This window comes from Domibacillus epiphyticus (assembly GCF_001975785.1).
GTDB classification, from domain to species: Bacteria; Bacillota; Bacilli; order Bacillales; family Domibacillaceae; genus Domibacillus; species Domibacillus epiphyticus.
In genome coordinates, this window is sequence record NZ_MSFI01000026.1 from 1 (window position 1) to 57,671 (window position 57,671).

Sequence of the window (57,671 nt, forward strand, 5' to 3'; positions counted from 1 at the left end):
AATACCTGGCTTTTTTACTATATGGACTTTTTCAGTGCCCTCGTTCTAACAGCAGTCTTTTTTATTTTGTCCAATACCCTTACAATATGAGGAAAGGGGGAATTAGAGATGAAAAAATCCGAGATTGAATACAAAATTGCAGAACTGAAAATGGATTATATGCGCGTTCAAGGGGATATTGAAAAGCTTGAGTCTACCGGACATGGAACACAAAAAGCGGAAGACATGCTGACAGCAATGGAAGAAGAATTGAAGCTGTTAAATGAGGAGCTGCTAACGGCGGCAGAATAAAGGGAGCTGCTGGCAGATGCCGGATTCTGCACCACTTAGGTCGAATTATTTTAATCAAAGCCGGAATCTACAGCGTTTAGGCCGGATTCACCTGAAATCCGGCCTTAGTATTAAAGAATCCGGCCCAAAATCAAAAAATCCGGCCAACAAAAAAGTGGATTCCTCAACACCCCCTTTAATAATAACGCCATGACTTTTCGTATACTTCTATCAAATTCGGACGAATTAACGTATTCGGTGTTAACGTGATGGGGTTGCCGTTATCGTCTTCAATAAGACCATCTTCATCTTTTCCAAACGACAAAAGCGCTGGAAGCATCTCTGCCGATAAATAACGTGTTTCATTTATGATGGTTAAATCCTCCACCAGAATAGACTCTCGTGAAGCTAAAACGAAACCCCATCCGCCGAAGCTTGGAATATCCGCATGAAGATTTTCCGTTTTCAAACCTGCTGCCTGAATCGTTTTATCAATCGTCCAGTACACTTCCGGGGCAAAAACAGGACTTGTCGCCTGCACAATTGTTGCTCCGCCTGGCCTTAAATGATTACGAACGAGTGAATAAAATTCCTGCGTATACAATTTATTAAGTGATTCATTATTCGGGTCAGGCAAGTCAATGATAATCACATCGTAAAAACCATCTGCCTTCTCTAAAAATTGAAAGGCATCTTCATTAACGATCTTTACTCGGCGGTCTTCAAGCGATCCTTTATTCAACTCTGTCAACAAATGATTTGTTCTCGCCGTTTCTGTCATGGCTGGGTCAAGATCCACTAGCGTTACAGCCTTAAGATCTTCATATTTAAGAAGCTCCCTTACCGCAAGCCCGTCTCCCCCGCCAAGCACGAGCACATTTTCATGACGAGCTGCCGCAGCCATAACCGGATGAACAAGGATTTCATGATACCGGTGTTCATCAGACGAACTAAACTGCAGCTGTCCGTCTAAATAAAGACGTGTATCTCCCTGCTCGCGTGTTAAAATAATTTGCTGATAAGCTGTCTGTGCAGAAAACACGACCGGGTCCTTATATAATTTCTGTTCAAAATGAAAAGCAGCTTCTTCACCGAACAATGCCCCCAAAATTAAAATGAGGAAAAATACGAATCCGGATACAGCATGCAGCATAAACCGCTTTAATTCTTTTTTAAAACGGAACACAATCCAGAGCGCAACCGCAACATTTATAAGGGCAACAAGAAACGATGTTTTTACCAGTCCAAAATAGGGTCTCAGTAAAAATAAAAAGAGCAGCCCGCCAACTAACCCGCCCGCGTAATCTGAAAATAGCACTTTCGCAGCACTTTTTTGTAATGAAACACCGATTTCATTCGCTTTTCTAATTAAAATAGGCAGCTCTACGCCTGTTAAGGTTCCGACAAGAAGCGTCACACCGTATAAAAAAAGCGCATCTGTTCCATCCGGCAAATACGCGGTTACGCCGAACAACAGCATTGCTGAAAAGCCTCCGACAAGACCGATACCGTATTCAATCCAGATGAATGAAGCAATTAAATGTTTTGTCATTTTTTCACTTATGTATGCACCGATGCCCATTCCGGTTAAAAAAAGGGAGATGGTAAGCGTATACTGCTTCACGCCATCTCCGAGAATATATGAACCGAGTGCACCAAACAGCACTTCAAAGATGATTCCGCAAATGGAGACAATACCCGAAGCATAATAAATCGCCCTGCTTTGCCGGACGGATTCCTGTTCAGTCATGTAAACACCACCTTACGAAATCGAGGCGCCAATAACAAACGCCAGGCCAACTGAAACACAAAATGACACAATGCCAACAGCGAGATTTCCTTCTTTCAGCTCTTCTTCTACTGAAAAGCTCCGTGTAAATAATTCAAATAATACATACGCTACTAATTGAAGCGCCATTCCAAATAATCCCCAGTAAACAGTCTCTATGATCGTATCGTTATGGAAAATAGAAAACATAAGGATAATGCAAATACCAATAATTTTTCCACCGATCGACAACGCAACTGCTGCATTGCGTCCTTTTATTTCATCCCAGTCTTTATACTTTCTTGTCATAATTTCAAAAATAAATAAACCAGCTACGACAACTGCAATAGCAATCACATAATACATAAACGTCAACAAAAATGGGTTCACAACTGAATCCCCTCTCTTAATAAACTATTACTTTCCCGTTCCCGGACCGCCGCCGCGAAACACGGATCCGCGTCCGTATGAACCTGAAGAAAACGACCCATAAAACCCTCCGCCTGAATAACAGCCATCGTTATTCTGACGGCATTTGCTTGTCTGCGCACGATCCCAGCCCGAGCCAAAACGTCCGTTTAAAAGCGAACCAAGAAGCATGCCTGAAAAGAAGCCCGGATTATAATGATTTCTGACAAATTCATCCTCTGCCACTTCTACAAGAGTGGAGCCCGGGTTGTCCTGATCCTCTGTTAAAATAATAAATTCGTTATCATACACAAGCACTTGTCTGCCGTCTACTTCTTCCCCAATCTGTTCCGGCTCCTGAACTTCAATTAACTCTGCGGCCGTATCCGGCACGCTTTTATTTACCCGATAAATGAGTGCACGGTCATTCGTGTTCGTGTTATTTTGAACGGCATCGACGAACGTGTAATTTTCATCGATATAATCATCCGCTTCTGACATCCCGCACGCAGCAAGAAATACGACACAGGCAATCGCGCCGGCCATCCATCCTTTTTTTACCATAAATGAAACACTCCAAATGAACAGAAACGGCCCGCCCGAATAAGCAGGCCGCAGTTCCTTATTCTTTTCCGAGCTTTTGTTTTAGCGCCGCCAATTCATCATCCACAGCACTGTTCTTCTTCAATGCCGCAAGCTCATCATCCAGGTTTCTCGATCCAGCACGTAAATCCTCTGATGTCTCTGCTTCCGCTTCAAACTGCATCACTTTTTCTTCCATCCGTTCAAATCCGCGCCGCGATTCATCTCCGCCAACGGATGACATTGCCCGGTTCATTTTTGTCCGTGTTTTAGCCGATTCTGCCCGGGCTTTTAATGAATCTTGCTTTAAACGCATTTCTTCATACTCCCGCTTCATTTCAGACAGTTTCTCACGTAAAACAGAAACATCTGCAGCCGCCTGCTCATGCGCTGTCCGCATCGATTCTGCCTGCTTTGCATGAACATTTTTATCTTCAAGGGCTCGGCGCGCCAGATCTTCATTCCCTGCTTCAAGCGCTTCTACCGCTTGCTGCTGGCGTTTTTCCACCATGCTATTGGCATCATCATATTTTTTCTTCAGTAATTTTTCATTGGCGAGCTGCTTTGCAACCGCTGTTTCTGCATCACGAATATCCGCCGCCATTTCACGCATAAACTGATCGAGCATTTTCACCGGATCTTCTGCTTTATCAAGCGCTGCATTCAGTTCTGATCCAACGTACGTCTGTACACGTTTAAAAAATTGAAACATTTTATCTCCTCCTGTTTGTTAGCTTCCTGCTAAGATTGTCACTTCATACTCTTCGATTTCGTATCCATAGCTTACTTCTACATCGCCGCCCCATACTTCAACTGACAGAAAATGTTCTTCCAAGTCATCAGCATAATCATAGTAGTCCACATTTTTCCCATGGACATTTTCACTGCGGCCTTCTGACTTTACATACGCCCGGCCTTCCTCATCCAGATAGTAAGTACGCCCGTCATGCGTTACTTTTTTTGCACCCGGTTCAAGCCCTGGAATACGAATCTTTTCGTATATGCCGACTCCGAGTTCATCATCAAGTTCAACGCTTAGCCAAAGCGTTTTGCCGTTTCCGGATAACTGATATGCATCCCATGTATAACCGCCATCATTGTAATGAATTTTGCCGGCTACTTCATAATCAGCAAGATCATATGTGACAAAATCACCAACACGCAAATTTTGCAGCGTACGGTCTTTTGTCTCCGGAATTTTTTCATCCGTTCCTTTGAACAGACGCTTAAAAAAGCTCATTCTGTTTCACCTCACCTATACGTACGAAACAAATTCTACCATAGTTTCATTTTTTTAGCCTTTTAAAACCAATACCAGAACAATCGTAATCATGAAGCTGTTAGGTTCTTATTATGGTGTAAAAACAGATAAATGCCCTTTCAAAACCTTTAAATGAAGCGGCACTGCATCACCCATATCGCCGTCCACATTTGCTTTTAAACCAACAGATGATTTGATCTTCAATTCTTTTGACTTGAAATAGATAACGTCCGGGTCCTCCTGAAAGTCACCTTTTAATAAGGCAGCTCCAATACGGATCAGTTTTGGCAACGCCACGTCTTTCACAATAAAGCAGTGAAATTGGCCATCTGCGACTTCTGCTTCTGGTGCAAGTTTTTCAAAACCTGCCACGGAATTTGTCAACGCCGCGAGAAACAGTAACGATTCTTCCTCATATAGACCATTATCTGTTTCCACTGTAAGATGAAATGGCGTTTTCTCCCTTAACGTCTTTAGCCCTTCCACAATGTAGGCAAGTGTCCCCAAAGCTGTTTTCTGATCGGACGTTACTTCGCCGGTCGCTTCAGCAATGCCGCCAAGAGCGATGATATTTAAAAAGTGACGGTTGTTCACCTTGCCTATATCTGCCGGCTTCACACCTCCTCCAAGAACTTGTATGGCTTCTTGCGGTTCAAGAGGCACATGAAGCGCCCGGGCGAAATCATTAACGGTTCCGAGCGGCACAACGCCCATTGCTGGACGGTGAGGCTGTTCGGCAATTCCATTTACTGTTTCATTCATCGTCCCGTCACCACCCATTGCGATAATGGCATCATACTTTAAATGACACGCTTCTTTCGCAAATCGCGTCGCATCTCCTTCGCCCTCTGTTAAACATATGTTAACATCGTATCCTGACGTTAAAAGCTTTTGCCTAATCTGATCAATATATTTTTCCGCCTGTTCCTTTCCGGATGATGGATTGGCAATAATCATCGCTTTTTTCAAAGAAATATCCTCCTGTCTTTTTGATTTACGGTTCCGGTAAAAATGCCCGGTGCCCAGCTCGTCATTTAAGAGCTGCTCCATCTGTTCAAGATGTGTTGAAGCTACAGGCGGATCTTTTTCCGACCAATTAACGATGTAAATAAAGTAGTATCGGTTGATGAGCCGGAAAATGACATTTGAGTTTGGAAACGCATCATACGTTGCTTTTATGTTGTAACGTTTTGTGTAAGACCACTTTACTAAGTTCATGTGAATTCACCTAACAAATGTATACCCCGAAAAATGGCGAAAAGAACATTGGCATATGTGCTTTTTCGCTAAAAATAGTGAAAGGAAAACATGGACAGCTGCGGAATGAATAAAAGATATAGGAAAGGGAGGGATTTAAATTGTCTGAGAAGTACAGTGCGAAAGAAGCAGCATCAAAGCTTGAAATTAGTCCGGCAACGCTCAGTAAGTATGTGATGGCACTGGAGGGAGCGGGATTCAGGTTTGAAACAGGCAAACGAAATGCACGAATGTTTGATGATAAAGAACTTGCAACGATTCGTCGCATGATGGAAACAGCCGTTTCTGAAAGTATGCCGCCTGGACAGGCAGCAAATTTAATGGGGCAAAATGCGTTCTTCTCCATTATCGACAGCCGTCTTTGTGCACTTGAAGAACAGCAGGCATACTTGTTAAAACTCCATACGGATCTTGCTGAAAAAATCGCACGACTGCCAGTACAGCGGATTCCGGATTATTCTCCCCCTCCATTTTTATCTTTTCCGCTTCGAAAAGCAGGATTTTTACGCTTTTTGTCGAAATAACAGCTAGACTACAAATGAAGGAGACACTATTTTGAAAAAAGCAATCTTTTTTGACCTCGATGATACACTTCTGGATGATAAAAAAAGCATTCAAACCGCATTTGACATCACATGCGGTGAACTTGCTGAAAAATATAGCAAAGATGCAGCCTGCATTGAACACCACGTCCGTGCCGCAGCCCGCGCTCAATATGAAACATACTCATTTTACCCGGTTACTGTGTCCATTGGGATTAATCCGTTTGAAGGACTATGGGGAGACTTCGGTGATGTACATTACAAACCATTTCGCGATATGGGGGAACAGATTGCTGATTACCAGCTGAAAACGTGGCAAAATGGCCTTGCAGCAGCTGAGATTCCTTCACTTGAATCCGAATGGGCTCGCGAAAGATTCCGTAACGTCCGCCGGGAATCGCCGTTTGTATATGAGGAGACGTTTGATGTGCTTGATAAACTGCGTGAAAAGGGATACCGCCTCCTTCTTTTGACAAACGGGGCACCTTCTTTGCAGCTGGAGAAATTAACGATGACAGCGGAGCTAGTGCCATATTTTGAGCACATTTTAATTTCCGGCAACTTTGGATTCGGCAAACCCGAAAAAGCGATTTTTGACCACGCGTTAAAATTAATAAATGCCGCTCCAGATGAAGTATTGATGGTTGGTGATAACCAAGGGACGGATATTCTTGGCGCTACACGTACAGGCATACAATCTGTATGGATCGATCACGGTGAAGGAAAAGTCATCGAAGGGGCGAACCCGCATCATACGATCGGCCGTCTGCAGGATATTCTTTCACTCGTTTAAACATGTTTACTTCTTTGCACTGGCGGGTACAGAAATGGGAAAAGGATAAACCTGTTTTCAGGCAGAGGAGCGACATAAATGGAAAAGCATATTGTACCGTCCAAACTAGACATTAAAATTTTTGATAAAAAAGGCAGCCGGCCATTCGCGGAACATGCAATTGATGACAAGGAAATATACGAACTCCAAGACGAAACAATGAGGACCCCTTTGGAAAAAGCAGATGTATTTGAACAGCTGCTTCAAACAGAAGATGCGTGCGAATTATGGATTGTACCTGTAACGGAATCAACATCTTCGTTTACGCAGTCACTGTCTGAAGAAAAGACATCTGCTCTTTTCGGCATGCTGTCATCGTTCCGCGAAAACGTACAGCGCGACCGCACATTTTTAGTCACCCATCCAGATTGCTCCGGCGATATAACCGGTAAAGCAAAGCAGCTGGGCTATACAGTTTTGCCATGTGAGCAATCGGATCTTGAATCATTAAAAGTAGAATACTAAAAAAAGCGATGATACCTAAACGGGTTCATCGCTTTTTTTACGTGTATATTTGCCCTTAATTAATTGTTAATATATTTTTCAAAAACATTGCCAAAATCTTTTACGCGGTACTGATCGCTCGACTGTTTCAGCCAATCAAATGCGTATTTATTTACTTTTTCAAATTCACCTGACAGATCAATTTGCGTTTTCGTAATATTTTTAATGGAACCAGCTGACAGATCAAGGCTTTGCTTAGCGTAGCCAAGATACATTTCATTTTCGCGCTGCATTTCAGCAATTTGTAATAATGCTTTATACAAATCTTTCAATTCTTCCAAATGTTTTTTATGCACATCAATTGAATATGTTTCATTGCCAAGAGTAAATTTAATTTCCACATCCAGGTCAACTGTTCCTGCTGTTTCAAGAAAAACGTTTGAAATACGGTTTGTGACATAGTTATAACGGCGAAGCATTCTTTTTTTACTAACAGCACTCGCACCGTCCACATGAACCAAACCGAGATTGGTAAAGCAATATTCATCTGCTTTAGACTTAATTAAAAAATAAATTTTTTCATTGTCTTCATGCAAGATGTAATCATCAGCATCCACCTTGTCGTAATCAGCCGGTTTGATTACCGCACCTACATCACTCAATCCAAGTACATCTGCCGCAACCTTTCCGAACATTCCATTCAACTCCTTATCGTTGTGTGCAATTCAATTATACGTTAAAGATGGGAAAAAGTTTCATCTGATTTTAAAAGCTGATCCACTTCATTGGCTCCGCATGATCATCATACCGCTAGATAGCTCCCTAACCGTTTTTGAAATTCTTCTTCGGTTTCATTAAACCGCATGACATGGATTGCTTCCGGTTTAAAATCCAGTCCGGCCAGTTCTCCGACACTCGCTTTTTCCGTTGAATGAACGATCCACAGATTTCCTTCTGCATCCGTGCAGCAAATTTCATAATGAACGCCGCGAAAGAGCTGTGATTCAATTACCACCTGGATTTTCCCTCTTTTTGGTGCCTTTAAGTCAATATCTTCCGGCCTGATGATCACTTCAACGGGTTCATTCTCACGAAGTCCTTTATCCACACACGCAAACCGCCGTCCCGCAAACTCTACTTCAAAGTCGCGGATCATCAAACCGTCAGTAATGTTGGATTCACCAATAAAGTCCGCCACAAAACGGTTAATCGGCTCATCATAAATATTCATTGGAGTACCCCTTTGGTGAATTTTCCCTTCATTTAATACAAAAATTTCATCCGACATCACAAGCGCTTCTTCCTGGTCATGCGTGACGAAAATAAATGTAATACCAAGACGCCGCTGCAATTCACGTAATTCATACTGCAATTCTTTACGCAGCTTCAAATCCAGTGCCGAAAGCGGCTCATCAAGCAAGATCACTTCTGGGTCGCTTACAAGTGCACGCGCAATCGCCACACGCTGTTTTTGACCGCCTGACATTTCAGACAGCCCCCGCTTTTCATAGCCAGATAAATTGACGAACTGTAATGCTTCCTTCACTTTTTCATCAATATGCACTTTTTTCATTTTCTTAATTCTCATTCCAAACGCAACGTTTTCATATACATTTAAGTGCGGGAAAAGCGCATAATCTTGAAACACGGTATTTACCTGGCGTTTGTTAGCCGGGACATTGTTCATTCTTTTTCCGTCAAGATATAAGTCGCCAGACGACGGTTCTATAAATCCGGCAATAAGGCGTAGAATCGTCGTTTTCCCACATCCGGATGGGCCGAGCAATGTATAAAATTTCCCGCGTTCTATTTCAAAACTCACTTCGTCCAGTACCGGCTTATTTTTATCATATTTCTTCGTTACCCGATCAAACCGGATAATCACATCTTCGCTCACACATTTCCCTCCAACAAACGATGCAGACTTTTTCTTTTCCTTTTTTGTGACATTATAACGGATTCCGGACAAAGAATACATTTTTCGATCCATAAAAAAACTGCTCCGGTTAAAACCGGGGCAGTTTGTATCCTTATTCACCAACAACAAATTCAAAATTCGCGCTGAACTTTACGTCTTTGCCGACAAGTACTCCACCTGTTTCGAGAGGAGCATTCCATGTTAATCCATATGCTTCACGGTTTACCTTTCCTTCCCCGTCAAAACCGGCAATGGTGCTTCCATCCATCGGATTTTTTGATGTGCCATTAAATTCAACGGTAAATATTTCTGTATTGGTTGTTCCTTTCATTGATAATTGTCCTGTTACTTCATACTCATCATCCGACACTTTTTTAATAGCATCGCTGACGAATGTAATGTGAGGGTACGCTTCAACATCAAAGAAATCACCAGAACGAAGATGGTTGTCACGGTCTTCATTATTTGTATCAATAGAGGCCGCGTCAATTGTAATTGTCCATTTTGCCGTTTCAAGATTGTGTACGTCGCCATCAAATTGTACGTCAAAGCTTGTAAACTCGCCTTTTGTTTTTGAAACCATCATATGTTTTACTTGAAAGGCAATACCGCTGTGTATTTTATCCAGTGTGATTGCAGCCATGTTTCCTTCCTCCTCCATTTCAAAGTAACTTACAACTATTACTATGCAAGAATTATATCTTGAATTCAAGATTTTTAATTATCTTGAATGAACAAAAGTTCCAGACAACTGTCTGGAACCCAAGTGTTAATGAATATCTTTTTTCTTAAATCGTCCGCCTCGTACTTCAGCGATATCTCCCACCGCAAGAAATGCACCCTCGTCCATATCTTCTACGATCGATTTTAACTTCGCTTCTTCAAGACGGTTAATGACGCAAAAAATGACTTTTTTATCGTCACCTGTATAGGCGCCTTCTCCGTTCAAGTACGTCACTCCCCGTCCGAGACGCGCGATGATCGCTTCACCAATTTCCTGGTACTTATCACTGATGATCCATGCCGATTTTGACTCATCGAGCCCCTGAATCACCACATCAATCGTTTTAAACGCAATAAAATAGGCGAGAACGGAATACATCGCTCTGTCCCAGCCAAAGACAAAACCGCCCCAAGTGAAAATAAATAAGTTAAAAAACATGACAACTTCCCCAACCGAGAAAGGCAATTTTTTATTGAATAAAATAGCTAGAATTTCCGTCCCATCCAGCGATCCTCCGTAACGTATGACAATTCCGACGCCCGCGCCGAGTGCGAGGCCGCCGAATACAGCTGCAAGAAGCGGGTCTTCTGTTACTGCCGCTACCGGATGTAATAGCGAGGCTGCTACTGATAAGACTGCAATTCCATAGATGGTTGAAAGCGCAAACGTTTTCCCGATTTGTTTATAACCAAGAAAGAAAAATGGTATATTTAACAAAAATAAAAAAAGGCCGAGTTTAACCCCTGTCAAATTTGATAATATAATCGAAATCCCAACAATTCCCCCATCCATAATGGAGTTCGGCACAAGAAAAATTTCAATTCCTACCGCCATCAAGATTGCTCCGATAAAAATAAATAACGTCCGTTTCAAAAGTTTTTTTACACTAAGCTTCTGGTGCCGCTTTCCCAGTTTCGGATCTTTTTCTGCCACTTGTCCGTTCACATGTTCACACCCTCACATATTTTTCGTTATATCAATTTTTCCAAAATCAAAAAAGTGTCCCTCGTTCAAAACACCATACATAAGATCATTTAAAAAGCTAAAGTCATATATCTAACCTAATATGTATACGATAAAAAAACATTCGCTATTTCATTATAAAAAACCCGCAAAAAGCAGAGCTCTTCACGGGATGCTGTTAATCTTATTTTCCCTGCAGAATTTCAGTCAGGACAGGGACAATTTGTTTTTTACGTGATACAACACCTTTAAGCAAGGCTGTATTGTTATCAAGTTTTACACTATATGCTTCTTCTACGGCTGCTGCTTCAGATCCGAGCGCGATTCCCACAGAGTCACTGTTCAAAATATCTGTCACAACAACGAGGAAAAGATCTAGCTCTTTTTCGGCAATGGCTTTTTTCACTGCTGCTTCAATATCCCCTTGAAGCGCAAGAACGTCAGCTGGATCGATTGCATTAATTTGAGCAACCTCTACTTTTTTGCTTCCCATTGGGAATACTTTTGAATCAATTGAAATAAGCTCTTCCGCTGTTTTCCCGCTTAAATCAGCACCTGCTTTTAACATTTCAAGTCCAAATTCTTCCGCATCTACTCCAGCGATCTCTGCTAATTCTTTTGCGGCTTGCACATCTTCTTTTGTGCATGTAGGCGATTTGAATAATAAAGAGTCTGAAATGATGGCTGATAGCATCAACCCGGCAATATCTTTTTCAATTTTTACGCCGTTTTCTTTATACATTTTATTTAAAATAGTTGTTGTGCAGCCAACCGGCTCGGCACGGTAGTATAAAGGATCCGCTGTTTCAAAGTTTGCAATGCGGTGATGGTCGATTACTTCTAGAACGCGTACATCGTCAATATCATCAACGCTTTGCTGGCGTTCGTTATGGTCAACAAGAATAACCGTCTCTACTTCTGGAGCCGCTTTTTCAATTAAGCGAGGCGCCGCTGCATTAAATTTTTTCAATGCATATTCGGTTTCTCCGTTTACATCACCAAGGCGGACTGCCTCGACCTCAAAGCCAAGTTTTGTTTTCAAGTCTGCATATACAAGCGCTGAACAGATTGTGTCGGTGTCCGGATTTTTATGACCAAAAATAAATGTTTTTCCCATTTGTTTTCCCTCGCTTTATGTATAATGTTTCATTTTATTTTAACGCAAAACAAAAAAAGTTTCCTTAATAAATTTCATTATAACGGAAAATAAAATATATTCCTATAAGATTAATCAGATTAATTGTTAAATTACTGTAAATGGAAGGATAAGCATAATAAATTGCGAATCATTTTAAGCAGGAGGTGTGTTTTTATGCAGAAAAGCCGCGGATGGAGGGTGTTTTTGACGCTTCCTGTTCTTTCATGGGCGCTTTATGATTTTGCCAACACGATTTTTTCGTCGAATATTACGACGATTTTTTTTCCGTTTTACATTCAGGAAGCGGCCGGTGGCAATGAACGGCTCGATCAAATAGCCAGCACTTTTTTATCCTATGCCAATGCGGTTTCAAGCTTTTTTCTCGTCTTGTTTTCCCCGCTTTTCGGCGTTTGGATTGATCGGACTGGGAGGAAAAAACGATACGTCGTTTCCTTCGCCCTTACCGCAATTCTTTTTACCGCCTTAATGGGCCTGATCGCTCCACTCCGTTTAGGTGAATTTGGAGGACTTCCGGCAGCTTTTACGATCGTTGTCGTACTGTTTGTAGCCGCAAAATTTTTCTACCAGTCAAGTTTAATTTTTTATGATGCAATGCTGCCCGACATCGCAACAAAAGACACAATATCGGTGCTGTCCGGTTTTGGCGTAGCGGTTGGCTACTTGGGGACACTTGTCGGATTAACGGTATACCCGCTAGTGAGCGGCGGCAATTATGCTGATGCCTTTCTCCCGACCGCCATCCTCTTTTTCATCTTTACTTTACCAATGATGCTGGCTTACAAGGAAACACCTGCAGCAAAATTAGAAAAACGTCCTTTTTTCGCTGGTTACCGGGATGTGTGGGAAACGTTTAAAGAGATGCGCAGCTACCGGTCTATTTTTTTATTTATGATCGTGTATTTTTTCATAAATGATGCCATTGCCACCGCGATTGCGATGATGGCTGTTTATGCAAAAGCAATCGTCGGTTTCACCTCGAGTGAATTCATTTTACTTTATCTCGTATCGACTGTTTCAAGCATTATCGGTTCTTTCATTTTCGGATATATTACTAGAGCCGCCAGTGCCAAAAAAGCAGTCTTTTATGTGGGTTTCATTTTATTTTCCGCCTTGCTGCTCGGCACATTTGCGGTAAATAGACCGATGTTTTGGGTAACAGGAAGTCTTTTCGGTGCAGCACTTGGCGCTGTATGGGTAACGTCGCGGGTGTTCATTATCGAACTGTCGCCAGAAGACAAGCGCGGTCAATTTTTCGGGTTGTTTGCGTTCTCTGGCAAATTATCTGCCATTGTCGGCCCTCTTATGTACGGAACCATTACGCTCATGCTCGCTGACTACGGCGACATTGCCAGCAGGATTGCACTCGCTTCCCTTATGTTGTTCGTCTTAATCGGGCTGCTCGTTCATCGGAAAATCCCTGAGTAACTCACGCAATTTTTCTATATCGGAATGAATGAGTTCAAGCAGGCTCCTGTTGTAAAAAATCGATGCCGGATGAAAGGTCGGAAAGATCCGATAATCTTTTTCAGTCCATTCATATTTATCGCCGTTCAGTCGCAGCACAGGCTGCACAAGCAGTTCGCCATGAATATCAGAAACTTTTTTCTCTTTCCCAACGAGACGCTTTAAGCCAATGTTGCCAAGTGTTACGATCACTGGTGTATTTACTTGTTCAATTTCATAATCTAAAAGAGGAGCATGGGCCATTATTTCTCCGGCAGTCGGTGCCCGGTTATATTTCCTTTTTACTTTCGTGCCATCCGGACCGTTTTTCTCGCCCCATTTATAGGGACGGCTCCGGACAGCACTTGTAATATACACTTCTTCTCTCGTAACACCCGCCATTTGTAAAAACTTCATCAACTCACTGCCGGCACGTCCACTAAAGGGTATTCCATTTCCGATTTCTGTTTCTCCCGGTGCTTCACCGACAAGCATTAATTTTGCATGTTTCGGACCGCTTCCGTATACAAATCCTTCTACAGGATACGATTCAATCCGTTTTCTGCCTAATTCAGCAAGGTCTTCTGGAATTTGCATGTGCTTCACTTCCTTTCTATTTCACACAGGAATACAAACAATTTTCCCCCTCGCAACCACTATTAAAACAAAAAATTCAATTGAATTACTTGATACTCCAATACTTTCTCCATAATTTCTTATCTTTTAATTATAAAAAGGCCCCTTGTTTGCATTTCTTGTGCGATGCTCATCGTTTCCCCTTCAAGGTCCACAATCATATCCATATTCATGGCGACTTTGTTTGTTTGGCCTATTCCTTTGCCGATATAAATCGACATAAAAATAAGCAGACTGGAAAAACCATTTTTCCGCCTGCTTATCTTTAATTATATTGGTCATTTTTTATAAAAGAGACTCAACTCCATCCACATACACGACTGACCCTGTTACATGGCTTGCGGCATCACTTGCCAAATAATGAACAAGGTCGGCTACTTGTTCCGGCTGACCTGAACCGCCTGCAAGCGGCTGATTACCTTCTGGATACTCAATCGGAATTCTAATTTCTTTTAATTTCTCGTCTTCCATATTTGTACTTTCGTCAATATTCGTCTCAATCGCACCAGGACAGATGACGTTTACTCTCACTTTAAATTTTGCCAGTTCAACCGCCGCCATTTTCCCTAGGCCGACCTGTCCTGCTTTTGTCGTCGCATATGCAGAAAATCCGAAATTTTTAAATGTGCGTGTACCGTTAATGGATGACGTGATAATAATGCTGCCACCATTTTTCTTTAAATAGGGAATTGAATATTTCAATGTTAAAAACGTACCCGTTAAATTCGTCATCATTACCGAATTCCAATCTTCCGGAGCTAAATGCTCTAGCGGTGTAAACGTACCATTTTGGCCTGCGTTGGCAAACACAATATCGAGCCCACCCCATTTAGCGGCCCCTTCATTAATCGCTTTCTCCATCTCATCCGCTTTCGATACATCGGCTTTCACGTGCATGACCCGGTTCTCTCCAATCTCTTTCACAAGCTCATCGGAATTTTTAGGGCTCCGGTCCAAAAGCACGATGTTGGCACCAGCTTCTGCTAGTCGAATCACTGCTGCACGGCCAATTCCCGATCCTCCGCCAGTAATAAGTGCCGTTTTGCCTTTTAATGAACTAGTCAATTTAATCCGCTCCCTTCAAAATGACACAAACTGGTTTTGTAATGGTTATTTCATTTCCTGTGAACAAAGGCATTCCGTTTTCTTCTAATTTAAATAATGCGACATTATTTGAGTCTTGATACGCAGCGATTAAGTAGGGAGCATCCGGCAGGACACAAAAACTTCTCGGTGTTTTTCCTTCCCCGTCAACGTGCCGCGGCTGTGACAACGTACCTTCTGCTTCAATATCAAATATTGCAAATCCATCCCATCCGCGTACAGATGCATATAAATATCTGTTATTCAGACCTAGCTGTAAGTCTGCCCCTGTATGTTTGCCATTATATCCATCAGGCAAAGCTGCTATTGTATCAAGATGAATAATATCCCCATCCTGCCCTACTTTATAAACTAAAACCGTGGAGTCAAGCTCATTCATAACATATACAACCGGGAGTTTTGGATGGAAAAGAGCCATTCGCGGACCCGATCCTGGTGCCGTTTTTACTTCTTTTACAACCATCAGTTTTGTTTTCTCATACACAGCGAGCGCATCTGATCCAAGATCGCAAACGAGCAAATGCTTCCCGTTCGGAAACGGTGTAATAGAATGGACATGTGACGCGTCCTGACGTTCTTGATTCGGGCCGCTTCCTTCTCGTTTTGAAAAAGCCGATTTAACAATTGAAGTGCCGTGGCGCTCATATTTTGTAACGGACCCACCATAATTCGCTGTCCATGCAGAGGCTCCTTCCGCATAAATATGACATGGCGCCATATCACCAGCATCCGCAGCACCTTTTAAATTAAGACCGTCATCGTTTATTTGAAAAAGAGCTGCTGTTCCTTCCATTGATTCACAAGCTGCATACAAAAAACCGTCCGCTTCTGCTAAAAATGACGGGTTTGACGCGCCAGCGTACCGTCCTGTCACCGTTAACGTTTCTCTGTCTTTATCAATATTCACCTTATAAATGCCGGGCTCTTCTTTTTTTGCATAGCTGCCGATCCATAAGGAAGTGATCATTTTCATCCCTCCGTTCCCAGGTTCTCTCTTTCTTCATTACCCGCGAAAAAGATTTTTATACATTGAAAAAAGGGAAATTCGCCACAAAGGAACCGAGCTTAGAAAATCCATCAAATATTTTACATTTAATATTCAGAAAATATAGACAAAGATAATTGGATCCTGTATCCTTATAGTTAGAATTGTTAATTAAGGAGGAACCCACCTTTGAAGCTTCCGAGTACCATTCAAATTAATGAGGTTGGCTTACGAGATGGACTGCAGTTGGAAAGCATGATTATGTCGATCGATCAAAAAATTAAATTAATAGACGCTCTTATAAAAGCGAATGTAAAAACGATTGAATTCGGCTCTTTTGTCCATCCGAAACTTGTTCCACAAATGAAAAATACAAAAGAAGTTTTCCAATTACTTGCTGAAAAGAAAAAGGATGTGACTTTCATTGCGCTAATCCCTAACTTAAAAGGAGCTGTTTTAGCCGCTGAAGCAGGTGTCGAGCGTGTGAATACAGTTTTATCTGCAAGCAATACTCATAACCTTCAAAACATAAAAAAATCGACACAACAATCGCTTGAGGACTTTGCAGCAATCAAAGACTATTGTGACGAGAAAGAGATTTTACTCGATTGTACAATTGCCACAACGTTTGGCTGTCCCTTTGAAGGTACCATCTCTGAAGACCGAATCCTTTCTATTATTGATGAATTGATCAGAACTGGAGTAAACGTGTTGAGTTTAGCAGATACAACAGGCATAGCCAATCCGAAGCAAGTATTTGATCTATCCTCTAAAGTGCTGGAAATATGGCCTGATCAACCTTTTAATTTGCACTTTCATAATACTCGCGGAATGGGATTAACAAATGTATTAGCTGGTGCTCAGGCAGGAATCAACAGTTTTGACGCGTCTTTGGGCGGCTTAGGCGGCTGTCCTTTCGCACCAGGAGCTACTGGGAACATTTGTACAGAGGATGTTGTTCATATGTTAGAAGAAATGGGAATTGACACAGCCATATCTCTTGATGGCTTGCTGGAAGCATCTCGTATGTTACGAAACATATTAGGCCATGAACTTCCTGGTCAAATTTTAAAATCCGGAAAAAGTTCAAAGCTGTACCCCGTGCCAGCTAGTTAAAATGAAAAACGAAAACGACATGAAGGAGCTGCTGCAAATGAAACAATGGGATACGATTACTTTAGAAAACAATACAAGACTTAAAGGTATTTATGTCCTTACATTAAACCGGCCTGATTCCATGAATGCGTTAAATACACAAATGGCAATCGACATGATCGACTGTTTAAAAACGCTCATAAATCAAGTTGACTGTAGAGGGCTCATCATTACAGGGGCTGGAGAAAGAGCATTTTGTGTCGGAGCTGATTTAAAAGAGCGAAATGGCATGACGAAAGAAAGTTGGAAGCACCAGCATGATCTTTTTGAGGAAGTGACTTTATTAATTCGTGAATTTCCATTTCCCGTTCTTGCTTTAATCAATGGATATGCTCTTGGCGGTGGATTTGAAATCGCTCTCAGCTGCGATATGCGTATTGCCGCACCCCATGTAAAAGCTGGCTTTCCCGAAGTAAAGATTGGCATTATGCCTGGCATAGGAGGAACGCAGCTTCTAACCCGGGCAATTCCAATGGGTATAGCGAAAGAACTATTATTCAGCGGGAAACAAATTACTGCACAAAGAGGAGTAGACATCGGATTAATCAATCAAATTTCGAGCACTGATTCACCTATTTATGAAGCGCTTACATTTTTAGAGGATATTGCACGGAATGCTCCCCTTTCCCTTCAGCAAATTAAAGCTGCCGTTAATGAAGGAGCCGACGCAGATTTAACGACAGCTTTGGAAATTGAGCTGCAGGCCTATTACAAATGTGCAGAATCTGAAGACAGGTTAGAAGGAATAAAAGCGTTTAATGAAAAAAGAGAACCCGTCTGGCAAGGTAAATAAGGAAATCGCCTAATTTTATAAATTAGATAGCAGGAGGAAATAAAAATGGCTACAATGACTAGTACCGCAGAAGAACTTGATTTAATCCGAAAAAGTGTCCGTGCTCTTTGTGCAAAGTTTCCTGAAACATATTGGAGAGAATTAGACGAAAAGAAAGCCTATCCAGAGGATTTTATTAAAGCGTTAACGCAAGAAGGATGGCTGTCAGTCCTTATTCCAGAAGAATACGGCGGGGCCGGTCTTGGGATAAAAGAAGCCTGTGCCATTCTTGAAGAAGTGAACCGGTCCGGCGGCAACGCAGGGGCTGGTCATGCCCAAATGTACACGATGGGCGCTGTTCTTCGTCATGGCAGCAAAGAACAAAAACAAAGATACCTTCCTAAAATCGCAAGCGGAGAACTCCGGCTTCAAGCTTTTGGCGTAACTGAGCCTACTGCTGGCAGTGATACAACAAGTATCGAAACGACAGCAGTAAAGAAAGGTGACCGTTATATCGTCAATGGGCAAAAAATTTGGATCTCACGCGCAGAACACTCGGATTTAATGCTGCTTTTAGCAAGAACAACTCCAAAAGAACAAGTGGCGAAAAAGACCGATGGATTAAGTTTATTTTTACTTGATATGAAAGATCAAAAAGAAAATATTACGATTCGCCCTATCGACACGATGATCAACCACGCAACAACTGAAATTTTCTTTGAAAATGTGGAGATTCCGGAAGAAAACTTAATCGGTGAAGAAGGGAAAGGATTCCGTTATGTGCTCAGCGGTATGAATGCAGAACGTATTTTGATTGCTGCTGAAAGTATTGGAGACGGTTTATACTTTGTTGATAAATCAGTCCAATATGCGAACGAGCGAGTTGTATTTGACCGTCCAATTGGACAAAATCAAGGTGTTCAATTCCCTATCTCACAATCCTTTATGGATATTCAAGCAGCGCAATTAATGATGCAAAAGGCTGCAGACATGTTTGATAACGGTGAAAATTGTGGAGCAGAAGCCAACATGGCCAAATATTTGGCCACAGAAGCTACATGGAAAGCGGCAAATGCTGCGATGACAACGTATGGTGGATACGGTTTTGCGACTGAATATAATATAGAAAGAAAGTTTCGTGAAGCACGTCTATTTATTGTTGCACCAGTGACAAATAATCTCGTGTTAAGCTACGTAGGGCAGCATGTGTTAGGACTTCCCCGCTCCTTTTAAGACTTAATAATCTCTATATAATAAAAGAAACGTGAAAAGACACTTTCCTTGAGGAACCCGAATTTCCTGTCGAACCTCAAGAAAAAGTGTCTTTTTCATTACGCCTATAATAAACCGATCCAATTCCACCACGTCACAGCCATTAAAAGTGTCAGGACGCTCATGATTATCGTCAAAATCAATCCAGGAAGCAAAAACTCTTTTTGCTGAATCTTCCCGGTGCTATGTACGAGGACATTTGGGGTAGATTCAACAACCAGTATGTAGCCGTGCAAACAGGCAAGCGAAGCGGTCATACATATAAGGACGGGGTCTGTTCCGGCTTTTGCGGATAATCCGATAAAAATCGGAATCAACGTTACGACAGCAGTAGAAACGTTTGCTACGGCAAGATGTAAAATATGAGTCAGGATTAAGACAACGATCACTGCTAAAACAGGAGAACTGAGAAGATCAATCATCCAGGGCACACTTAAACTTTCACCAACAAGTACCGCGGCTCCTGATTGATTAAAGGCGTAGCCAAGAGATAATGTTACCCCCATTAAAAGGACTGTATCGAAGTTGATTTTCACTAAGTTCTCCCATGTCGAGCACCCGATACCCGGGAGAGCCATTAAAACCACTCCTATAAGCGCGGGCACACTCGGATGCATCCCATGCCAAGGCTCTGTAAACCAGAGCCCTACAATGAGTATAAGTATGGCGAGGCACTTCTTCTCTTGCCTATTTACCTTCCCAAGACTGCGAAGTTTTTTATTCATTTCTTCTACAACATGTGGAAAGTTTTTCTCACCTTCTTCAAGCGGATACCATTTTAACAATACGTACCAGGCAGTCGGAATTAGGATGAGCCATAGCGGAAACGTATAATAAAACCATTGAATATATGTAATGTTTATTTGAAGAAATTCTTTTAATAATTCCACCGTCAAAATGTTCCCTATGGCTGCAGTCATAACAGCAGTCCCGCTTATCGTACCTCCAAATGCAACACCGAGCAAAATCATTTTCGTTAAGTTGCCCTTCCCTTTTTCACCAATCGCTTCTAAAGACATTAATGCAATAGGAAGGATTAAAGCCGTTCTTACAGCAGCGGCAGGAATAAAAAACGATTGAGCTTGAGGGATAATCAAAATACTGGCCAACAACCCTTTTGCTGTACCGCCCCATTTTGCCAAAAATAAATACGCCATTCTTTTCGTTAGGGGCGTATCATTTACGCCCCTCGCCAACATCATCCCTGCGATAATAAGAAAAACAGCGGGTGAGGAAAAGCCGCTATATACAACTTCTGTGGACACCACATTAAACAGGAGCATAAAGACAAGGATAATCATTGCGGTTAAGCCGATTGGCACAGGTTCAAATGTCCAATAAAAAACACTAAGCACTAAAAACGCCAGCATGATTCTGGCTGATTCAGAATATTGATCAGGAAGAACCATGTAGACCGCTACCATGATCATAATACCCAGCAAAAGAATAAACAGCTTAGGAATCGTTATTTTTGAAGGCTTTATTTCGGTGCTTAGTTTCGTCTTCGTATTTGGTAAACTCATGTTTTCTCACGTCCCATTCACTCTATTTGCATATCTTACTATATTATGAATGGTTTTCCGTAAAAACAGGACAGCATAATGCAAAAAATTCCGCTAAATCATCCACCTCATCTAAATGAGCAATAAGATCAATTAATCTTCTTTTCTTTTCCGTATTAATAATAGAACCGGTCACGTCTATAAATTTATCCTGCAGCTGCTGATCTGTCATCGGGTTTTGTTGGCTTCCAATGGCATGGTCTACCGTATGAATATATTCCCGTCCATCATATAACTTCACCTTTACTTGTGCCTGGTCTTCACGATATGTCTCATTAATAACAAGCCGGACCTTTTCTCTAAGTCCCTTTATACAAGAATCGTTTACACAATCATCCGTAAATTCATGAATGCCTGCTTTCAATTGAAAAAATGCTGCAGCTACACAATGATACACACTAAACTTCCCTTCCAATCCAGTCGTAATGATTTTTTTCCCTGTTAGTTCTTCAACAAGAGGATGCCCTGTAATTTCGATCCATTCCACTTGTTGAGGCAAGAGTTGATATTTCTTCTGAATAGAGATGATTCCATCAATTGCTGGATGTGTCACCACACCGCTGGCAAAAGGTTTATAGCTATTCTTCTCAATTTCATATGTCTCTCCCCACTTTTTCGTAATCATTTCAAAACTTTCTTCATTTGAAAGAGCTTTAACGAATCCTCTTTCAGCCTCTAGCGACTTTGTTGAACTCGTAAAACCCTGTGCTGCCATCAATGCAGCGAGCATTCCGTTCATTGCTGCTTTCCCCGGATGATAGGGCTTGGTCATCGTTCCAAACATCTCTCTTAGTCCTGTTGGATCTGTTGCAGCAATCCCAATAGCAAATAGCGTTTCTTCGACGTTAAGCCGCATCATTGTGCTAATAGCCGCTGCAGCACCTATCCCTCCTACACTCCCTGTTATGTGCCATCCTTTCCAATAGTGGGAAGGGTAAACACTTAAAGCAACCCGCGCCGCCGCCTCCGTACCAACAATAAAAGCCTCCAGTACGTCTTTTCCGCTTTTTTTCTGGTATTCAGCAAAGGATAATACAGCAGGATAAACGGGTGCGGACGGATGAAGCACCGTTTCAAGCAGCGTATCATCAAAGTCATCAACATGAGATGACAGGCCGTTTAGTAAAGCTGCAAAAAGCATATCCACTTTTTCTGTTCTGCCCAATACGGATGCCTGTGGGCTGCTGCCAATGACTTGAGAAACGGCTAAAACCTTTTTTACTGATTCATGCTGACTTCCTCCAATGGCAACTCCAAGCCAGTTTAAAAGACTTCTTTTCGCTTCATAAATCGCCTTTTCTCCGATTTTTTCATAAGAAGACGCCGTGATATAAGATGATAGAGTTTGAGTGACCATATTTTATCTCCTTTTTTAAATACGAATAAAATGAAAGAAAGACACTTTTCTTATTAAATGAACGTACGAGCCATCCAACCAAGAAGAAGTGTCTTGAAAATTTGTAATAAAACTCATTAGCAGGATCTCTTATATTGGATGTTGGATCCTATATGAATCAAGAAATTACCCTGTTATTATTGAGCCAGATAGAGAGAAATTTGCGGGAATAAAATAATTATGACAAGCGCGAGCACAATAATAGCAAAGAACGGGGCTACCCCCTTTACAACTGCACCTACCTTTTCCTTCGCTATTCCGCTTACAACAAATAAGTTTAAACCGACAGGCGGCGTAATCATCGCAAGCTCCATATTAATCGTCATAATGATGGCGAAGTGAATGATATTGATATCAAACATGACAAGAACAGGCAGCAAGATCGGTAAAGTAATTAAAATAATCGCTACTGCTTCAAGGAACATCCCCATAATAAAGAGCATTAAATTGACCCCGATAATGAAGATCCACTTATTTGTGGCACTATCCTCAATCCAGAGCGCGAAATTTTGAGGAACTTGTTCTGTTGTGAGAAACATCCCAAAAATCATAGCCGATGAGATAACAAGAAAAATCATCGCGGTAATATTAATTGACTCTTTTAAAATCTCTCGAAATTTCTTAAAGGTTATTTCTTTATAAATAAAGACGGATACAATGATCCCGTAAAAGCATGCAAGAAAGGAAGCTTCTGTCGGTGTAACAATACCTGAATAAATCCCTCCAAGAATAATAACGGGCAGCAAGAACCCCCATATCGCTTTTGTTGATTTTTTCATTCGTTGTTCCATTGTTTCTTTTGGCAATCTTCCATAATCGTTCATTCGCGCATTAATAATCGCAAAAACAATTAGCAGACCGCCCAGCATAATGCCTGGAATGACTCCGGCAGCAAATAATTTACCAACAGATTCTTCCGCAACCGAACCGTAAATGATTAACGGAATAGAAGGCGGGATTAAAATGCCCAGTGTTCCAGCTGCTGCTACAAGACCCATTGCATACTTTTTACTGTAGCCTGCTTTTACCATTCCCGGTATCATAATGCTGCCAATGGCAGCGGCCGTAGCTGGACTGGATCCTGAAATTGCCGCAAAAACCATACATGCTAAAATCGTTACGACTGCCAGACCTCCACGGATATGTCCAACCCATGATTTTAAGGCCTCAATTAAATAATATGAAATACCTCCTTTAGACATAATAATACCGGCAAAAACAAAGCCTGGAATCGCCATTAGTGTTGCCGAATTGATAGAGGTAAACATCTTTTGAATAACGGTATAAAGTGTGAAATCAATCATCGAAAGCGCAACAATACTAGAGAGCCCTAAACTAACCGCAATAGGCACACGGATGAGACATAGGACAATAAAGATCAGAAACAGTAAAACGACTGAATTCACGCCAATTCCTCCTTCTTCTCTATCTCTTTATTCGTTTCTTCTAGACTTTCGTAAATATGATCAATTTCACCGATAAATTCTCTCGGATCTCCTTTTAACGAACGGTACGCTTTTACAAAAAAATAAATGCCGAGTAAACCCATCCCAACCGGAAGAACAAGATACGTGAGCCATATTGGAATTCCAACATCAAGAGTTTTTGTGCCCTGCAATTTTGTAAGCGTTATCAATTCAAAGGATGAATAAGTAAGATAAAAGGAATATATACCTCCGATAACGTTCGCAATAAAAGCGACTATTTTTTTCGCTCCGGTTGGCAAAGCGTCAAATAGCAGCTCAACTTGAATATGACGGTTATCTTTTAAAGCCATCCCAAATCCAATAAATATTGACCAGACCATTAAGAACTCAAATATTTCTGTTGCCCATGCCGGCGGTGCATTCATCACATATCTCATAAAGACACCATACAAACTCACAATAACACCCGCAACAAATAACAAACCCGCCACGCCTTCTTCGAGAAGATCAAGTCCTTTAGAAATTTTCAACTCATTCAACTCCTTTTTGTATACTGGATCCAAAATCATCTTTTACTTAGATTTCAATATATCAGATTACTCAAAAGAAATAAACAGAAAATTTTATTTATTTTTAATTTTCCGTTTGAAATAATAGAAATTTTTGTTATACTCATTTTATCGTCAAGTTTAATGACGTGTATCGATTCGATTATATTCTTCGGATCCAATATCCAATAAGGGGAGGGTAAAATGGAAATAGAGATCAGAAAAATCGTCACAGTTTGTGAGGAAACGTTTATTGAAGGCTTTAAAAAGGCTGAAAAGCCCGTCCGGATTGCTGCGGCGTTAGCCGTTATTAAAAATCCATATGCCGGGCAGTTTGTAGAAGAACTTCAACCGTTAATCAACACTTATTCTGAAAAGCTAGGAAAACTTTTACCAAAAAAAGCAATGGAAGCCTTAAATATTTCAGGAGAAGAAGTTGAAGCATATGGGAAAGGCGCTTTAGTAGGGCTCGATGGCGAAATTGAACATGGATCGGCTATTATTCATACCCTTACATTCGGAAACCCTTTTCGATCTCTTTGCGGTGATGCCGAAACATTACTCCCTTCTGCTGAAAAAAGAGGATCAGCAGGCGCCGGTATTGATTTAGCTATAAAGCATAAAATGGATGAAAAAACAAGAAGTCATCATATGACATTTGAAACAAGAATACCAGATGCACCTAGAAATGATGAAATCGTTGTAATTGCTGCCGTTGCTTCAAGCGGACGCGCACATCCTCGAATTGGTTCATTGCACAAGGAACTTGAGGGAGTATTTCCTTCATGAACAATAACATAGGTTTTATCGGTCTTGGCAAAATGGGACTCCCGATGGCGAAAAACCTATTAAAAAACGGATTTACCGTTTTTGGCAGCGATGTAGATGAAACTGCTATCAATGAATTCAAAGGCTCTGGCGGTAAAACCGGCATGATCAACGAATGGATCCATTCTGTCCATTCCATTATTTTAATGCTTCCCTCTTCCACCATCGTTAATCAAGTTGTTGATGACATTATCGAATTATACCATCCAGCAGCGCATCATGGTTCCAATCACTTACTGGTTATCGATATGAGCAGTTCTTATCCTTCCGAAACAAGAAAAAATGGAAAAAAACTAAAAAACAGGAACATAGACTTTGTTGATGCTCCTGTCAGTGGAGGGGTAAAAAAAGCGATTTCTGCTTCATTATCTGTGATGGTCGGGGGCAGGTTTGAAGACTATCAAAATTGTAAGCGTTTACTAGATTGCGTTGCTGAAAAGATTTTTTACATTGGAGATTTAGGAAATGGCCACTTACTAAAAGTGATGAATAATTACCTATCTGCCGGTCATCTTTTAATGGCTAGTGAAGCGATTCATTTATTGGCTGATTTTAATGTAGATCCGAAAACAGCTATAGAAGTAATCAATCAAAGTTCAGGCAGAAGCGGATCAACGGACTACAAATTTCCCTCATTTATACTAAATGAAGAATACAACTCAGGATTTAGTCTGCGTTTGATGGAAAAAGACGTGATGATGGCTAATCAAGTGTTCAAAGAGTATGATGCTGCAACCACACTGCCTCAATCCGTTTTCCATCGATTTAATGAAGCTAGCGCCATTCTGGAAAAAGAAGCAGATCATACAGAAATTTTCAAATTCGTTGCGGCATATTTAACAAAAAAGGGGGCTTTCAAATGAAAAAAGCAAAAAAAATCTTTTTGTCAATGTTGACACCTGTATTAGCTTTAAGTCTTGCTGCATGCAGCGGCACAAAGGAAACAGGAGGTACAGGTGGAGCAGAGAGCGGTATACAGGAGATGACCATTAAAATTTCGCACGTTGTTGCAGAAAATACACCAAAACAGCAAGGTGCCTTAAAAATGAAAGAATATATCGAGAGTGAATCCGATGGAAAAATTAAAGTACAGATATACCCAAATAGCCAATTGTTTGGTGATAAAGATGAATACCAAAATTTAATTGCCAATAACGTCCAATTTATTCTTCCGGATATGGCCAAGCTTGTTGGGAGCGATCCTGGTTTTAATATTCCATCCATGCCATTCCTTTTTGAAAGTGATGAAGCAGCTAATGCATTCTGGGACGGTGAAAAAGGACAAGAGATTTTTAAACGATTAGAAAAAGATGGCGTTCGCGGGATCACAAACTGGCCGAACGGACCGAAACATATTACAAACAACATAAAAGAAATTAAAGGCCCGGATGACTTGGACGGTATGAAAATACGTACTCAAGGCGGAAAATTACAGGAAGAGATTTATAAAACATTAGGCGCTGGTTCTACTTCTATTCCATTCGGCGAGCTCTATACAGCACTCCAGCAGGGAACTGTAGATGGTCAGGAAAACACGTTTAGCAACATTGAATCGAAAAAATTTGATGAAACGCAGAAATATATGACAATTACAGGACACAATCGCGTAGAATATGCATTATTAACAAACACAAAGTTCTGGGACAGCATGAATGACGAAACAAGGGAAATCGTTGAAAAAGGTATTGAAGAAGGCACAAAAGTAGCCAGACAATCTGCTGCAGATTTGAATAATAAATCTCTTGAAAAATTAAAAGAACGTGGAGAGATGAAAATAACAGAGCTTTCTGAGGAAGATATTGCAGCCTTCAAACAAAAATTGGCTCCGGTATACAAAGCATGGACAGAGGAAATTGGAGCGGACATTATAAAAGACGCAGAGAGTAAATAATGCTTCATAGATATAAATAAACAGACGGCACTTACAACAGCGCCGTCTGTTTTTAGTTATTTTTGTACGTGCTTTTGATAGCCCATCCCCGCCTGCAAACCAGCCGGCAGCCATTTCGCTACATTATGATAATCTTCTAGATTTTTTACATTCACGATCCATTCTTCGACAATATCTTGTGGTATTTCCATTGTCATGTTTCTGAATTTTCCAACCAGCTCATCCATGGATACGGGATTCTCTGGATCTCCCTTTGGATAATCTGTTTCTTTCTCTATCACCTGGCCATTATGAAGTTCTATTTTGATGGCTGATCCCCACTTGTCTGGGTATCGATCATCTATTTCTTGATCTAAAGTTACCTCAATTTTTTTCATTAATTGCCGAATTTTTTTGTCTTGCAGTGTTTCTGTCTTAAAATGATGCATCCCTGCACTGTTCTTTATAAAAGCCAGTGCTGCACAGAATTGAACACTGAATTTAGATGCGTAAATCGTATCAGGATCTGGATTGTCGGTAATATCAATAACAGCTCTATACCCTTTTATCTGTACCTTTTTGATATCCTCCGCCTGCAATGGAGTGTCTTTGTTTATCGATAAAACTAAATCAATAGCTGGGTGAGTATGCCTGCAAGAGGCATGAATTTTAAAGGAGTTTTCTGTAATTTTTAATTTCTCTCCAAGACCGTTCGTTATTTTTGCTTCATCATAATCGGTGGACATTGCTTTAAAAAAGCCTCGGTCCCCTTCTAATATTTTCTTGGCTCCTGTAAATCCTTTTTCGGCTAAAAGGGCTGATATGACACCATTCATTGCAGCTTTCCCCGGATGCAGCTGTTTAGACATGGCACCATCCTCAATAAATTCCCATAATCCTGCGGCCTGTGTACCAGCTGAACCTAATACATGAACAATTTGCTCCTCATTTAAATGAAGTAATTTCGAAACGGCAGCCGCAGCGCCAAATGTTCCACATGTAGCAGTATTGTGCCAATAATGGTAGTGTGAAGGAGATACAGCTTCACCAATTCGATAGCATATTTCATATCCAAGAGCAACAGCGGCAATGAATTCTTTGCCGCTGCTCCCTTTCCATTCAGCCACAGCCAGCGCTGCGGGAATTACAACAGTGCCAGCATGGATAATGGATCCCTTATGAATGTCATCTAATTCAACGATATGGCTCGAGGCGCCATTGACGAATGCTGCCTGCGCAACGGAAGTCTTCCCACTGCCTGTTAGTAGCGTAGATTGAGGCGCTCCTCCTGCTTCGAGTACCATTTCATTAATCATTTGAATGGGTGCCTTTTTATGTCCTGCCAAAGCGGAACCTGCCCAATCGAGAATACAAATCTTGGTGAATTCAACTGCTTCTTTTGGAAGATCGTCATACGAAGTATTTACGACAAAAGCGGCCAAAGTTTTACTTAATGTCATCTCGTTATCCCCACCTTCCTTTTTAAAATATCTTTATACTCTCTGAATCCTGCTATCAAAGCCAAATTCTTTTAAAATGGATTCTGTGTGTTCGCCTACTTCTGGCACCGGGTTCATGACCGTATCAATTCCTTCAGCAAATGTAACCGGAGGAATTAAGGCCTTTATTTTTCCGGCAGGTGTGTCCACCTCTCTCCATCGATTGCGAACATTCAGCTGAGGATGTTGAATAAACTCTCGCATCGTATTCAAACGGGCATTCGCAATATTTGCCTCTTCAAGGCGGTCAATGACGTGATTTGAATCAAGCTTTTGAAAAACGGAATCAATTATTTCCTTCAAAGATTCTTTGTTGTCTACTCTATTTGAGTTGCTGTTAAACCTGGTGTCCTTAGCCACCTGTGGGTTTTGCAGCACTTTTTCACAGAACTGCGCCCATTCCCGTTCATTTTGAATGCCCAAAAATACAAGCTTTTGATCGCCTGCCATAAATGGGCCATACGGGTAAATTGTTGCATGGCTTGCACCGGTTCGATTTGGTTCCGTACTTCCATACGCTGAATAATACATCGGATACCCCATCCATTCCGCAAGCGCTTCAAGCATTGACACTTCCATTACAGTTCCCTTGCCGGTCTTATTGCGGGCGATAAGAGCTGTCAAAATACCTGAATACGCATACATCCCTGCAGAGATATCCGCAATTGAAATGCCGGATTTTGATGGTGTATCTTCCGTTCCAGTAATGGACACTAACCCCGCCTCACATTGGATAAGCAAGTCATATGCTTTCTTATTTGTATAAGGTCCAAAAGTGCCGTAACCGGATATTCCACATATAATAAGCTGCGGGTATTTTTCTTTTAATACAGAAGCGCTAAATCCAAGACGATCTACAGCACCCGGCGCTAAGTTATGAATGAAGACATCCGCTTTTGACAGCAATTCATCCAGGACTTCTTTTGATTCTTCCTGTTTTAAATCCAGAGCGATCGATTCCTTTGAACGGTTGATCCAGACAAAGTGACTGGACATTCCATTTACGGTTTTATCATAGTTCCGGGCAAAATCTCCTGTACCCGGCCGTTCCACCTTAATGACACGAGCCCCCAAATCCGCCAGCTGTCTAGTGGCAAATGGTGCCGCCACAGCTTGTTCCAACGAAACGACCGTAATTCCTTCTAGTGGTAACATGGGCGAAGCCTCCTAACCATTTGATTTAATGAAAACAGTTTTTTTACACAGAACGATATTTTTCCGCCCCTTGCTTATACCAATCTCGACCATACGCATCATTTATCACTACAGCCGGAAAATCTTCTATCACCATTTTTCTGATCGCTTCTGTCCCTAAATCTTCATAGGCAACTACTTCCACTTCTTTAATGGTGCGGGCAATCAATGCACCTGATCCACCGATAGCACCAAAGTATATCGCCTCATTCTTCTCAATTGAATCAATAACTTCCTGGCTGCGATATCCTTTTCCGATCATTCCCTTTAATCCTAAATCCAACAAATCGGGGGTATATTTGTCCATTCTGCCACTCGTCGTTGGTCCGGCAGATCCGATTACCTGGCCTGGTTTGGCCGGTGTAGGTCCAACATAATAGATAACGGCTCCTTTTATATTAAAAGGAAGGTCCTCTCCACGTTCGAGCGCTTCCGCCATTCGTTTATGCGCGGCATCTCTTGCTGCATAAACGGTCCCGCTGATTAATACCCGGTCACCCGATTTTAATGATCGAACCGTATCCTCATCAAATGGCGCTATTATTTTTATGGCTGACAATACAATCACCTCGTTTAAAGAATAATTTCTTTATGCCGGCTTGCATGACAATTCAAGTTAATCGCCACCGGCAGTGCGGCGATATGGCACGGAGCAATTTCAATTTTCACATCAAGCGCTGTCGTGCTTCCCCCCATTCCTTGAGGGCCAATCCCGAGCTTATTGATTTCTTCCATTAACTCTACCTCTAACTTTTCGATTTCCTCAAGATGGCTTCTTACACCGATTGGTCTAAACAGAGATTTTTTCGCTAAATACGCACACTTTTCGAAGTTCCCGCCGATACCCACACCTACAACAAGAGGTGGACAGGCATTCGGTCCTGCAACACGGACAGTTTCGATAATAAAGTTTTTTATTCCCTGGAGTCCATCGGATGGCTTTAGCATTTGAAGCTTGCTCATATTTTCGCTTCCGCCGCCTTTAGCTGACATATGAATGATCATTTGGTCACCAGGTACAACCTCGACGTGGATGACAGACGGTGTGTTATATCCTGTACTTTTTTGTCTTGTAATCGGGTGATCGACAATTGAATGCCTCAAATAACCCTCTTCATATCCCTTTTTTACCCCTTCATTAATCGCGTCGTATAAATTGCCCCCTTCAATGCGGCAATCCTGGCCAAGCTCAACAATAAAAACGGAAACGCCGGTATCTTGACACATTGGTACACGCTCGGCGGTTGCAATATTTGCATTTTCAATCAATTGATCAAGTACATCTCTTCCTGTTTCAGACACTTCCGTTTTTAATGCTGATTTAAATGCATTGACGACGTCTTCACCAAGATCATAGTTTGCCTCTTGACATATAACGGAAACTTTCTCCACAATTTTTTCATAGCTTATCGTTTTCAAGTAACCCTTCCCCCTTTGATCCGTTTCATTTGTTCCCTGCGAAAAAGGTTCCCAGCCCCACAGCAACAAGATCATTCTCATCATCTACAATCATGCACTGCCCGACCACTGTTGTTTTCCCCTGATGCAAAATGACAGGATCCGCGTACAGCTTGCTTCCTTTCCCCTGCTTTATGAAATTCACTTTCAATTCAATGGTGAGTACTTTTCTTTCTTCTGTTTTTGCTAACGCTGAAATAATTTTGTACCCAAGCGCCACATCAGCCAGTGTATAGACCGCTCCCCCTTGAGCGACGCCATATTTATTGGCGTTTTGGAGTCCAAGATCCATCGTGACCCTGTTTTCGTTTTCTATATTAATGCCAAGTGACCTTCCAAAATAATGAAAATCTCCATCTTTTGAGCGTTTTATCGATCGTATAATATGTTCAATATGTTCAAGTTCTTGCTGTGTAAGTTCATTCAAACTTTCATTAATTGATTTCCTTATGACCAATGAACCGCTCTTCCTATCCGTATTGGCAATCATTTTCGGAACCAGCTTGTCAGTGCGTATTTGTTAGCGCTTTGATTCAATTCAGCAAGTGCCGTTGTTAATGGAATTTCTTTCGGACAAACTTGAACACAGTTCTGGGAATTTCCGCAATTCGCTATCCCCTCATCTCCAATGACAACTTCCATCCGTTCCTCTTTTTTCAGTGCCCCGGTAGGATGCATATTGAAATACTTTGTCTGGCCCATCGCTTGCGGACCGATAAATGGAGATTTACTATTTACATTCGGGCAGGCTTCGAGGCAGCATCCGCACGTCATACATGTTGAATATTTGTAAGCTTCCTGCTGCTCGCTTGATGAAATATTCGGTCCTGCATCCAATGCATACGTACCGTCAATAGGGATCCAGCCCTTAATTTTTTTCAAATCTTCAAACATTCTTTCTCGATTCACCACTAAATCTTTTTCAACTGGAAATGTACTCATTGGTTCTAACGTTATTGGCTGTTCCAGCTTATCTACGAGCGCTGAACAAGCTTGTCTTACTTTCCCATTAATTCTCATGCTGCAAGCGCCGCAAACTTCTTCCAGACAATTATAGTCCCAAACAACAGCACGGACAGCTTCACCATTTACGTTTACCGGATTTCGCTGGATTTCCATTAAAGCCGATATGACATTCATATTTGGGCGATACGGGACATGAAATTCCTCCCAGTATGAAGGGGCATCTAAATCGTTCTGCCTTTTAATTTTAAATCGCAGTACCTTTTCTTTCGTCTCAATCATTTAACTGCCTCCTTTACTGCTGCCGCCGCCGCACTCTTGCTGCTTTCCTCGGTTTTGCTGTCCGACATGACATCATACCTTCTCGGACGCGGCTTAATATATCGAAGATCCACCGGCTCATACGTAAATTGGGGCCCGCTTTCCGAGTAGGAGGCAATTGTCGTTTTCAACCAATTCTCATCATCACGCTCGGGAAATTCTGGTTTATAATGTGCTCCCCTGCTCTCATTACGATTAAGTGCGCCTAGTGTAATAACTCTTGCCAATTCCATCATATTGCGCAGTTGTCTGACAAAAACCGCGGTTCGATTTTGCCATGATGAGTCATCATCCATTCCGATGTTATTCCACCTGTCTAACAGTTCCTGTAGTTTTTCGTCTGTCTTTTGTAGCCTGTCATTATATCTGACGACCGTTACGTTATCCACCATCCAGTCGCTCATTTCCACATGAAGCTGGTACGGATTTTCTGTTCCTTTCATATTGTATATCCGGTTCATTTCTTCCTCTTGACTCATTCTTTCCTTTTCATATAAATCATCTGGCAAGTCAGTACACGATGTTTCCAGCTTTTGCACATATTTAACCGCGTTCGGTCCTGTAACCAGCCCTCCATAAATAGCAGATACAAGCGAATTTGCGCCGAGACGGTTTGCACCGTGGTATTGATATTCACATTCTCCGCAGGCAAATAGCCCTTGAATGTTTGTCATTTGATCATAGTCAACCCATAAACCACCCATCGAATAATGCATCGCCGGGAAAATTTTCATCGGCACTTTTCGTGGGTCATCGCCTGCAAATTTTTCATAAATGTCTAAAATTCCGCCTAATTTTCTTTCAAGCTTTTCTTCCGGCAAATGGGAGAGATCTAGATAAACCATGTTCTCTCCGTTTATTCCGAGTTTCAGGTCCACACAAACGTGAAATATTTCACGTGTCGCGATATCACGCGGTACCAGATTTCCATACGCGGGGTATTTTTCTTCAAGGAAATACCACGGTTTCCCTTCTTTATATACCCATACCCGGCCGCCTTCTCCCCGTGCCGACTCTGACATTAACCTCAATTTATCATCACCTGGTATCGCGGTCGGATGAATCTGGATAAATTCTCCATTAGCATAATGTGCACCTTGCTGGTACGCGATGCTATGTGCGCTTCCTGTATTGATTGTTGAGTTTGTGCTTTTTCTGAAAACGTTGCCAATTCCTCCTGTAGCCATAATAACGGCATCCGAACGAAATTCTTTAATTTCCATCGTCTTTAAATTTTGCGCGATCAATCCACGGCATATTTTCTCGCCATCAAGTACGAGAGACAGCATCTCCCAGTGCTCGAATTTTTCTACTAACCCGTCAACCTCATATTTACGCACCTGCTCATCAAGCGCGTACAATATTTGCTGCCCTGTCGTTGCACCCGCAAAAGCGGTTCTTGAATATTTCGCGCCGCCTAAACGCCGGAAATCGATCTTTCCTTCTTCCGTCCGGTTAAACTGAACACCCATTCTCGCCAGCAGGTAAATGATATCCGGCGCAGCATCACACATATCTTTTACTGGCGGCTGGTTTGCCAGAAAATCACCGCCATAAATTGTGTCGTCGAAGTGCTCCCATGTAGAGTCCCCTTCACCTTTTGTATTGACCGCTCCGTTAATTCCACCTTGTGCACAAACCGAATGTGATCTGCGTACTGGAACTAGTGAAAATAGTTTTACCACGCCGCCTGCTTCCGCAATTTTAATGGTTGCCATTAAGCCGGCTAAGCCCCCGCCTATAACAATATAATCCTGGTTTTTCATCTATCCCGCCCCCTAATCCTTTTGTTGTTCACTTATATAAAACTAAATAACGTCGCAACTCCTAAAGCACTCATTAAAGCGAAAAGAATCATGCTTACTTGCAAAGCAATTTTTTGAGATGTTTTCCCAATGGTTATTCCCCAGGTAATAAGCGCCGTTGATAATCCGTTACAAAGATGGTAAGCGGTTGCAATAATGCCGGCAACATAAAATGCAAAAATGATGGGATTTTGTAAATGTTCGCTGACAAGATGATAGTTTACTTCTGTCCCTGTCATCGCTGTCGACAATCGAAAAGACCACACATGGTAAATGACAAATACGAAGATGATTACACCGCTTATTCTTTGAAAGAAAAATGTCAAGTTTCGCGTGTATTTGTATGAAGCTGTATTATGATTAGAGATAAAACTTAAGTAAAGTCCATATATAGCGTGGAAAAGGAGGGGAATTGCAATAAATACAATTTCAATCCCAATTAAAAACGGGAGGCTCTGCAAAAGCGCAATTTGTTCATTATACTTTTCAGCACCGAACATCGCCATGGAATTTGTATAAAAATGCTCTGCCATGAACAACCCGAGTGGAAGGATTCCTGCAAGCGAGTGAAGCCGTGCATAAAGAAATTTCTTGCTTGATTTGCTTTGAGGAGCATTTGCTATCGCGGCTTTCATATTTTTCCCCCATTCCTAAAAGTAATGATTACATGTAAAACGATGCAATTTTTTGTGCTTTTTTATATACGGGATAATCAACCATTTTATTATTCACCGATATGGATGCCAATCCCTGCTTTTCCGCACGTTCAAACTCTGTCACAATTTTATAAGCTTTCTCTACCTCTTCTTTTGAAGGAGAAAAGACAGAATGAACGGCTTCTATTTGCTTTGGATGAATGATTAACTTCGCTTTAAAACCAAGCTGTTTAACAAATTCAGCTTCTTTTATTAGCCCCTCCGTATTCTTTAAATCTGGAAAGACGGCATCAACCGGGCTTTCTAAGCCGGCCGCTTTAGAAGCCGTTACGATCTTTGAACGGGCGTATAGCAGTTCAAACCCTTCTGGTGTCAATTCACAATCAATATCCAATGAAAAATCAATGGAACCAAATGAAAGTTTTGTGATCATCTTATCGGCTTCGGCAATATCATAGACATTTTTAACACCCTTTGCACTTTCAATGAGAGGGATGACATCAAATTCTTCAATCTGTAATCCAGACCTCCTGATCAACCCCCTTACTTTGTCACAAACTAGTTGAATCCCCTCTGCATTTTCTACTTTCGGAATGATGATCCCCTTCGCTCCATTCGTTATTGCACAGGAAAGATCGCTTTCCCAATAGGGAGTTGCTATGTCGTTCATACGAACAAAAATATCTTTTTTATCTTTAAAGTGATCCAATGCTTCTTTCACGTTTTCTCTCGCACTTTCTTTTTCTGAAACTGCCACTGCATCTTCTAAATCAATGATTATACAGTCAGCAGGAGAATATATTGCTTTTTCAACCATTTCGATTTTGGTTGCTGGAACAAATAAATAAGAGCGATATACAGTCATTCTTTCATAAACCTCCTTTATCCTTTGAAGAAGTATGAAACGATTCAAAATGAATATTGTATTCTGGATCCAATATTATTTTTACTTATTTTATGCCACTTACATGCGTAAGTCAATGAAATTTACTAATATTCTGTATATTCAATAACCTTCGTTCGATTGAGATGAAAAAAGCGCACCTTATAATAGGGGCACTTTTCATTGACATATTATTTTTTCGTATTTTTCATCTTTTCAACCAATTCATGTCCAGTGCGGCTTATGTGTTTGGCAACCAAATCCCCAGCCAGTGCAGCATCCTTTTTTTTCACAGCCTCTAGAATTTCTTTATGTTCCTGGTTTGATTTTTTTGTATGGTCTAGTAAAAGATGAGGTGTTTGCTGCGGAAAGCCATTCCACAAAGTTTCAATAAAGAACAGCAGGCGTTTCCACGCGCAATTGCTCATTAACAGGTTATGAAACGTTATGTTCGCTTCTACAAATTTTTCTGCTTCTTTCGTATCTTCCATTTCGTTGACAAGAAGTTCTAATTTTCTGATTTCTTCTTCTTCGATTTTTTCCACGCTTTGTTCTACTGCGATCTTTTCAAGCTGCGCTCTTAAATTGTAAATTTCTTCAATATCTTCAATGTTTAATGTTTTAACAACAGCCCCGCGGTGAGGCTCGATTTTAATTAACCCTTCTATTTCTAATTTCCGAAGTGCCTCTCTAACAGGCATCCGGCTTACACCTAAAGAATTGGCTAATTCTTCTTGAACTAGTTTTTCACCAGGTGCAATTTCTCCGTTTAATATTGCTTCCCTTATTACTTTTGTAACTTTGGAATGGATCGTGTCTAACTCACTTTTATCTAAGTGCAATGTAAACTCTCCTTTACAACAGTTTCATTTATCCATTAATTTGACGATTAAGTGTGGAAAATAAAGAACGCTCCCCTATTGAACGTAAAATAATTCATTCAAAAAGGATATTGTATCCTATATAATAATATCTATGCTAGTAAAAAGCTACTTTAAATACATTCATTTAGTATTTTCTAAGTAATAGGGGGTACGCTATGGCGTATATTGAACCACATACAAAAGCAAGTAAAAAAGCAAGTTTTGCTCTATTTCTGGGCGGTTTTGTCACATTCGCTACGCTATATACGACGCAGCCACTTATGCCGTTGTTCGCACAAGAGTTTGGCGTCTCTGCTTCCATGGCAAGTTTATCATTATCGCTGTCCACTGGAATACTAGCAATTGCCATGATCATAGCCGGATCGCTGTCTGATGAGTTTGGAAAAAAGAAGATTATGATCACTTCCATGTTCGCTGCGTCGATCATTGGAATCTTAACTGCATTTAGTGCAAATTTTTGGACGCTGCTTGCGTTCAGGGCAATTCTCGGTATATTTCTAGCCGGGGTACCCGCCATTGCGATGGCGTATGTATCGGAAGAATTCAATCCAAAAGCAATCGGCACAGCGATGGGTCTATACATAAGCGGAACTTCTATTGGCGGCATGTCTGGGCGTGTATTGACGGGACTGTTAACGGATTTATTTAACTGGCAGGTAGCGCTTATTACCATAGGCATTATCGCGCTCGCTGCAAGTATAACGTTTTACCTAACACTTCCGGAACCGCGAAACTCCGAAAAGAAACATGTAAATTTTCGCGACATGCTGCTCGCCTATAAAATACATATGTATAACCGCCCGCTTCTTGCGGTCATTTCACTCGGCTTTTTATTAATGGGAAGTTTTGTGACGCTGTATAATTACGTCGGATTCTTATTAATGGAGCCGCCATATTCATTAAGCCAAACATTTATAGGGTTTATTTTCTTGGTTTTTTTAACGGGGACATTCAGTGCGATGTACATGGGCAGGAAAGCAGATATATATGGAAACCCGCTGATCCTCCGCGTATCAATCGGCTTAATGGCTGCAGGCGCTCTTTTCACTTTTGTTCCTTCACTAGCCGTCATTATTGCTGGAATTGCTTTATTTACGTTTGGCTTTTTTGCGGCCCATTCAATTGCAAGCGCCTGGGTTGGTGAATATGCCGGATTTAATAAAACACAAGCTTCCTCTATGTATTTATTGCTGTACTATTTTGGTTCAAGTTTTATCGGTTCCTTCGGCGGCTGGTTCTGGACGCACTGGCACTGGATAGGGGTTATAGGCCTCGTTGTTATTCTTCTTGCTTTAACGTTTCCGCTTATTTATTATGCGAAACACCACCAACCCGGCGTTTTTTCCAGCCTTTCGAAAAGAAAAAAAAAGCACAAACATTACTCCCTGTAATGTTTGTGCTTTTTTCCTACATGTTTATAGATGTATCCATTGATTCATTCAAATAAATTAACTCATCAACCGTCAACTCATAAAGCTGTCGGTCTCCATATTTAAAAATTCCTTGTTCCATAAGACGTTCAATCAACTTCATTTGTTCTTTCTCTGTCGTTTGCATGTTGTCTTCCCCTTTTTTCATGTTGCTGTTAGTTTATTCCCCTTATGAGTAAATTATGAAACATAGTTTACGACAAATTCTTACAACAAATATAAAAAAGGAAAAAAGACTCAGCCCAGAATAAGGTTTTGTATAAAGTATTCTGTTATTTCATCTTGTCCTATTTCTTAATTTTCGCTATTGTTCAGATATACCCAATTCGAAAGTGAGGAATGGCAAATGGGCCATACTACTTCTCTTGAAAACGCACTGCTTATACTAAAATCCTTTTCAATTAATCAGCCGGAAATGAGTGTGACCAATGTCGCAGATTTATTAGGTGTGGCAAAGAGCACCGCACACAGGCTGTTATCATCTCTGGCTGCAGAAGGGTTTGTGGTGAAAGATCATCAAACACACCTATACAGCCCCGGTTCATCCATTCTAGCATTGACAACAATTATTAATTCTCAAATTCATATTTTAAACGAGGCAGCACCTGTGTTAAACATGCTGGTTGAATCAACTGGTGAAAATGCTCATCTGGCTATTTTAGAAGGACTTGATATTATTTATTTGCAAACCATTGACGGAATATATCCTTCCGACGATTTTATTCATATTGGACGCCGCCATCCCGCTTTTTGTACAAGTTCTGGACAGGCTATTCTTGCATTTAGCGAAGAAGCCGCTAACGAAGCCGCACAAAACTTATACCCGTATACAAAGAAAACGATTATATCTGCTGAAAAATTCAGCCAAAGGCTGTTACAGATTCGGGAAAAGGGCTATACAGTTTGCGAAATGGAATTTCGAGAGCAGATTACCGGTATCGGCGCTCCTGTTTTTAACGAAAAAAAGAAAGCGATTGCTTCTGTTAATATCACAACAGATCCGAAAAGAGCTGCATCACCAATTTTGCAAAAACGGTACATTTCAGCGGTTCAAGAAGCCGCCAAACAAATGACGGACATTGTCACGTTACGCAAGAGGAGGATTGAGGATGGCCGGATACGAAAAAGATAAAAAAACATTATCATCTGTGACAAATGCGATGCAGCTTCTCCGCCTTTTTACAAAAAAACAGCCAGAGCTGAGCATCACGAACATGGCAAAACTGACCGGTATTCCAAAAAGCAGTGTTCACCGCCTTGTATTCATTTTAGCGAAAGAAGGATTTCTCTCCAAAAACCCGCGCACGAACCATTATCGGCTCGGTTTATCCATCCTGACGCTCGGCGGTGTCATTTTCAGTCACAGGGAGCTGTATAAAGAAGGGTTCCCTATTGTAAAATCGATTGCCGAAACATTGAATGAATCGGCACATATATGCCTGATGGAAGACGAGCATGTTGTCTATTTATTTCGCGCTGAAAGCAGCCACCCCGACAGGCTGCTTACACAAATTGGCCGAAAAAACCCAGTTTACTGCACAGCTGAAGGGCTTTGTATACTTGCCTATCAAGACGATAAAACCATTGAGCGAACCATTTCAGGAGAACTATACGCCTATACTCCCAAAACCATTACAAATAAACAGGACATCGTTCAGATTCTGTCCGATGTCCGGGACCGTGGTTTTTGCATCTTACACGGAAGTTATTATGAACATTATACAAGTATCGCAGCACCCATTCGAGACCATACAGGCGCGGTTGTTTCTTCTCTTTCAATCGTTGGACATTCCAGCCGCCTGACCGGAGAACGTGCTGAAGAGATAGCCCTTGTGATGAAAAATACAGCCGATGACATATCGGAACATCTAGGCTATTACAAATAATTTTTGCACGTGACACCATGGAAGATATATGATACGCTTAAAAAAACTGAATATTCATCCACTGGAGGTGCCCTTTAAAAGGGCTGAGATCAAAGTGATTGACTTTGGGATTCCTGGAACCTGATCCAGTTCATACTGGCGTAGGAAAGTGGCGAGACCTTTATTGTTGTGTTTATTCAGCGCTGCTTTCCTAACTGGGAAGCAGCGCTTTTTGCATGTCATGTTTCTAAATGGAGCTGATGCCAATGATTCACGCAGTAACCGGAGGAACTGGGTTACCAGAAAACGTAATGTCCATCTCGTCCTCCCTCTATCCGCATGTCGATGCCATTTGTGTTCGTGAAAAACAGCTTTCTGAAACAGCACTCAGCCTGAAAATAAAGAAGATGATTGAACAGGGTATTCCCCCTGAAAAACTGATTATTCATTCTTTCCCTGCGATTGCGGTTCAGTACAACTTACAGGGTGTTCATTTTACTGAGTTTGATGATCGAATGAAGTTATTTAAGCATACATATCCATACTTACAGGCCGGTAAATCTGTTCATTCCTTGGAAACCGCCATAAAGGCCGAGTTAGACGGCGCAGATTACCTTTACTTCGGTCATATTTTCAAGACACCTTCTAAAGAAGGTGTTCCAGGCCGCGGCTTGGATTTACTTCGCCAACTGACAGACTCTGTGTCGATACCCGTTATCGCGATTGGCGGGATTCATTTTGATAACATTCAAACGGTGCTGGAAGCAGGCGCAGCGGGTGCAGCAATGATTTCTGCATTTTTTAAAAATGAGGAGTGAAAATGATGAATCAATACGATTGTCTTATTGCCGGGGGCGGTGTAATCGGCTGTTCCATCGCATACAGGCTGGCGAAAGCCGGGTTGTCTGTTGCAGTGTTTGATGCTGGAAAAGCTGGTGTTGCCTCCATGGCGGCTGGCGGTATGCTCGGTGCGCAAAATGAATTTGAGCATGAAAACCCGCTTATGGACATTGCGCTTGTCAGCCGGGATATGTTTACGGATATTCGCGATGAATTAATTGAAGAGTCCGGCATTGATATTGAACTAAGGAAAGCCGGATTGTTAAAAGTGGCAGCTACAACAGCCGACCGTCCGGCACTTCTGGACCAGTATGAATTTTTGTCCGGTAAAGATTCCACTGTACAATGGCTGGAGCCGGATGACGTGCCAACTGTTGAGCAATGTATGTCAAAAGACACGGCAGGCGCGATTTACCTCGAAAAAGACAATCAAGTAAAAGCTCCTCTGCTCGCCCGCGCCTTTTTGCAGGCTGCAGTCAACGCCGGTGTTCATGTGTATGAGCAGGAACCCGTGCACCAGGTATTGGTAGAACAAAGTAGAGTCCGCGGCGTAAAAACGACAAAAAGAGTATACCACTCAGACCGTTTTATAACTGCCGCAGGGGCGTGGAGCGGCGAAATGTTTGCCGATGCAGAATTTAATCCGCCGGTCATCCCGGTTAAAGGCGAGTGTGTCTCGGTAAAATTAACGGAAGCTGCACCCGTTAAGACTGTTTTTGCGGTGGATGGATGCTACATTGTGCCAAAACGCAATAAAGAAATGCTGATCGGGGCGACATCGCACCCTGGTATTTTTGATCCATCGGTCACAGCTGGCGGCGTCCGCTCGTTGTTGAACCGGGCCGCACGGCTGCTGCCCGTGCTTGATCAAGGTACGATCGAGCGTACATGGTCTGGCATGAGGCCGCAAACATCTGATGGCCTCCCCATTATCGGCGCCCATCCTGCTGTTGCCGGCCATTATATTTGTACAGGGCATTACCGGAACGGTATTTTATTAAGTCCCGTGACCGGTGTTTTAATGGAGAAATTACTAAACGGATGTGAAAAGACGGCAGCTTCTCTTGCCCCTTTCTCTCCGTCACGATTTTTAAAGGAGGAGTCATTCTCATGAATATGACTGTGAATGGACGCGATGTGGAATTGCCTGATCACGTAACAACTGTCCGTGATTTGCTCGATCATTTTAAACTGAACAAAGAGCTGGCGATTGTAGAATTAAATCAATCGATTTTAGATAAATCAATACGTGACGATGCCGCTCTCAGCGACGGTGACCGGATTGAAATTGTACAATTTGTAGGAGGCGGATAACATGTTAAAGATTGGACCATATTCATTTAATTCCAGACTGCTGCTCGGAACGGGAAAATTCCCTGATTTTGATATCCAAAAAGAAGCAGTTGAAAAGTCAGAGACAGAAATACTGACATTTGCGGTGCGGCGGATGAATATTTTTGAGCCGGAACAGCCCAACTTTTTAGAAAAGATTGATGTAAATAACTATACACTTCTTCCAAATACAGCAGGAGCAAAAACAGCGGAGGAAGCGGTCCGAATTGCAAAACTGGCAAAAGCATCAGGCCTCTGTGACATGATTAAAGTGGAAGTGATCGGATGCGATAAAACGTTGCTTCCTGACCCGATCGAAACGCTTAAAGCGTCTGAAATGCTTCTTGAAGAGGGATTTATCGTATTGCCGTACACGTCTGATGATGTGTTATTGGCAAAACGTCTGGAAGGCCTAGGCTGTCATGCCATCATGCCAGGTGCTTCACCAATCGGAACAGGACTTGGAATCATTAACCCGCTTAATATCCGTTATATTATTGAACAATCATCTGTGCCGGTTATCGTGGATGCCGGAATCGGTGTGCCATCTGATGCAGCGAAAGCAATGGAACTGGGCGCTGACGGTGTGCTGCTTAATACAGCCGTTTCAGGTGCAAATGACCCTGTGAAAATGGCTGAAGCAATGAAATATGGTGTTTTAGCTGGACGAGCAAGTTACGAGGCAGGCCGCATTCCGAAAAAATTTAATGCAGCTGCCTCAAGTCCGTTGGAAGGAATGAGCATCCTTTGACCGAACGGTATTCGCGCCAGGTTTTATTTCCACCAATTGGACAAAATGGCCAAGAGGTTCTGCGCGATAAACATGTGCTCATTATCGGTGCAGGCGCGCTCGGTGCAGCCAATGCCGAGATGATTGTCCGTGCCGGCGTCGGCCATGTCACCATTGTCGACCGCGATTACGTCGATTTCTCCAATTTACAGCGGCAAAATTTATATACCGAGCAGGATGCCATTGACCGGCTGCCTAAGGCGGAAGCAGCCCAAAAGAGGCTGGCTGCACTAAACTCTGATGTTGTCATTGATGCGGTAACAGCAGACGCTGATCCTGAATTTTTTAAAAATATTTTATCCGGCAGTGCGGTCGATCTCATTATTGATGGGACCGACAACTTTGACATTCGGTTTGTCATAAATGATGCCGCTCAAAAATATGCGATTCCGTGGGTTTATGGTGCATGTGTTGCATCCGGGGGTCTGTCGCTGTTTATCATCCCGGGCAAAACGCCCTGTCTGCATTGTTTAATGGATACGATTCCGCAGGCAGGCGCTACATGCGACACAGCCGGCATCATCTCACCTGCCGTGCAGATGACGGCTTCCGCGCAGACAGCTGAAGCATTGAAATGGCTGACAGGCAATATAGATTCACTCCGCGGCACCATTTTTTCGTTCGATTTATGGACAAATCATTTTTCATCAGTTGATGCGGCTAAACTTAAAAAACCGGACTGCCCGTCCTGCGGAGCAAATCCGGTATACCCGTTTCTATCATATGAGCTATCAACGAAATTTGCTGTTTTATGTGGGCGTGACACCGTTCAAATCAGGCCATCCAGCATCAAAAAGCGTGACCTTCAACTCTTATCAGAAAGTGTGGAAAATAGTGCCGACATTACCCACAAAAATGCCTTTCTCATCTCCTTTAAAAAGGATACGTATACGATTACGGCATTCCAGGATGGGCGTGTTTTTATACACGGAACGTCTTCAATAGATGAAAGCAAAAAAGTCTATTATCAATATTTTCAATAATCCCGCTGACTACAGCGGGTTTTTTTCTGCACACTCCTCTTTTTCAGCAAAAATACAAGAGGGAGTGCAGCCACAAGGGGCCCAAGTGAGTAGAGAAACACATCCCCTGCTGCAAACGCGGTTGCAGCATCTTCTTTTATTTCAGCTGACATATATTTCTTTGACTGGAATGCTAACAATGCAGAAAACAGCGCGATCGATAAAGAAGCAATCGACTGCCGTGCCCAGTTGTTTAGTGCAGATGCATAACCCGCAATCTCTACAGGTACAGACGACATTCCTGCATTGGTGATCGGCATATTGCATAGCGCTATACCGAGATATCGAACCGAGGTCCAAATGACAATATATAGAGCCGTCGTTTCAATCGTGAGTGCTCCCATCATATATGTGCCAATAATCATAATTAACAAACCGGTTAAAATTAGCGTCACAGGGCCCGTTTTGTCATACAGCTTTCCGGTCACAGGCGTAAAAAACGCCATTACCAGAGCACCCGGCATCATAATCAGCCCTGTTTCAAACGCTCCAAGACGAAGTGCACTTTGCAAAAAGATCGGCACCAAAAAAGCGCCGGCATACAACGCGACAGACAGCACAGCGCTTAATAGAAGACTGTACGCATAACGGCGGTGCGATAGAACGTCAAAATTAAGAAGTGGAAACTGTATACGCAGCTCGCGGCGGATAAACAACGCGAGCAGCAATAACGCAGCCCCTGACACTAATATTGTTTTGCTATTTGTCAATCCCCACGACTCTGCTTCCGCGAAAGCCGTTAAAAGGAGTACGCTGCCGGCAAAAGAAAGCAGCAAACCTGGCAAATCAAACGGCATTTTCACTCCCGAATCAGTACCCGGTATAAACGTTAACGCCGCCCAAATGGCTGCGCCTGCAATCGGCAAATTCACATAAAACAGCGCCTGCCAACCCGCTGTATCAATAAAAAAGCCGGCCAGGACAGGACCAAGAGCCGGAGCAAGGACGGCAGATAAACTCCACAAGCTAATCCCGAAAGCCTGTTTTTCCCGTTCAATTGTTTTATAGATCAGCGTCATCGTAGAAGGCATAATAATCCCGCTGAACATTCCCTGTAAAATACGCAGCGCAATTAAACTTTCGATATTCCAGGCAAAGATGCATAATAGTGAGCACGCTAAAAAACCAATAAGTGCAGAAATATAAATACGCTTATAGCCAAATCGGGCACCGAACCAGCCTGTTGCGGGCGCCACTGCTCCCGCTGCCAGCATAAAGCCGGTTACTGTCCATTGCGCAGCTGGTAAATCTGAAGCGAATTCACTCATAAAAGCCGGTACAGCAACATTTACTGTTGATGTATTCATAACTGCTAAAAAATTTCCGAAAAAGACAGCAAAAATGATCGACCAAAATGCGCTTTGTTTCTTATGCTCCATCGTTTCACCTGATTTCCTTGTCAATATGTGGTTTTAAGTATAGCAAAAAGATTCGTGTTACGAAATACATTATCCGCCCATTAAAAAAGGCCCTGATTTACAGGGCTGACTCCTTTTATTTCACTAATTTTTTATGATATCCGTACAGAAAATCAGTTCCTGTAAAATCATCGAGTGTACGTGCTTGGAAAGTGGTACCGCGAAGCAATATCAGTTCATCATCCGCGTGTAACATTTCTCCCCATGTTCTGGCATTCCTTTGGACTTTCGCCGTACGTGGAATATGCTGCGCCTGAAAGTTTTGGAAAATCATTTCGTCGTCTCCTTCATTTTTATGCAGTTCATTCCTACCCTATCTTTAAGTTTCAATGTTGGTATCAGAATTTCATTTGTTTGCCGAAAGGATACATTCCGAACAAATGCCTCATCATCACGAAACATTTTTCGAATGTTTGGCGTCAAACCTTCTATGACCGTTTTTTCAATTGTGTTTCACTACGCTGATGCATCAAATTAAAGACACCGCTTTCAATGCAACTGCAGATTGAACTCAGCTAATTTGCTTTGCTTCTTTCGTTTCCTCTTGATCGTTTGCACCGGGTTGATCAAAATAGACAGCCCGTTTTTCAGGAACTAAGAATAATGCAATAGCCGCAATCAGTCCCGGAATGGCAAAGGCAATAAAATTCAATTGAATCGGCAGCGTAATAGATAAGAGGAATCCTCCTAATAACGGTCCGAGCATTCCACCCATTCGACCAATCCCTGAAGAGACGCCTAAAGCAGTCGAGCGTATATAAGGCGGATAATATTGTGAGACATAGGCCTGGACGATATTTTGTGCGCCAATCGTTGCGGCTCCCGCAACCGCAACAAGCAGATAAATAACAAACGTATTGCCGCCAAACCCGAGTAGCGTGAGCGCGACTGCACCAGAAGCATACATCGGTACAAGCATCTTTTTGGAACCATACTTGTCGCAAAGACGAGCAATAATTAATGTACCCACAATCGCTCCACCTTGAAGGGCGATTAAGAAGCCTAAACTTGAATTCAATGCAAATCCTGCTTCCATCATTAATTTAGGAAGCCACGTATTTAGTCCATATACCATTAGTAAACAACTAAAAAATGCAATCCAAAACATGACCGTACTTAAACCTCTTCTTTCTTTAAACAATCCTATCACTGGAACTTTCGATTCAGCCAAAGGGATCTCCATCATCTCATCATCTTTAGCAAATGTAATTCCCGGGCTGATTTTTTTCAGTATTCGAAACATCTCTTCTTTGTTTCCTGTTCTAATTAAATGGACAGAGGACTCAGGAAGGTATTTATACATAAAAGGCAAAAGCAATAAAGGGATTCCTGCAACCCAAAAAATAGATTCCCATCCGAATTTCGGCATAATGATAATCCCAAGCGTCGGGGCAAGCATTCCACCAACAGAATATCCACAGAGAACGATTGAAACGACCATGCTTTTCATCTTTTTTGGTGAGTAATCAGTCATTAACGCAATAATAATCGGCATAATGCCTCCAAGACCTACACCAGCAAAAAAACGAAAAATGGAAAAAGTCGCCGGGTCATGAGCAAATCCACATAAAACGGTAAAGAGACTAAACAATATAACTGATAAAGCGATTACATTTTTCCTTCCAATCCGATCAGCCAAAATCCCTAAAAAAATGGCACCAAACATCATGCCAAATAGTCCGTAGCTGCTCATGGCTCCTGCTTGAACAGAAGATAAGTTCCATTCTTGAATCAACAACGGGACAACAGTTCCATAAACAACTAAATCATATCCATCAAAAAGGATAATAAGAAAACCCCACGCTAACAGCCCGAAATGAAAGCGATTAAATTTACTGTTGCTAATGATTTCAGCAGTGTTGACTCTTGCCATGGAAATAAACCCTCCTAGTGAAATTCATAGATACCCGAGATGATTTTAGGTCATGTGGATTAGACAGAAGAAAGCCCTGAATCACAGGGCCCTTTCCATTTATCTCACTAAATTTTTATGGTAGCCATATAGGAAATCTGTTGCGTTAAAATCATTCGCTTCGCGTAATTTAAAGATCGTATTCCGGAGTAAAATAGACAGTTCATCTTCAGCATGGATAATTTCACCCCAAGTTCTTGCATTTGTTTGTACTTTTGCTGTACGTGGAATACGTTGTTCCTGATAGTTTTGAAAAACCGATTTGTAATCGCCTTCATTTTTCAGCAGTTCATCTGCCAAGCATGCAGCATCTTCTAGCGCCTGGCATCCTCCTTGCGCCAAGTATTGAAGCATCGGATGAGCTGCATCGCCAAGAAGTGTGATATTTCCATTTGTCCAGTTGTCAATTGGAAGGCGATCATACATTGGCCAGCGAATTTGACGCTGAATAAATGAAAGAGCATTGACAACAAGCGGATGGCATCCTTCAAAGCGTTTATCCATTTCTTCCGGAGTTCCCCAGTCATCAGATCCTTCTTTATATTCAAACGATTTAAATACAACAACCTGATTGTATAGTTCGCCTCGGCGAACTGGATATTGAACAAGGTGAAGATTCGGCCCGATCCACATAATCACGTCATCAAGATTGTTATCCGATGAGATTTCGTTAATTGGAATCGTACCGCGGTATGCAACATATTCAGAGCAAATAGGCTCGTCATCACTGAATAGTTTACGCATGTTCGATTTTAGGCCGTCTGCCCCGATTACCGCTTTTGCCGACAATGTTTCCCCTCGCTGATTCGTAATGAAGACACCGCTTTCATTTTGTTCCGCTGATTGAATCGATTGATCGTTTAACAATGTGATTTTATTTGATTTTTTGCATGCTTCAAGCAGCACTCTGTGCAAATCGGATCTGTGCATGACAATGTATGGCTGGCCATATCGCTCTTGAAATTCCTCTCCGAGATCCAAAGCCGTTAATTCTTCCCCTGTATACACATCTTTTAAAACAAGACGTTTCGGAAACACAGCAAGCTTGTTGATTTCTTCCACAAGACCGAAACGATCGAGAACAGCCATGGCATTGGGACCAAGTTGAATGCCGGCACCCACTTCGCCGAACTCTGGTGCCTGTTCAAGTACGGCAACCGTTTTCCCCGCTTCCACTACACCAAGTGCTGCTGCAAGCCCGCCAATTCCACCGCCGACAACAATTACTTCGCTTACATATTCCATTTCATCCATTCCCCTTTCTTTATTCCATTATTAGTGACTAGTGTGCATCATTTATAAAAACAGTAATGTAATTTTTTCTCATTGTCAACAATTTATTTAATCAAATAGATCTTTCTTTTTTTTTTCATTCACTACTGCTACACTGATTGTCAAGGAGACAAACAAGTCAAAGGAGACAAAAATGACAGAACATAAAAGTCCTCAAGGAATCCAATCCCTGCAGCTCGGATTAAATATTCTCGATGTCTTTCTCGAAAAAGCTCATCCGCTGAAATTTTCCGAAGTGCAGGAATATACAGGGATGACGAAAAGCAACCTGTATAAATATTTGCACACACTTACGCAGTCGGGTGTACTATATCGTGATCCGGTCCAGAATACATATTCACTCGGCAGCAGGCTGATTGAATATGGAAATGCAGCACTTGGAAGCACTGACATCATCGGACGCGTTCTTCCTTACTTAAAAGAAATCAGCCAGCAAACATCGCTCACTACACTCCTTGCCATCTGGTCTCATGACGGCCCGGTTATTGCACATATATGGAATGCGAATTACGGCATAAATATCGGTGCTCAAATTGGTGCTAAATTGCCGCTGCTATCATCATCGGGCAAAATTTTTGCCGCATTTATGAAAGGGACGGAACGGCAGGAATGGGAGTTAAAAGAGCTGAGCAAGTTGACCGAATTAAAACGAAAAGAGTTTATAAAGGAACGCCATGAAGCGGAAAAAAACAAGTTCACATATGCGTCAGAACCACTCATCGAACATATTTCATCATTTAGTGTACCTCTCCTCGACTTTCAGCAAAATCTGCTTGGTTCATTGACTGTCGTCGGGTTTACACCTCTTATTCCAAAGAATACAGAGGATGAAATCAGCCAATATGTGATTGGACAGGCAAATAAAATTTCAGCTTCATTTGGTTATCGTCTATAAAAACCATCCTCACAGGATGGTTTTTTGTTTTTCATGCGGTAATATATCAATCTTGAGGGCCTTTTTTATTTCACAAGAATGGTGTAAGCGATTACATTAAATTGGAATTCCTATAATAAATACTTTCTTTTTTCCCTAAAGATGTTTCCGTTCAATCTAATATTGGAAGCACTTAGAGATTTCATCTGCAGCTCTCACTAAATGGCGAATACCGATTTTTAATTTTTCATGCTTCAAGCGACTGCTGGGGCCAGTAATGTTAATGGCAGCCACAACATCCCCCTCTTTATTACGAATGGGAGCAGCTGCTGCGATAACCCCTTCATACCTTTCCCCTGAACTTAATGCATATCCCTGTCTTCTAACTCTGGACAATTCTTCTTTAAAATCATTTTCGTCTGTAATCGTTTCACTCGTCCACGGTTCAAGTCCTTTACTAATCACATGATCAATCAATTGATTGTCATTTTGGAACGCTACTAAGACTTTTCCCGAGCTTGAACAGTGAACGGGGCTGCGAGAACCTGGTGAAGCCATAAAACGAAGAGGGTGCTTACATTCTATACTTTCAATAAATAAGACTTCGTTCGAATCGGCTAAGATTGCAAGCTGTGCTGTTTCCCCTACGCTCTCAACTAAACTTTTTAATACGGGCTTTGCTTCATGATAAAGTTCATTTGAATTTTTATAAGCGTTTCCTAAAGAAAGGACAGCCGGCCCCAATTTATAACCTCTTGAAGAGGGGTCCTTTTCAATGAATCCTTCTACCTTAAGTGTAGAAATAATTCGGCTGACTGAACTTTTGTCTAAATCCAGAGCACGTGACAACTCCATCACTCTCTTTACAGGCTCTTCACTTGAAAAACAATTCAACATACGCAAAGCATTTTGGACAGAATCCAAGGTCTTTGCCTTTATTTGAATTTCAGGCATTCTCTCACTCCTTCTTCTGGATATTTTAGGTACTATTTTTAAATATAAAATGAAATCTTGCACTAAGGGTTTCTGAAAATGATCATAATACATGTTTCATTTCCAATCAATTGGATTTAGGCGAAGTTTTAACATACAAGCGAATTGTTAAAACGCTTTGATGGGATTGAGCATCCTTTCAAAAAAGACTTTGGACCCTCTCCTGCTAAAGGACTTTTATTTAATTTTGGATTGTTGTTCTATGCGAGATGATAGCGTTTACATAGTTATAGATTCCCTTTACACTTGGAAATTGAAAAAGGAATCTTTAAAGGGAGGTGGAAATTTCAAGAGGGAACACCCATAATGTAAGCGCTTAAATAATTTGTATCACTGCCTACATCTCTTTATTAAAAGTGTGATAGCCAAAAGTGGCCCGGCATATTACAAAGACCTTCAAGGTAATTCATTCTAAATAAAAGAGATGAGCCAATCATTCCTGTTTCATTAAATTCTAAAAAACGGAGGGAAAAAGATGAATATTGAAATTATTTCTATTATTGTTCTTCTTATTTTGTTTGTCATTGGCTCAACCTTGCCTATCAATATTGGTGTTTTAGGATTTGTCGCGGCGTTTATTGTCGGTTCCCTTATAAGCGGGCTAAGCCTTGATGACATTTATAGTGTCTTTCCAGCAGACCTTTTTATCCTAATTGCAGGCATAACGTACTTGTTTGCTATCATCCAAAAAAGTGGAACGATCGACTTGATCGCCAGTTGGGGCCTCCGTTTAGTCAAAGGAAATCTAGGTTTGATCCCATGGATTATGTTTGTACTTAGCATGATCCTTACAAGTATCGGCACTTCGGGCATCGCTGTTGTTTCCATTCTTGCTCCAATTGCCTTGCGAATGGCCTACCAGTACAAAATTAGTCCACTTATGATGGGAGTTTTAATTGTAATGGGGGTCAATGCAGGCTCTTTCTCCCCTTTAAATATTTTTGGGGTCATTGTAAACGGCGTGCTGGATTCACGAAACCTCGCCCACTCACCCGCAATGCTGGTGGTTAACTGCATTATTTATTTTTTCATTATTGCATTGATCTTTTTCATCATGTTTGGGGGAATCCGTTTATTAAAAAAACAAACAACAGCTATGGAATTTATTGCTGCTACAGCTGACGACGCTCAAATAAACAATCATTTGAATGATAAGCAAGACGGACAGTTGACCCTTTATAAAGGTGTTATCCTCGTTGCTATAGGATTCCTCGTCGTATTGGCACTTGGCTTCGATGTAAATATCGGTTTTGCAGCGCTCATGGTAGGGCTGGCATTGGCACTTGCCTTTCCCAGTAAGCAAGAAGGCGTGTTTAAGGATATGCCATGGGGCGTTATCTTTTTAGTAACCGGTATGATGACGTATGTTGGAGTTCTGGAAAAAATAGGTGTTATGGAATCCATCACCAACCTTATTTCAAGTATGGATAACCCCGTAATCGCCACTCTGACTGTCTCTTATATAGGTGGAATCGTTTCGGCATTTGCCTCAACAACTGGTTTCTTGGCGGCGGTTATTCCTATGTCGGTCCCTATTCTTGAGGATCCGTCCGTCTCTTCCCTTGGTGTCGTATCAGCAATAGCAGCCGCCTCCAGCATAGTGGATTTAAGTCCCTTATCATCAGTAGGCGCACTTTTGCTGGCCAACGTCCAGGGGATTAAAGAAAGAGTGTTTTTCAGACAGCTTTTATTTGTTGCTTTGGCCTTCGTAGCATTTGGCCCGGGTCTTGCCTGGCTATTGTTTATGGTGATTGGAATGCCATGGTAACAATAAACATCTTTTCTAAAGTGCAAATAAAATTTACAAATGTTGTCCTATGCAAGACACTCGTGTTTTCAAGTCTTCTGAACCAATATATGATTCAAATAAGCCAAGCTATTAGCGTAAAACATAACAGTCGAAAAGGAGATAACAAATGTCTACTAAATTAAAACTATCATTCGCATGTTGGGATTATGATAGAATTCGCCCTTTAACAGATGGAACAGTTCAGCCAACGGGAATAGAGTTAAATTGGTTAAATACACCTGTTGAAGAAACTTTTTTCCGTATGATGCGGCATCAAGAGTTTGATGTTGCGGAGTTGTCGCTATCTTCTTATTTAATCGGCAAAGACCGTGGTTTCCCTAATTTTACGGCTATACCTGTTTTTGTTTCCCGATTTTTCAGACATTCAGGAATATACATCAATACGAATAGCGGAATTAAGGAGCCAAAAGATTTAATAGGGAAACGTATTGGCATCCCCGAGTATCAATTAACAGCTTGTTTGTGGATTAGAGGGATTTTAAAAGATGAGTATGGAGTTTCACCTGAAGATGTTTTTTGGTTAACTGGCGGTGAAGAAACACCAGGGAGAATAGAAAAAGTGGCTTTAAATTTACCGTCAAATATTAAAATTCAGCCGATTGGAGAGGATCAAACACTTAATCAAATGCTTGAAGATGGTGAGATTGATGCCATGATAGCCCCTCGTGCTCCATCAAGCTTTTTGAATGGATCCGACAAGGTAAAGCGCCTTTTTTCTGATTATCCTACGGTCGAAAAAGAGTATTATCAACGAACTGGCATTTTTCCAATTATGCACGTCGTGGCCATTAAAAATGAAATTTTAGAGCAAAACCCGTGGGTGGCCGCTAATTTGTACCAGGCGTTCGTGGAAGCGAAGAAAAAAACCTACGAAGGTCTTAAACAGACTGCGGCTCTGAAAGTGACCCTCCCTTGGTTTACAACGGAGTGGGAAAACACCATTAAATTAATGGGAGAGGATTTCTGGCCTTACGGAGTGGAAAAAAACAGGGTTACATTGGAAGCAGCCATTAAATATTCATACGAACAGGGAATGATCTCACGCAAGTTTGATGTAGACGATCTATTTTCCAAAAGCACACTGGAAGAATATACAATTTAATTAAAGAGACCGGAGGAGAGCCAAGTGATCAAACTATCACTGTCTCCCCCGGCATGATGTCTTTTGTAAAACCATCCTCACTGGATGGTTTTTTAATTTCCAAAAAAACCATTGACTTCAAAAAATCTATTTTATAATATAAGTGATAGATATCCACTATTAAGATACAACCAAGACTTTTCTCACACATAATTGTAAGCGTTTTATTCATGAAAGGGGATGGAGTGAATGAATTACATGAAACGATTTAAAGCAATTGCAGCAGCTTCTGTTTTAAGCACAGCAGTCCTTGCACTATCAGCCTGTGGAGAAGACACAGCCAGCAATGAAACGGATGGCGGAGAAACAAGAACATTTAAGATTTCGCACGTAACACAGGAATCTCACGTCTGGCATCAGACAGCCTTAAAGTTCGGCGAAGAGTTGGAAGCGCTATCTGACGGACGGATGAATGTGGATATTTATCCTGCTTCCCAGCTTGGACAGGAAAAAGATATGGTTCAGCAGCTGGAAACTGGTTCACTTGATTTTGGCTTTTTGACAAACGGCTACATGAGTACACGCCAGGATTCATTGAATGCATGGTTTATGCCATTTACATTTAAAAACCTGGAGGAAGCCGCTGCACTTCGTAAATCAGCTGCAGCAAAACAAATGCTGGAAGAATTAAGTTCACAAGGACTGCTTGGTTTGGATTTCGCTTTTGCCGGCAACCGTCATATCTTATTGAAAGACGGTCATGTACAGTCACCGGATGATTTAAAAGGGAAAAAAGTTCGCATTATTGGAAGCCCGGCAATTCAAGAATTCTGGGAGAAAACAGGGGCTGGACCAACAGCGATGCCTCTGCCTGAAGTATATACATCACTCCAAACAGGCGTTATTGACGGAATTGACATTGACCTTGATGCACTTGCCACTGAAAAATATTACGAAAATGCCGAAAATTTAACATTAACGAATCATATGACATTTCCTACTGTTATCGTGATGAGCCAGCAAGTGTATGACAGCCTTTCTCCTGAAGACCAAAAAATCGTGAAAGAAGCGATATCTAAAGCTGTCGATTGGGGTGTTGAGGAAGCGATTGCACGAGAGCAGAAAAACCTCGAAGAACTGAAAAAAATCGGTGTGAAAGTGGAAGAGTTAAAAGATCCATCATCATTTGAAGCCATTACAAAAGAAGTAACTGATAAATACTCAAGCCAATCTGAAGTTATTAAATCTTTCTTGGAAGAAGCAAAAAAATAACGGGGGAATTATTATGAAAGCGCTGCACCGATTAAGTGATTGGGTGTACAACATTGAGAAAGTCATCGCCGTTATTCTCTGTGCCGCCATGCTGATATCTTTATCAGCTGGCGTTCTTTTCCGGTACGTTTTGAGCGCACCATTGACATGGTCGGATGAAACGGCAATTTTTTCGCTAATCTGGCTTTCATTTATTGGCGGCAGTATGAGTATTAAACGACAGGATTCTGCGGCCATTACGCTTTTAATGGACAAAGTTCATGGAAAAGCGCGTACCATTATGCTTGGTGCAGGTTTGGCCGTTTTACTGGCATTTGTCATTTATATTTTTTACTTATCGATCATCTGGCTCTCTTCTCCGACAATTATGATGCAGCGTTCGAGCTCAATGGGAATGCCAATGATCATTGCCTATTTAAGTATACCAGTCAGCTTTTTCTTCTTAATTATTCATACGCTTGAATTGTTTTTGAATAATTTCAAAAGCGACGAAGGGAGAAGAATAGCATGACAGCTGCTTTAATCGTTTTTATTATCCTTTTGTTTCTGCAGGTACCCATTGCGTTTGTTCTTGGGATTACGACAATCGCCTATATTATTCTCACCGGCAATATGGGACTGACGGCAACTGCCCCTCAGCGGCTTTATTCCGGCTTGGAGAATTATGGAATGCTCGCTGTCCCATTGTTTATGATGGCCGGTGAATTAATGAATTTTGGCGGTATTACTACACGTCTAATCGACTTTTCCAAAACGCTCGTCGGCCATTTTCGCGGCGGTCTTGCTTATGTAAATGTCATTGCGAACATGCTGCTTTCCGCTATTATGGGATCCGCAACAGCTCAAATCGCAATGATGAGCCGTACAATGGTTCCCTCAATGGAAAAGGAAGGATATTCAAGAGAATTTGGTGCTGCCACTACTGCTGCATCCGGGCTTCTCGGTCCTATTATTCCGCCAAGCATGATTTTCATCATTTACGGGGTTGCTTCGGGCGCTTCTATCAGTGATATGTTTATAGGAGGCGTTCTGCCTGGTGTCGTTCTGGCACTCGCCTTTATTGTTCTTATCGGCTATACAGGCTCAAAAGAAAAATGGCCTACGCAAGAACGGGCGCCTATTTCGTTAATCACCAAATCTTTTATTAGTGTCATACCTGCACTTCTGGTCCCAGTCATCATTATTGCAGGAATATTAAGCGGTGTTTTTACAGCGACAGAGTCCGCTGCCGTCGCTTGTGTTGTCGCTCTACTCGTTGGATTTTTCTTTTACAAAGAGCTGAAAATAAAACACCTCCCTTCTATTCTTGTTAATACAGCGGTGACAACTGCCACTATTACGATGTTAATAGCAATGGCGAATCTATTTGGCTGGATGTTATCATTTGAACAAGTTCCACAAAACATCGCTTCATGGATGGTTTCTTTAACAGAAAGTCCGTTGGTTTTTCTGTTGATTGTTAACATCTTTCTTTTGATCGTTGGCATGTTTATGGATGGCATTGCTGCCTTAATCATCCTTGTTCCCATTTTTATGCCGCTCATTGCCAATTACGGCATTGATCCTGTTCATTTCGGCGTTGTGATCTGTATTAACCTAACCATTGGTTTGTTAACACCTCCTGTAGGAGCAGGATTGTATATCGCTTCCTCACTAGCCGATGTTAAATTGGAAACATTGATCAAATCCATCTGGCCATTCTTGATCGCTTCTTTCATCTCTTTATTAATCATTACTTATTGGCCTGATTTAGTTCTCTGGCTTCCCACTATACTAAAATAAAAAAAGCCGTCCATCGTGGCGGCTTTTTTATTTGGTTATGTTCAAGTTACACATCTAATTATCGTGTGTAAAAATGTATTATGCTTAGTTTAATGAATGGCTAAATAAGGGAAATAGAGATTTATCGAGGATTTAAAAGTTAGGATGAATGCTAATGGGATCTTCACTTAAAAAATTAATATATCATCTGATTAAGCTAAGGGGCAGAATCTTTTTTCCATTCGTCATTTTGTACATATTAACTGCTGCGTATATTGCTTTTATTATAGAGCCACAAACATTTGACTCTTACTTAACTTCTATTTACTGGGTTATGACGACACTGGCTACAGTTGGTTTTGGAGATTATGCCCCGGTCACCGATCTTGGAAAAGCATTTACAATCGTCCTATACATCACCGGGATCGGACTCGTCAGTGTTTTAATCGGAAACATCATTGAATCTGCTCGCCTTATTGAAAAACGTAAAGTTGGTGGAAAAATGAAATATACAGGTGAACATCATATCCTTTTGATTGGGTGGAACGAAAAATCGAAAGCAGCAGTCCAAGAAATTTTGAAATCGGATAAAACCATTGATGTGGTCATCATTGATAACTTGGAGAAAGCACCGATGATAGAGGAGCACCTCTTTTATGTTCGTGGGGATGCGACTAATGAGGATACATTACTCCGCGCGAATTTGCCTAAAGCAAAAGGGGTTATCATTTTTGCCGAAGAAATACCTCAAGTGCATCATGATCCAAAAGACCCATTGCTTGCCGATGGGAAAACACTGCTAGTTGCGACTGCCATAACATCTATTGAAGAAAAAATAAACACGCCTATTCATGTTACCGCTGAAGTCATTAATCAAAATCATATCCATTTATTCAAACATGTAAAAGTGGATGAATTTATTCCAACCCAAGAAATGATTTCCCATGCAGCTGTTCGATCATTATTCTCTCATGGGGTTACCCATATGTATTCTGAACTGATGAGCAGACAATATGAAGAAAGTATGTATGAAATCCCTAAACTAGCGGAATGGATCACCTATCGTGATGCATTTATAGACCTTCTCAATAAAGGAGCCACACTGGTAGCAGATCATGGCGACCTTCATATAAACCAAAAACTAGATGAACCGATTCCTGACAATGCACAGCTTTTTGTTATTTGTGAC

At 41.6% G+C, this 57,671-nt stretch carries 60 protein-coding genes and 1 riboswitch (1 of these 61 running past the window's edge); of the genes, 26 read left to right on the forward strand and 34 right to left on the reverse strand.

Annotated elements, in window-relative coordinates; translation table 11 throughout:
- The first annotated feature begins 108 nt into the window (after nt 1-108).
- A complete protein-coding gene (locus tag BTO28_RS14210) occupies nt 109-291 on the forward strand; it encodes an SE1832 family protein (RefSeq protein WP_076767420.1) in 183 nt (60 codons plus the stop codon).
- A gap of 175 nt (nt 292-466) precedes the next feature.
- Here the strand turns inward: BTO28_RS14210 and BTO28_RS14215 are convergent, their stop codons facing one another.
- The 6 genes from BTO28_RS14215 to BTO28_RS14240 form a co-directional block, all read right to left on the reverse strand.
- Nucleotides 467-2,020, reverse strand: coding sequence for a polyamine aminopropyltransferase (locus tag BTO28_RS14215; protein WP_076767423.1), 1,554 nt, complete (start codon nt 2,018-2,020; stop codon nt 467-469).
- A gap of 12 nt (nt 2,021-2,032) precedes the next feature.
- Nucleotides 2,033-2,428: a DUF350 domain-containing protein gene (locus BTO28_RS14220; protein WP_076767425.1), complete on the reverse strand. Its 396-nt coding sequence runs from the start codon at nt 2,426-2,428 to the stop codon at nt 2,033-2,035.
- 27 nt (nt 2,429-2,455) lie between these two features.
- Complete coding sequence (locus tag BTO28_RS14225) at nt 2,456-3,010, reverse strand: DUF4247 domain-containing protein (protein WP_076767428.1); 555 nt, start codon at nt 3,008-3,010, stop codon at nt 2,456-2,458.
- A gap of 58 nt (nt 3,011-3,068) precedes the next feature.
- Nucleotides 3,069-3,740, reverse strand: a complete 672-nt coding sequence (locus BTO28_RS14230) for a PspA/IM30 family protein (protein ID WP_076767430.1) — start codon at nt 3,738-3,740, stop codon at nt 3,069-3,071.
- A gap of 18 nt (nt 3,741-3,758) precedes the next feature.
- Nucleotides 3,759-4,268, reverse strand: a complete 510-nt coding sequence (locus tag BTO28_RS14235; protein WP_076767432.1) for a DUF4178 domain-containing protein — start codon at nt 4,266-4,268, stop codon at nt 3,759-3,761.
- A 111-nt stretch (nt 4,269-4,379) separates the two neighbouring features.
- Complete coding sequence (locus BTO28_RS14240; protein WP_233129891.1) at nt 4,380-5,507, reverse strand: YegS/Rv2252/BmrU family lipid kinase; 1,128 nt, start codon at nt 5,505-5,507, stop codon at nt 4,380-4,382.
- Between the two features lie 140 nt (nt 5,508-5,647).
- Here BTO28_RS14240 and BTO28_RS14245 point away from each other — a divergent pair, with 140 nt between their 5' ends.
- The 3 genes from BTO28_RS14245 (at nt 5,648) to BTO28_RS14255 (ending at nt 7,385) form a co-directional block, all read left to right on the forward strand.
- Complete coding sequence (locus BTO28_RS14245; protein ID WP_076767434.1) at nt 5,648-6,070, forward strand: hypothetical protein; 423 nt, start codon at nt 5,648-5,650, stop codon at nt 6,068-6,070.
- A gap of 31 nt (nt 6,071-6,101) precedes the next feature.
- On the forward strand, nt 6,102-6,881 hold the full coding sequence (locus BTO28_RS14250; RefSeq protein WP_076767437.1) for an HAD family hydrolase: 780 nt from the start codon (nt 6,102-6,104) through the stop codon (nt 6,879-6,881).
- Between the two features lie 78 nt (nt 6,882-6,959).
- On the forward strand, nt 6,960-7,385 hold the full coding sequence (locus tag BTO28_RS14255; protein WP_076767439.1) for a hypothetical protein: 426 nt from the start codon (nt 6,960-6,962) through the stop codon (nt 7,383-7,385).
- Nucleotides 7,386-7,444: 59 nt separating this feature from the next.
- Here the strand turns inward: BTO28_RS14255 and BTO28_RS14260 are convergent, their stop codons facing one another.
- The 5 genes from BTO28_RS14260 to BTO28_RS14280 form a co-directional block, all read right to left on the reverse strand.
- Nucleotides 7,445-8,059 (reverse strand): PH domain-containing protein, encoded by a 615-nt coding sequence (locus tag BTO28_RS14260; RefSeq protein ID WP_076767441.1) that lies wholly within the window; start codon nt 8,057-8,059, stop codon nt 7,445-7,447.
- Between the two features lie 107 nt (nt 8,060-8,166).
- Entirely contained in the window at nt 8,167-9,261 is a 1,095-nt protein-coding gene (locus tag BTO28_RS14265) for an ABC transporter ATP-binding protein (protein WP_076767644.1), read from the reverse strand.
- 133 nt (nt 9,262-9,394) lie between these two features.
- On the reverse strand, nt 9,395-9,925 hold the full coding sequence (locus BTO28_RS14270; RefSeq protein ID WP_076767443.1) for a YceI family protein: 531 nt from the start codon (nt 9,923-9,925) through the stop codon (nt 9,395-9,397).
- A 126-nt stretch (nt 9,926-10,051) separates the two neighbouring features.
- Complete coding sequence (locus tag BTO28_RS14275) at nt 10,052-10,918, reverse strand: YitT family protein (RefSeq protein ID WP_408606679.1); 867 nt, start codon at nt 10,916-10,918, stop codon at nt 10,052-10,054.
- Nucleotides 10,919-11,153: 235 nt separating this feature from the next.
- Nucleotides 11,154-12,086 (reverse strand): manganese-dependent inorganic pyrophosphatase, encoded by a 933-nt coding sequence (locus tag BTO28_RS14280; protein WP_076767445.1) that lies wholly within the window; start codon nt 12,084-12,086, stop codon nt 11,154-11,156.
- Between the two features lie 195 nt (nt 12,087-12,281).
- Between BTO28_RS14280 and BTO28_RS14285 the strand changes: the two genes are divergently transcribed.
- Nucleotides 12,282-13,553 (forward strand): MFS transporter, encoded by a 1,272-nt coding sequence (locus BTO28_RS14285; protein WP_076767448.1) that lies wholly within the window; start codon nt 12,282-12,284, stop codon nt 13,551-13,553.
- Here the strand turns inward: BTO28_RS14285 and BTO28_RS14290 are convergent.
- The 3 genes from BTO28_RS14290 to BTO28_RS14300 form a co-directional block, all read right to left on the reverse strand.
- Nucleotides 13,515-14,168 carry a uracil-DNA glycosylase gene (locus tag BTO28_RS14290; RefSeq protein ID WP_076767450.1) on the reverse strand — a complete coding sequence of 218 codons (654 nt, stop codon included), beginning with the start codon at nt 14,166-14,168 and terminating at the stop codon, nt 13,515-13,517. The two genes, BTO28_RS14285 and BTO28_RS14290, sit on opposite strands and share 39 nt — an antisense overlap.
- A 324-nt stretch (nt 14,169-14,492) precedes the next feature.
- A complete protein-coding gene (locus tag BTO28_RS14295; RefSeq protein WP_095532691.1) occupies nt 14,493-15,272 on the reverse strand; it encodes an SDR family oxidoreductase in 780 nt (259 codons plus the stop codon).
- A gap of 1 nt (nt 15,273) precedes the next feature.
- Nucleotides 15,274-16,284, reverse strand: coding sequence for a lactonase family protein (locus BTO28_RS14300; RefSeq protein ID WP_083711633.1), 1,011 nt, complete (start codon nt 16,282-16,284; stop codon nt 15,274-15,276).
- Between the two features lie 201 nt (nt 16,285-16,485).
- Here BTO28_RS14300 and BTO28_RS14305 point away from each other — a divergent pair, with 201 nt between their 5' ends.
- From BTO28_RS14305 to BTO28_RS14315, 3 genes are read left to right on the forward strand one after another with little or no spacing between them, the layout of a single operon-like run.
- Entirely contained in the window at nt 16,486-17,412 is a 927-nt protein-coding gene (locus BTO28_RS14305; RefSeq protein WP_076767457.1) for a hydroxymethylglutaryl-CoA lyase, read from the forward strand.
- A 37-nt stretch (nt 17,413-17,449) separates the two neighbouring features.
- A complete protein-coding gene (locus BTO28_RS14310; RefSeq protein WP_076767460.1) occupies nt 17,450-18,244 on the forward strand; it encodes an enoyl-CoA hydratase/isomerase family protein in 795 nt (264 codons plus the stop codon).
- 45 nt (nt 18,245-18,289) lie between these two features.
- Nucleotides 18,290-19,456 (forward strand): acyl-CoA dehydrogenase family protein, encoded by a 1,167-nt coding sequence (locus BTO28_RS14315; RefSeq protein ID WP_233129892.1) that lies wholly within the window; start codon nt 18,290-18,292, stop codon nt 19,454-19,456.
- A 104-nt stretch (nt 19,457-19,560) separates the two neighbouring features.
- Here BTO28_RS14315 and BTO28_RS14320 read toward each other — a convergent pair whose 3' ends face one another.
- From BTO28_RS14320 to BTO28_RS14335, 4 genes are all read right to left on the reverse strand, one after another.
- Nucleotides 19,561-21,018 carry an SLC13 family permease gene (locus BTO28_RS14320; RefSeq protein WP_076767462.1) on the reverse strand — a complete coding sequence of 486 codons (1,458 nt, stop codon included), beginning with the start codon at nt 21,016-21,018 and terminating at the stop codon, nt 19,561-19,563.
- 43 nt (nt 21,019-21,061) lie between these two features.
- Complete coding sequence (locus BTO28_RS14325; RefSeq protein ID WP_076767465.1) at nt 21,062-22,414, reverse strand: MmgE/PrpD family protein; 1,353 nt, start codon at nt 22,412-22,414, stop codon at nt 21,062-21,064.
- A 176-nt stretch (nt 22,415-22,590) separates the two neighbouring features.
- On the reverse strand, nt 22,591-23,859 hold the full coding sequence (locus tag BTO28_RS14330) for a TRAP transporter large permease (protein ID WP_076767467.1): 1,269 nt from the start codon (nt 23,857-23,859) through the stop codon (nt 22,591-22,593).
- The gene (locus BTO28_RS14335; protein WP_076767470.1) at nt 23,856-24,410 is read right to left on the reverse strand and encodes a TRAP transporter small permease; all 555 of its coding nucleotides are present in this window, start codon (nt 24,408-24,410) and stop codon (nt 23,856-23,858) included. The genes BTO28_RS14330 and BTO28_RS14335 overlap by 4 nt, the downstream gene beginning before the upstream one ends.
- A 222-nt stretch (nt 24,411-24,632) precedes the next feature.
- Between BTO28_RS14335 and BTO28_RS14340 the strand changes: the two genes are divergently transcribed.
- From BTO28_RS14340 to BTO28_RS14350, 3 genes are read left to right on the forward strand one after another with little or no spacing between them, the layout of a single operon-like run.
- Nucleotides 24,633-25,217 carry an amino acid synthesis family protein gene (locus BTO28_RS14340; RefSeq protein WP_076767472.1) on the forward strand — a complete coding sequence of 195 codons (585 nt, stop codon included), beginning with the start codon at nt 24,633-24,635 and terminating at the stop codon, nt 25,215-25,217.
- Nucleotides 25,214-26,119, forward strand: a complete 906-nt coding sequence (locus BTO28_RS14345; RefSeq protein WP_076767474.1) for an NAD(P)-dependent oxidoreductase — start codon at nt 25,214-25,216, stop codon at nt 26,117-26,119. The genes BTO28_RS14340 and BTO28_RS14345 overlap by 4 nt, the downstream gene beginning before the upstream one ends.
- Nucleotides 26,116-27,147: a DctP family TRAP transporter solute-binding subunit gene (locus tag BTO28_RS14350; RefSeq protein ID WP_076767476.1), complete on the forward strand. Its 1,032-nt coding sequence runs from the start codon at nt 26,116-26,118 to the stop codon at nt 27,145-27,147. The genes BTO28_RS14345 and BTO28_RS14350 overlap by 4 nt, the downstream gene beginning before the upstream one ends.
- A gap of 56 nt (nt 27,148-27,203) precedes the next feature.
- Here BTO28_RS14350 and BTO28_RS14355 read toward each other — a convergent pair whose 3' ends face one another.
- The 10 genes from BTO28_RS14355 to BTO28_RS14400 form a co-directional block, all read right to left on the reverse strand.
- A complete protein-coding gene (locus tag BTO28_RS14355) occupies nt 27,204-28,586 on the reverse strand; it encodes an MmgE/PrpD family protein (protein ID WP_076767478.1) in 1,383 nt (460 codons plus the stop codon).
- A 33-nt stretch (nt 28,587-28,619) separates the two neighbouring features.
- The gene (locus BTO28_RS14360) at nt 28,620-29,780 is read right to left on the reverse strand and encodes a CaiB/BaiF CoA transferase family protein (RefSeq protein WP_076767480.1); all 1,161 of its coding nucleotides are present in this window, start codon (nt 29,778-29,780) and stop codon (nt 28,620-28,622) included.
- A 43-nt stretch (nt 29,781-29,823) separates the two neighbouring features.
- The gene (locus BTO28_RS14365) at nt 29,824-30,387 is read right to left on the reverse strand and encodes a Fe-S-containing hydro-lyase (RefSeq protein WP_456297751.1); all 564 of its coding nucleotides are present in this window, start codon (nt 30,385-30,387) and stop codon (nt 29,824-29,826) included.
- Between the two features lie 5 nt (nt 30,388-30,392).
- Nucleotides 30,393-31,238, reverse strand: coding sequence for a fumarate hydratase (locus BTO28_RS14370; RefSeq protein ID WP_076767482.1), 846 nt, complete (start codon nt 31,236-31,238; stop codon nt 30,393-30,395).
- A 25-nt stretch (nt 31,239-31,263) separates the two neighbouring features.
- On the reverse strand, nt 31,264-31,767 hold the full coding sequence (locus BTO28_RS14375) for a PaaI family thioesterase (protein WP_076767484.1): 504 nt from the start codon (nt 31,765-31,767) through the stop codon (nt 31,264-31,266).
- Complete coding sequence (gene sdhB / locus BTO28_RS14380) at nt 31,764-32,522, reverse strand: succinate dehydrogenase iron-sulfur subunit (RefSeq protein ID WP_076767486.1); 759 nt, start codon at nt 32,520-32,522, stop codon at nt 31,764-31,766. The genes BTO28_RS14375 and sdhB overlap by 4 nt, the downstream gene beginning before the upstream one ends.
- Nucleotides 32,519-34,327 (reverse strand): succinate dehydrogenase flavoprotein subunit, encoded by a 1,809-nt coding sequence (gene sdhA / locus BTO28_RS14385; RefSeq protein WP_076767489.1) that lies wholly within the window; start codon nt 34,325-34,327, stop codon nt 32,519-32,521. Before sdhA ends, sdhB begins: the two co-directional genes overlap by 4 nt.
- A gap of 32 nt (nt 34,328-34,359) precedes the next feature.
- The gene (locus BTO28_RS14390; RefSeq protein WP_076767491.1) at nt 34,360-35,001 is read right to left on the reverse strand and encodes a succinate dehydrogenase; all 642 of its coding nucleotides are present in this window, start codon (nt 34,999-35,001) and stop codon (nt 34,360-34,362) included.
- A 28-nt stretch (nt 35,002-35,029) separates the two neighbouring features.
- The gene (locus BTO28_RS14395) at nt 35,030-35,887 is read right to left on the reverse strand and encodes an HpcH/HpaI aldolase/citrate lyase family protein (protein WP_076767493.1); all 858 of its coding nucleotides are present in this window, start codon (nt 35,885-35,887) and stop codon (nt 35,030-35,032) included.
- 209 nt (nt 35,888-36,096) lie between these two features.
- On the reverse strand, nt 36,097-36,747 hold the full coding sequence (locus BTO28_RS14400; RefSeq protein WP_076767495.1) for a GntR family transcriptional regulator: 651 nt from the start codon (nt 36,745-36,747) through the stop codon (nt 36,097-36,099).
- Between the two features lie 197 nt (nt 36,748-36,944).
- Between BTO28_RS14400 and BTO28_RS14405 the strand changes: the two genes are divergently transcribed.
- Entirely contained in the window at nt 36,945-38,180 is a 1,236-nt protein-coding gene (locus BTO28_RS14405; protein ID WP_076767497.1) for an MFS transporter, read from the forward strand.
- A 16-nt stretch (nt 38,181-38,196) separates the two neighbouring features.
- Here BTO28_RS14405 and BTO28_RS16850 read toward each other — a convergent pair whose 3' ends face one another.
- Entirely contained in the window at nt 38,197-38,346 is a 150-nt protein-coding gene (locus BTO28_RS16850; protein WP_144289492.1) for a Fur-regulated basic protein FbpA, read from the reverse strand.
- 219 nt (nt 38,347-38,565) lie between these two features.
- Here BTO28_RS16850 and BTO28_RS14415 point away from each other — a divergent pair, with 219 nt between their 5' ends.
- The 7 genes from BTO28_RS14415 (at nt 38,566) to BTO28_RS14445 (ending at nt 44,029) form a co-directional block, all read left to right on the forward strand.
- A complete protein-coding gene (locus BTO28_RS14415; RefSeq protein WP_076767499.1) occupies nt 38,566-39,351 on the forward strand; it encodes an IclR family transcriptional regulator in 786 nt (261 codons plus the stop codon).
- Nucleotides 39,329-40,105, forward strand: coding sequence for an IclR family transcriptional regulator (locus BTO28_RS14420; protein ID WP_076767501.1), 777 nt, complete (start codon nt 39,329-39,331; stop codon nt 40,103-40,105). The genes BTO28_RS14415 and BTO28_RS14420 overlap by 23 nt, the downstream gene beginning before the upstream one ends.
- A gap of 53 nt (nt 40,106-40,158) precedes the next feature.
- Nucleotides 40,159-40,269, forward strand: a riboswitch (TPP riboswitch).
- A gap of 81 nt (nt 40,270-40,350) precedes the next feature.
- Nucleotides 40,351-40,902, forward strand: a complete 552-nt coding sequence (locus BTO28_RS14425) for a thiamine phosphate synthase (RefSeq protein ID WP_158068833.1) — start codon at nt 40,351-40,353, stop codon at nt 40,900-40,902.
- Between the two features lie 5 nt (nt 40,903-40,907).
- The gene (gene thiO / locus BTO28_RS14430) at nt 40,908-42,038 is read left to right on the forward strand and encodes a glycine oxidase ThiO (RefSeq protein WP_158068834.1); all 1,131 of its coding nucleotides are present in this window, start codon (nt 40,908-40,910) and stop codon (nt 42,036-42,038) included.
- Nucleotides 42,035-42,238 (forward strand): sulfur carrier protein ThiS, encoded by a 204-nt coding sequence (thiS, locus tag BTO28_RS14435; protein WP_076767506.1) that lies wholly within the window; start codon nt 42,035-42,037, stop codon nt 42,236-42,238. Before thiO ends, thiS begins: the two co-directional genes overlap by 4 nt.
- A gap of 1 nt (nt 42,239) precedes the next feature.
- Nucleotides 42,240-43,007, forward strand: a complete 768-nt coding sequence (locus BTO28_RS14440; protein WP_076767509.1) for a thiazole synthase — start codon at nt 42,240-42,242, stop codon at nt 43,005-43,007.
- A complete protein-coding gene (locus BTO28_RS14445; RefSeq protein WP_076767510.1) occupies nt 43,004-44,029 on the forward strand; it encodes a ThiF family adenylyltransferase in 1,026 nt (341 codons plus the stop codon). The genes BTO28_RS14440 and BTO28_RS14445 overlap by 4 nt, the downstream gene beginning before the upstream one ends.
- On the opposite strand, the gene BTO28_RS14450 is transcribed toward BTO28_RS14445, so the two are convergent.
- The 4 genes from BTO28_RS14450 to BTO28_RS14465 all read right to left on the reverse strand — a co-directional run bounded on the left by BTO28_RS14450 (nt 44,023) and on the right by BTO28_RS14465 (nt 48,643).
- Complete coding sequence (locus BTO28_RS14450; protein ID WP_076767512.1) at nt 44,023-45,447, reverse strand: MDR family MFS transporter; 1,425 nt, start codon at nt 45,445-45,447, stop codon at nt 44,023-44,025. The two genes, BTO28_RS14445 and BTO28_RS14450, sit on opposite strands and share 7 nt — an antisense overlap.
- A gap of 115 nt (nt 45,448-45,562) precedes the next feature.
- Nucleotides 45,563-45,760, reverse strand: a complete 198-nt coding sequence (locus BTO28_RS14455; protein ID WP_076767514.1) for a hypothetical protein — start codon at nt 45,758-45,760, stop codon at nt 45,563-45,565.
- Between the two features lie 237 nt (nt 45,761-45,997).
- A complete protein-coding gene (locus tag BTO28_RS14460) occupies nt 45,998-47,359 on the reverse strand; it encodes an MFS transporter (protein WP_076767516.1) in 1,362 nt (453 codons plus the stop codon).
- A 99-nt stretch (nt 47,360-47,458) separates the two neighbouring features.
- Nucleotides 47,459-48,643: an FAD-dependent monooxygenase gene (locus BTO28_RS14465; RefSeq protein WP_076767518.1), complete on the reverse strand. Its 1,185-nt coding sequence runs from the start codon at nt 48,641-48,643 to the stop codon at nt 47,459-47,461.
- Between the two features lie 181 nt (nt 48,644-48,824).
- Here BTO28_RS14465 and BTO28_RS14470 point away from each other — a divergent pair, with 181 nt between their 5' ends.
- Complete coding sequence (locus BTO28_RS14470; protein WP_076767520.1) at nt 48,825-49,586, forward strand: IclR family transcriptional regulator; 762 nt, start codon at nt 48,825-48,827, stop codon at nt 49,584-49,586.
- 156 nt (nt 49,587-49,742) lie between these two features.
- Here the strand turns inward: BTO28_RS14470 and BTO28_RS14475 are convergent, their stop codons facing one another.
- A complete protein-coding gene (locus tag BTO28_RS14475; protein ID WP_083711641.1) occupies nt 49,743-50,612 on the reverse strand; it encodes an IclR family transcriptional regulator in 870 nt (289 codons plus the stop codon).
- A 421-nt stretch (nt 50,613-51,033) separates the two neighbouring features.
- Between BTO28_RS14475 and BTO28_RS14480 the strand changes: the two genes are divergently transcribed.
- The 6 genes from BTO28_RS14480 to BTO28_RS14505 form a co-directional block, all read left to right on the forward strand.
- A complete protein-coding gene (locus BTO28_RS14480) occupies nt 51,034-52,326 on the forward strand; it encodes an SLC13 family permease (protein WP_076767524.1) in 1,293 nt (430 codons plus the stop codon).
- 148 nt (nt 52,327-52,474) lie between these two features.
- Complete coding sequence (locus BTO28_RS14485; protein WP_076767526.1) at nt 52,475-53,470, forward strand: substrate-binding domain-containing protein; 996 nt, start codon at nt 52,475-52,477, stop codon at nt 53,468-53,470.
- A gap of 228 nt (nt 53,471-53,698) precedes the next feature.
- Entirely contained in the window at nt 53,699-54,721 is a 1,023-nt protein-coding gene (locus BTO28_RS14490) for a TRAP transporter substrate-binding protein (RefSeq protein ID WP_095532692.1), read from the forward strand.
- 13 nt (nt 54,722-54,734) lie between these two features.
- Nucleotides 54,735-55,232 carry a TRAP transporter small permease gene (locus BTO28_RS14495; RefSeq protein WP_076767527.1) on the forward strand — a complete coding sequence of 166 codons (498 nt, stop codon included), beginning with the start codon at nt 54,735-54,737 and terminating at the stop codon, nt 55,230-55,232.
- On the forward strand, nt 55,229-56,503 hold the full coding sequence (locus BTO28_RS14500) for a TRAP transporter large permease (protein WP_076767529.1): 1,275 nt from the start codon (nt 55,229-55,231) through the stop codon (nt 56,501-56,503). Before BTO28_RS14495 ends, BTO28_RS14500 begins: the two co-directional genes overlap by 4 nt.
- Nucleotides 56,504-56,657: 154 nt before the next feature.
- A protein-coding gene (locus tag BTO28_RS14505) for a potassium channel protein (RefSeq protein WP_076767531.1) crosses the window boundary here: on the forward strand, nt 56,658-57,671 show its 5' portion. It continues 42 nt past the right edge of the window; 1,014 of the gene's 1,056 nt are visible here — the first part of the coding sequence; its start codon is at nt 56,658-56,660; its stop codon lies off the right edge, out of view.

Bases quoted from the DNA above. Each gene is read 5' to 3' on its own strand.
- thiS (WP_076767506.1), top strand. From the start codon at position 42,035: ATGAATATGACTGTGAATGGACGCGATGTGGAATTGCCTGATCACGTA.
- BTO28_RS14495 (WP_076767527.1), top strand. From the start codon at position 54,735: ATGAAAGCGCTGCACCGATTAAGTGATTGGGTGTACAACATTGAGAAA.
- BTO28_RS16850 (WP_144289492.1), bottom strand. From the start codon at position 38,346: ATGCAAACGACAGAGAAAGAACAAATGAAGTTGATTGAACGTCTTATG.
- BTO28_RS14230 (WP_076767430.1), bottom strand. From the start codon at position 3,740: ATGTTTCAATTTTTTAAACGTGTACAGACGTACGTTGGATCAGAACTG.
- BTO28_RS14425 (WP_158068833.1), top strand. From the start codon at position 40,351: ATGATTCACGCAGTAACCGGAGGAACTGGGTTACCAGAAAACGTAATG.
- BTO28_RS14440 (WP_076767509.1), top strand. From the start codon at position 42,240: ATGTTAAAGATTGGACCATATTCATTTAATTCCAGACTGCTGCTCGGA.
- BTO28_RS14240 (WP_233129891.1), bottom strand. From the start codon at position 5,507: ATGAACTTAGTAAAGTGGTCTTACACAAAACGTTACAACATAAAAGCA.
- BTO28_RS14270 (WP_076767443.1), bottom strand. From the start codon at position 9,925: ATGGCTGCAATCACACTGGATAAAATACACAGCGGTATTGCCTTTCAA.
- BTO28_RS14465 (WP_076767518.1), bottom strand. From the start codon at position 48,643: ATGGAATATGTAAGCGAAGTAATTGTTGTCGGCGGTGGAATTGGCGGG.
- BTO28_RS14325 (WP_076767465.1), bottom strand. From the start codon at position 22,414: ATGGTCACTCAAACTCTATCATCTTATATCACGGCGTCTTCTTATGAA.
- BTO28_RS14405 (WP_076767497.1), top strand. From the start codon at position 36,945: ATGGCGTATATTGAACCACATACAAAAGCAAGTAAAAAAGCAAGTTTT.
- BTO28_RS14280 (WP_076767445.1), bottom strand. From the start codon at position 12,086: ATGGGAAAAACATTTATTTTTGGTCATAAAAATCCGGACACCGACACA.
- BTO28_RS14360 (WP_076767480.1), bottom strand. From the start codon at position 29,780: ATGTTACCACTAGAAGGAATTACGGTCGTTTCGTTGGAACAAGCTGTG.
- BTO28_RS14395 (WP_076767493.1), bottom strand. From the start codon at position 35,887: ATGACTGTATATCGCTCTTATTTATTTGTTCCAGCAACCAAAATCGAA.
- sdhA (WP_076767489.1), bottom strand. From the start codon at position 34,327: ATGAAAAACCAGGATTATATTGTTATAGGCGGGGGCTTAGCCGGCTTA.
- BTO28_RS14320 (WP_076767462.1), bottom strand. From the start codon at position 21,018: ATGAGTTTACCAAATACGAAGACGAAACTAAGCACCGAAATAAAGCCT.
- BTO28_RS14345 (WP_076767474.1), top strand. From the start codon at position 25,214: ATGAACAATAACATAGGTTTTATCGGTCTTGGCAAAATGGGACTCCCG.
- BTO28_RS14315 (WP_233129892.1), top strand. From the start codon at position 18,290: ATGGCTACAATGACTAGTACCGCAGAAGAACTTGATTTAATCCGAAAA.
- BTO28_RS14355 (WP_076767478.1), bottom strand. From the start codon at position 28,586: ATGACATTAAGTAAAACTTTGGCCGCTTTTGTCGTAAATACTTCGTAT.
- BTO28_RS14455 (WP_076767514.1), bottom strand. From the start codon at position 45,760: ATGATTTTCCAAAACTTTCAGGCGCAGCATATTCCACGTACGGCGAAA.
- BTO28_RS14485 (WP_076767526.1), top strand. From the start codon at position 52,475: ATGTCTACTAAATTAAAACTATCATTCGCATGTTGGGATTATGATAGA.
- thiO (WP_158068834.1), top strand. From the start codon at position 40,908: ATGAATCAATACGATTGTCTTATTGCCGGGGGCGGTGTAATCGGCTGT.
- BTO28_RS14460 (WP_076767516.1), bottom strand. From the start codon at position 47,359: ATGGCAAGAGTCAACACTGCTGAAATCATTAGCAACAGTAAATTTAAT.
- BTO28_RS14500 (WP_076767529.1), top strand. From the start codon at position 55,229: ATGACAGCTGCTTTAATCGTTTTTATTATCCTTTTGTTTCTGCAGGTA.
- BTO28_RS14470 (WP_076767520.1), top strand. From the start codon at position 48,825: ATGACAGAACATAAAAGTCCTCAAGGAATCCAATCCCTGCAGCTCGGA.
- BTO28_RS14390 (WP_076767491.1), bottom strand. From the start codon at position 35,001: ATGAAAGCCGCGATAGCAAATGCTCCTCAAAGCAAATCAAGCAAGAAA.
- BTO28_RS14255 (WP_076767439.1), top strand. From the start codon at position 6,960: ATGGAAAAGCATATTGTACCGTCCAAACTAGACATTAAAATTTTTGAT.
- BTO28_RS14260 (WP_076767441.1), bottom strand. From the start codon at position 8,059: ATGTTCGGAAAGGTTGCGGCAGATGTACTTGGATTGAGTGATGTAGGT.
- BTO28_RS14480 (WP_076767524.1), top strand. From the start codon at position 51,034: ATGAATATTGAAATTATTTCTATTATTGTTCTTCTTATTTTGTTTGTC.
- BTO28_RS14375 (WP_076767484.1), bottom strand. From the start codon at position 31,767: ATGATTGCCAATACGGATAGGAAGAGCGGTTCATTGGTCATAAGGAAA.
- BTO28_RS14415 (WP_076767499.1), top strand. From the start codon at position 38,566: ATGGGCCATACTACTTCTCTTGAAAACGCACTGCTTATACTAAAATCC.
- BTO28_RS14450 (WP_076767512.1), bottom strand. From the start codon at position 45,447: ATGGAGCATAAGAAACAAAGCGCATTTTGGTCGATCATTTTTGCTGTC.
- BTO28_RS14225 (WP_076767428.1), bottom strand. From the start codon at position 3,010: ATGGTAAAAAAAGGATGGATGGCCGGCGCGATTGCCTGTGTCGTATTT.
- BTO28_RS14290 (WP_076767450.1), bottom strand. From the start codon at position 14,168: ATGCAAATTCCAGAAGACCTTGCTGAATTAGGCAGAAAACGGATTGAA.
- BTO28_RS14310 (WP_076767460.1), top strand. From the start codon at position 17,450: ATGAAACAATGGGATACGATTACTTTAGAAAACAATACAAGACTTAAA.
- BTO28_RS14490 (WP_095532692.1), top strand. From the start codon at position 53,699: ATGAATTACATGAAACGATTTAAAGCAATTGCAGCAGCTTCTGTTTTA.
- BTO28_RS14340 (WP_076767472.1), top strand. From the start codon at position 24,633: ATGGAAATAGAGATCAGAAAAATCGTCACAGTTTGTGAGGAAACGTTT.
- BTO28_RS14235 (WP_076767432.1), bottom strand. From the start codon at position 4,268: ATGAGCTTTTTTAAGCGTCTGTTCAAAGGAACGGATGAAAAAATTCCG.
- BTO28_RS14475 (WP_083711641.1), bottom strand. From the start codon at position 50,612: ATGTATTATGATCATTTTCAGAAACCCTTAGTGCAAGATTTCATTTTA.
- BTO28_RS14350 (WP_076767476.1), top strand. From the start codon at position 26,116: ATGAAAAAAGCAAAAAAAATCTTTTTGTCAATGTTGACACCTGTATTA.
- sdhB (WP_076767486.1), bottom strand. From the start codon at position 32,522: ATGATTGAGACGAAAGAAAAGGTACTGCGATTTAAAATTAAAAGGCAG.
- BTO28_RS14285 (WP_076767448.1), top strand. From the start codon at position 12,282: ATGCAGAAAAGCCGCGGATGGAGGGTGTTTTTGACGCTTCCTGTTCTT.
- BTO28_RS14420 (WP_076767501.1), top strand. From the start codon at position 39,329: ATGGCCGGATACGAAAAAGATAAAAAAACATTATCATCTGTGACAAAT.
- BTO28_RS14215 (WP_076767423.1), bottom strand. From the start codon at position 2,020: ATGACTGAACAGGAATCCGTCCGGCAAAGCAGGGCGATTTATTATGCT.
- BTO28_RS14210 (WP_076767420.1), top strand. From the start codon at position 109: ATGAAAAAATCCGAGATTGAATACAAAATTGCAGAACTGAAAATGGAT.
- BTO28_RS14300 (WP_083711633.1), bottom strand. From the start codon at position 16,284: ATGAAAATGATCACTTCCTTATGGATCGGCAGCTATGCAAAAAAAGAA.